This window comes from Microlunatus endophyticus, from assembly GCF_014646195.1.
Lineage (GTDB): Bacteria > Actinomycetota > Actinomycetes > Propionibacteriales > Propionibacteriaceae > Microlunatus > Microlunatus endophyticus.
Map to the genome: position 1 here is coordinate 57672 of NZ_BMMZ01000011.1, position 57671 is coordinate 115342.

50 protein-coding genes and 1 tRNA gene (2 of these 51 cut by a window edge) are annotated in these 57671 nt (G+C 68.3%); 37 read left to right on the plus strand and 14 right to left on the minus strand.

Going from position 1 to position 57671, the window contains the following annotated elements; all coding sequences use genetic code 11:
- Nucleotides 1–468, minus strand: partial view of an ankyrin repeat domain-containing protein gene (locus tag IEY07_RS18710; RefSeq protein WP_188896929.1) — the beginning only. The gene continues 648 nt to the left of window position 1, outside the view; only the first 468 of its 1116 coding nucleotides appear in the window; it begins with the start codon at nt 466–468; the stop codon falls past the left edge of the window.
- A gap of 150 nt (nt 469–618) precedes the next feature.
- Nucleotides 619–1689: a LacI family DNA-binding transcriptional regulator gene (locus tag IEY07_RS18715; RefSeq protein ID WP_229670323.1), complete on the minus strand. Its 1071-nt coding sequence runs from the start codon at nt 1687–1689 to the stop codon at nt 619–621.
- Between the two features lie 143 nt (nt 1690–1832).
- Between IEY07_RS18715 and IEY07_RS18720 the strand changes: the two genes are divergently transcribed.
- The 5 genes from IEY07_RS18720 to IEY07_RS18740 all read left to right on the plus strand — a co-directional run bounded on the left by IEY07_RS18720 (nt 1833) and on the right by IEY07_RS18740 (nt 8715).
- Nucleotides 1833–3014 (plus strand): Gfo/Idh/MocA family protein, encoded by a 1182-nt coding sequence (locus IEY07_RS18720; protein WP_229670325.1) that lies wholly within the window; start codon nt 1833–1835, stop codon nt 3012–3014.
- Nucleotides 3014–4198 (plus strand): dihydrodipicolinate synthase family protein, encoded by a 1185-nt coding sequence (locus IEY07_RS18725; protein WP_188896930.1) that lies wholly within the window; start codon nt 3014–3016, stop codon nt 4196–4198. Before IEY07_RS18720 ends, IEY07_RS18725 begins: the two co-directional genes overlap by 1 nt.
- Nucleotides 4195–5034 carry a sugar phosphate isomerase/epimerase family protein gene (locus tag IEY07_RS18730; protein WP_188896931.1) on the plus strand — a complete coding sequence of 280 codons (840 nt, stop codon included), beginning with the start codon at nt 4195–4197 and terminating at the stop codon, nt 5032–5034. The genes IEY07_RS18725 and IEY07_RS18730 overlap by 4 nt, the downstream gene beginning before the upstream one ends.
- Nucleotides 5035–5170: 136 nt before the next feature.
- The gene (locus IEY07_RS18735) at nt 5171–6937 is read left to right on the plus strand and encodes an ABC transporter ATP-binding protein (protein ID WP_188896932.1); all 1767 of its coding nucleotides are present in this window, start codon (nt 5171–5173) and stop codon (nt 6935–6937) included.
- Nucleotides 6934–8715: an ABC transporter ATP-binding protein gene (locus tag IEY07_RS18740; protein WP_188896933.1), complete on the plus strand. Its 1782-nt coding sequence runs from the start codon at nt 6934–6936 to the stop codon at nt 8713–8715. Before IEY07_RS18735 ends, IEY07_RS18740 begins: the two co-directional genes overlap by 4 nt.
- A 7-nt stretch (nt 8716–8722) precedes the next feature.
- Here the strand turns inward: IEY07_RS18740 and IEY07_RS18745 are convergent, their stop codons facing one another.
- Both IEY07_RS18745 and IEY07_RS18750 read right to left on the minus strand, forming a co-directional pair.
- Nucleotides 8723–9877 (minus strand): polyprenyl synthetase family protein, encoded by a 1155-nt coding sequence (locus tag IEY07_RS18745; RefSeq protein ID WP_188896934.1) that lies wholly within the window; start codon nt 9875–9877, stop codon nt 8723–8725.
- A gap of 88 nt (nt 9878–9965) precedes the next feature.
- The gene (locus IEY07_RS18750) at nt 9966–11159 is read right to left on the minus strand and encodes a RimK family alpha-L-glutamate ligase (RefSeq protein ID WP_188896935.1); all 1194 of its coding nucleotides are present in this window, start codon (nt 11157–11159) and stop codon (nt 9966–9968) included.
- Between the two features lie 46 nt (nt 11160–11205).
- Between IEY07_RS18750 and IEY07_RS18755 the strand changes: the two genes are divergently transcribed.
- Nucleotides 11206–11706: an ATP-dependent zinc protease family protein gene (locus IEY07_RS18755; protein WP_229670327.1), complete on the plus strand. Its 501-nt coding sequence runs from the start codon at nt 11206–11208 to the stop codon at nt 11704–11706.
- A gap of 24 nt (nt 11707–11730) precedes the next feature.
- Here the strand turns inward: IEY07_RS18755 and IEY07_RS18760 are convergent, their stop codons facing one another.
- Nucleotides 11731–14007 (minus strand): HelD family protein, encoded by a 2277-nt coding sequence (locus IEY07_RS18760; protein WP_308422958.1) that lies wholly within the window; start codon nt 14005–14007, stop codon nt 11731–11733.
- 85 nt (nt 14008–14092) lie between these two features.
- Nucleotides 14093–15370 (minus strand): FAD-dependent oxidoreductase, encoded by a 1278-nt coding sequence (locus tag IEY07_RS18765; RefSeq protein ID WP_188896937.1) that lies wholly within the window; start codon nt 15368–15370, stop codon nt 14093–14095.
- Nucleotides 15371–15425: 55 nt separating this feature from the next.
- Here IEY07_RS18765 and IEY07_RS18770 point away from each other — a divergent pair, with 55 nt between their 5' ends.
- The gene (locus IEY07_RS18770; RefSeq protein ID WP_188896938.1) at nt 15426–15722 is read left to right on the plus strand and encodes an Rdx family protein; all 297 of its coding nucleotides are present in this window, start codon (nt 15426–15428) and stop codon (nt 15720–15722) included.
- A 13-nt stretch (nt 15723–15735) separates the two neighbouring features.
- Here the strand turns inward: IEY07_RS18770 and IEY07_RS18775 are convergent, their stop codons facing one another.
- Nucleotides 15736–17031: a cytochrome P450 gene (locus IEY07_RS18775; protein ID WP_188896939.1), complete on the minus strand. Its 1296-nt coding sequence runs from the start codon at nt 17029–17031 to the stop codon at nt 15736–15738.
- Between the two features lie 479 nt (nt 17032–17510).
- On the opposite strand from IEY07_RS18775, the gene IEY07_RS18780 reads away from it, so the two are divergent.
- The 3 genes from IEY07_RS18780 (at nt 17511) to IEY07_RS18790 (ending at nt 20219) form a co-directional block, all read left to right on the plus strand.
- Nucleotides 17511–18242, plus strand: a complete 732-nt coding sequence (locus IEY07_RS18780; protein ID WP_188896940.1) for a class I SAM-dependent methyltransferase — start codon at nt 17511–17513, stop codon at nt 18240–18242.
- A gap of 169 nt (nt 18243–18411) precedes the next feature.
- Nucleotides 18412–19647: a DNA polymerase IV gene (gene dinB / locus IEY07_RS18785; protein ID WP_188896941.1), complete on the plus strand. Its 1236-nt coding sequence runs from the start codon at nt 18412–18414 to the stop codon at nt 19645–19647.
- Between the two features lie 182 nt (nt 19648–19829).
- Complete coding sequence (locus IEY07_RS18790) at nt 19830–20219, plus strand: SCO2097 family morphological protein (RefSeq protein WP_188896942.1); 390 nt, start codon at nt 19830–19832, stop codon at nt 20217–20219.
- 76 nt (nt 20220–20295) lie between these two features.
- Here IEY07_RS18790 and IEY07_RS18795 read toward each other — a convergent pair whose 3' ends face one another.
- From IEY07_RS18795 to IEY07_RS18805, 3 genes are read right to left on the minus strand one after another with little or no spacing between them, the layout of a single operon-like run.
- Nucleotides 20296–22545 carry a transglutaminase TgpA family protein gene (locus IEY07_RS18795; RefSeq protein ID WP_188896943.1) on the minus strand — a complete coding sequence of 750 codons (2250 nt, stop codon included), beginning with the start codon at nt 22543–22545 and terminating at the stop codon, nt 20296–20298.
- A complete protein-coding gene (locus IEY07_RS18800; protein WP_188896944.1) occupies nt 22545–23915 on the minus strand; it encodes a DUF58 domain-containing protein in 1371 nt (456 codons plus the stop codon). The genes IEY07_RS18795 and IEY07_RS18800 overlap by 1 nt, the downstream gene beginning before the upstream one ends.
- Nucleotide 23916: 1 nt before the next feature.
- Nucleotides 23917–24843: an AAA family ATPase gene (locus tag IEY07_RS18805; RefSeq protein ID WP_229670344.1), complete on the minus strand. Its 927-nt coding sequence runs from the start codon at nt 24841–24843 to the stop codon at nt 23917–23919.
- Nucleotides 24844–25263: 420 nt separating this feature from the next.
- Here IEY07_RS18805 and mraZ point away from each other — a divergent pair, with 420 nt between their 5' ends.
- The 16 genes from mraZ to IEY07_RS18885 all read left to right on the plus strand — a co-directional run bounded on the left by mraZ (nt 25264) and on the right by IEY07_RS18885 (nt 43789).
- On the plus strand, nt 25264–25692 hold the full coding sequence (gene mraZ, locus IEY07_RS18810) for a division/cell wall cluster transcriptional repressor MraZ (RefSeq protein WP_188896946.1): 429 nt from the start codon (nt 25264–25266) through the stop codon (nt 25690–25692).
- Between the two features lie 210 nt (nt 25693–25902).
- The gene (gene rsmH / locus IEY07_RS18815) at nt 25903–26868 is read left to right on the plus strand and encodes a 16S rRNA (cytosine(1402)-N(4))-methyltransferase RsmH (protein WP_188896947.1); all 966 of its coding nucleotides are present in this window, start codon (nt 25903–25905) and stop codon (nt 26866–26868) included.
- Between the two features lie 46 nt (nt 26869–26914).
- Entirely contained in the window at nt 26915–27508 is a 594-nt protein-coding gene (ftsL, locus tag IEY07_RS18820) for a cell division protein FtsL (RefSeq protein ID WP_188896948.1), read from the plus strand.
- A gap of 3 nt (nt 27509–27511) precedes the next feature.
- On the plus strand, nt 27512–29617 hold the full coding sequence (locus tag IEY07_RS18825; protein ID WP_188896949.1) for a peptidoglycan D,D-transpeptidase FtsI family protein: 2106 nt from the start codon (nt 27512–27514) through the stop codon (nt 29615–29617).
- A 53-nt stretch (nt 29618–29670) separates the two neighbouring features.
- Nucleotides 29671–31272 carry a UDP-N-acetylmuramoyl-L-alanyl-D-glutamate--2,6-diaminopimelate ligase gene (locus IEY07_RS18830; RefSeq protein ID WP_229670328.1) on the plus strand — a complete coding sequence of 534 codons (1602 nt, stop codon included), beginning with the start codon at nt 29671–29673 and terminating at the stop codon, nt 31270–31272.
- Entirely contained in the window at nt 31269–32717 is a 1449-nt protein-coding gene (locus tag IEY07_RS18835; protein WP_188896951.1) for a UDP-N-acetylmuramoyl-tripeptide--D-alanyl-D-alanine ligase, read from the plus strand. The genes IEY07_RS18830 and IEY07_RS18835 overlap by 4 nt, the downstream gene beginning before the upstream one ends.
- Before the next feature lie 9 nt (nt 32718–32726).
- Entirely contained in the window at nt 32727–33806 is a 1080-nt protein-coding gene (mraY, locus tag IEY07_RS18840; RefSeq protein WP_188896952.1) for a phospho-N-acetylmuramoyl-pentapeptide-transferase, read from the plus strand.
- 76 nt (nt 33807–33882) lie between these two features.
- On the plus strand, nt 33883–35361 hold the full coding sequence (murD, locus tag IEY07_RS18845) for a UDP-N-acetylmuramoyl-L-alanine--D-glutamate ligase (RefSeq protein WP_188897025.1): 1479 nt from the start codon (nt 33883–33885) through the stop codon (nt 35359–35361).
- 5 nt (nt 35362–35366) lie between these two features.
- Nucleotides 35367–36698: a putative lipid II flippase FtsW gene (ftsW, locus tag IEY07_RS18850; RefSeq protein WP_229670330.1), complete on the plus strand. Its 1332-nt coding sequence runs from the start codon at nt 35367–35369 to the stop codon at nt 36696–36698.
- Entirely contained in the window at nt 36695–37849 is a 1155-nt protein-coding gene (gene murG / locus IEY07_RS18855) for an undecaprenyldiphospho-muramoylpentapeptide beta-N-acetylglucosaminyltransferase (RefSeq protein WP_188896953.1), read from the plus strand. The genes ftsW and murG overlap by 4 nt, the downstream gene beginning before the upstream one ends.
- A complete protein-coding gene (gene murC / locus IEY07_RS18860) occupies nt 37849–39378 on the plus strand; it encodes a UDP-N-acetylmuramate--L-alanine ligase (RefSeq protein WP_188896954.1) in 1530 nt (509 codons plus the stop codon). Before murG ends, murC begins: the two co-directional genes overlap by 1 nt.
- Nucleotides 39378–40118 (plus strand): cell division protein FtsQ/DivIB, encoded by a 741-nt coding sequence (locus IEY07_RS18865; protein WP_188896955.1) that lies wholly within the window; start codon nt 39378–39380, stop codon nt 40116–40118. The genes murC and IEY07_RS18865 overlap by 1 nt, the downstream gene beginning before the upstream one ends.
- 276 nt (nt 40119–40394) lie before the next feature.
- Nucleotides 40395–41639: a cell division protein FtsZ gene (ftsZ, locus tag IEY07_RS18870; RefSeq protein WP_188896956.1), complete on the plus strand. Its 1245-nt coding sequence runs from the start codon at nt 40395–40397 to the stop codon at nt 41637–41639.
- Between the two features lie 195 nt (nt 41640–41834).
- Nucleotides 41835–42410 carry a cell division protein SepF gene (locus tag IEY07_RS18875; RefSeq protein WP_188896957.1) on the plus strand — a complete coding sequence of 192 codons (576 nt, stop codon included), beginning with the start codon at nt 41835–41837 and terminating at the stop codon, nt 42408–42410.
- A gap of 69 nt (nt 42411–42479) precedes the next feature.
- Entirely contained in the window at nt 42480–42782 is a 303-nt protein-coding gene (locus IEY07_RS18880; RefSeq protein ID WP_188896958.1) for a YggT family protein, read from the plus strand.
- Nucleotides 42783–42928: 146 nt separating this feature from the next.
- On the plus strand, nt 42929–43789 hold the full coding sequence (locus IEY07_RS18885) for a DivIVA domain-containing protein (protein ID WP_188896959.1): 861 nt from the start codon (nt 42929–42931) through the stop codon (nt 43787–43789).
- Here IEY07_RS18885 and IEY07_RS18890 read toward each other — a convergent pair.
- Complete coding sequence (locus IEY07_RS18890) at nt 43699–44745, minus strand: hypothetical protein (protein ID WP_188896960.1); 1047 nt, start codon at nt 44743–44745, stop codon at nt 43699–43701. The genes IEY07_RS18885 and IEY07_RS18890 overlap by 91 nt on opposite strands.
- An 88-nt stretch (nt 44746–44833) precedes the next feature.
- On the opposite strand from IEY07_RS18890, the gene IEY07_RS18895 reads away from it, so the two are divergent.
- From IEY07_RS18895 to pyk, 4 genes are read left to right on the plus strand one after another with little or no spacing between them, the layout of a single operon-like run.
- A complete protein-coding gene (locus tag IEY07_RS18895; protein ID WP_229670346.1) occupies nt 44834–45235 on the plus strand; it encodes a TraR/DksA family transcriptional regulator in 402 nt (133 codons plus the stop codon).
- Nucleotides 45208–45837, plus strand: coding sequence for a signal peptidase II (locus IEY07_RS18900; protein WP_188896962.1), 630 nt, complete (start codon nt 45208–45210; stop codon nt 45835–45837). The genes IEY07_RS18895 and IEY07_RS18900 overlap by 28 nt, the downstream gene beginning before the upstream one ends.
- The gene (locus IEY07_RS18905) at nt 45834–46757 is read left to right on the plus strand and encodes an RluA family pseudouridine synthase (RefSeq protein WP_188896963.1); all 924 of its coding nucleotides are present in this window, start codon (nt 45834–45836) and stop codon (nt 46755–46757) included. The genes IEY07_RS18900 and IEY07_RS18905 overlap by 4 nt, the downstream gene beginning before the upstream one ends.
- A gap of 55 nt (nt 46758–46812) precedes the next feature.
- Nucleotides 46813–48228 carry a pyruvate kinase gene (gene pyk, locus IEY07_RS18910; protein WP_188896964.1) on the plus strand — a complete coding sequence of 472 codons (1416 nt, stop codon included), beginning with the start codon at nt 46813–46815 and terminating at the stop codon, nt 48226–48228.
- A 245-nt stretch (nt 48229–48473) separates the two neighbouring features.
- Here pyk and IEY07_RS18915 read toward each other — a convergent pair whose 3' ends face one another.
- Together IEY07_RS18915 and IEY07_RS18920 are read right to left on the minus strand one after the other, a co-directional pair.
- On the minus strand, nt 48474–49286 hold the full coding sequence (locus IEY07_RS18915; protein ID WP_188896965.1) for a class I SAM-dependent methyltransferase: 813 nt from the start codon (nt 49284–49286) through the stop codon (nt 48474–48476).
- An 83-nt stretch (nt 49287–49369) separates the two neighbouring features.
- Nucleotides 49370–49452: transfer RNA gene (locus IEY07_RS18920), tRNA-Leu, on the minus strand.
- 128 nt (nt 49453–49580) lie between these two features.
- Between IEY07_RS18920 and IEY07_RS18925 the strand changes: the two genes are divergently transcribed.
- The 6 genes from IEY07_RS18925 to IEY07_RS18950 all read left to right on the plus strand — a co-directional run bounded on the left by IEY07_RS18925 (nt 49581) and on the right by IEY07_RS18950 (nt 55951).
- Nucleotides 49581–50201, plus strand: coding sequence for an ANTAR domain-containing response regulator (locus IEY07_RS18925; RefSeq protein WP_229670348.1), 621 nt, complete (start codon nt 49581–49583; stop codon nt 50199–50201).
- Between the two features lie 218 nt (nt 50202–50419).
- Nucleotides 50420–51643, plus strand: a complete 1224-nt coding sequence (locus IEY07_RS18930; protein WP_188896967.1) for a branched-chain amino acid ABC transporter substrate-binding protein — start codon at nt 50420–50422, stop codon at nt 51641–51643.
- Nucleotides 51644–51770: 127 nt separating this feature from the next.
- Nucleotides 51771–52700 (plus strand): branched-chain amino acid ABC transporter permease, encoded by a 930-nt coding sequence (locus IEY07_RS18935; RefSeq protein ID WP_229670332.1) that lies wholly within the window; start codon nt 51771–51773, stop codon nt 52698–52700.
- Nucleotides 52697–54418: a branched-chain amino acid ABC transporter permease gene (locus IEY07_RS18940; RefSeq protein ID WP_188896968.1), complete on the plus strand. Its 1722-nt coding sequence runs from the start codon at nt 52697–52699 to the stop codon at nt 54416–54418. Before IEY07_RS18935 ends, IEY07_RS18940 begins: the two co-directional genes overlap by 4 nt.
- Nucleotides 54415–55251: an ABC transporter ATP-binding protein gene (locus IEY07_RS18945; protein WP_188896969.1), complete on the plus strand. Its 837-nt coding sequence runs from the start codon at nt 54415–54417 to the stop codon at nt 55249–55251. The genes IEY07_RS18940 and IEY07_RS18945 overlap by 4 nt, the downstream gene beginning before the upstream one ends.
- On the plus strand, nt 55244–55951 hold the full coding sequence (locus tag IEY07_RS18950) for an ABC transporter ATP-binding protein (RefSeq protein ID WP_188896970.1): 708 nt from the start codon (nt 55244–55246) through the stop codon (nt 55949–55951). Before IEY07_RS18945 ends, IEY07_RS18950 begins: the two co-directional genes overlap by 8 nt.
- 26 nt (nt 55952–55977) lie before the next feature.
- Here IEY07_RS18950 and IEY07_RS18955 read toward each other — a convergent pair whose 3' ends face one another.
- Nucleotides 55978–57423 carry an MFS transporter gene (locus IEY07_RS18955; RefSeq protein ID WP_229670333.1) on the minus strand — a complete coding sequence of 482 codons (1446 nt, stop codon included), beginning with the start codon at nt 57421–57423 and terminating at the stop codon, nt 55978–55980.
- 133 nt (nt 57424–57556) lie between these two features.
- On the opposite strand from IEY07_RS18955, the gene IEY07_RS18960 reads away from it, so the two are divergent.
- Nucleotides 57557–57671: the 5' end (the start) of an Lrp/AsnC family transcriptional regulator gene (locus IEY07_RS18960; protein WP_188896971.1), read on the plus strand. It continues 887 nt past the right edge of the window; only the first 115 of its 1002 coding nucleotides appear in the window; the start codon lies at nt 57557–57559; its stop codon lies beyond the right edge, outside the window.

Sequence of the window (57671 nt, forward strand, 5' to 3'; positions counted from 1 at the left end):
CGTGAAGACGTCGGCCGTGGCCAGCTCCGGATGTCGTGCCAGCAGGTCGTGTGCCGTCGCGAACGAGCGATCCCGGTCCCGGGTGTAGTTGAGCACGCCCAGCCGCAGTAGATGATCAGCCAGACCGGCCGGGTCATCGGACTCGGGCTCGTCCCCGGCCGGTTCCGGCGCCCGGGTGTACTCCATGATCAACTCGATCCGGCGCTTGAGGCGGGGCCAACTCGGCGACCCGTAGCTGCGGGCCAGCAGCCATTGAGCAGTTGCCAGCGACGGCTTGCCGAGCTCAAGATCACGGCCAGGTGGTGCGTACGTCCTGGCCAGCGCCAGAGATTTCTGATCACCGGAACCGAGTCCACGCTGGAGTCTCCGGGCCTCGGCCCGCATCCGTTCCAGGGTGGGGAATTCCGGCAGGTTGCGCGGACGTGCGGGCATTGATGCGGACAGTGGCGAAGGCAGTGGTGCGGTCATGACGGCTCCTCGGCTCCGATCCCGTGTCCGCCGGTCGGGTCTGGAGTCGGGAACTCATCGACCAAAGATCATCGAAACTCAGGTGGGCAGTGCCCTGTCCGCGGAACGTGGTGGCGCCCTGACGCGCTCACCGTCCAACCTAGCACCCGCTCACGTACGGCGCGGGGTGCTTTCCCTGATGATCACCGAACCCTCGATCGGTACCACCCGATGGTTGTTGCCTGCCTCCAGTGCCAGTTCGACGGCTGTCCGGCCGATCTCCTGCAACGGGAGGGCGACCGTCGTCAGTGCGGGGGAGACGTCGCGCAGGGTCTCGATGTCGTCGAAGCCGGCGATCGCCAGATCGCGGCCGAGCACCAGCCCTGCCGTGCGGAAGTACGCCATCGCGCCGACGGCCATCACATCGTTGACGGCAAAGACGAGATCGACGTCGGCGAAGTCCCGGCGGTGCAACTCGGCAGCGGCGACGAAACCGCCGTCCCGGGTGAAGTCGCCGTGCACGATCCTCCGCTGGTGGATCTCGACCCCGAGCTCGGCACAGCGGCCGACGAATCCTTCCACCCGGTCCCGCGCGGTCAACAGCTGCTCCGGACCGCCCAGCACTGCCATCGACCGGTAGCCGAGGCCGACCAGCTGGCCGGCCAGTTCGGCCGCAGCCCCGACGTTGCCGATCGCCACCGTCCGGAAGGCCATGGTGGGCTGGGCGATCATGGTCACCCGTCCGCCGGATCGTTCGTACGCCGCCAGCTCGGCCTCCAGCTCCCGGCTCGCCCTGGGGTCGTTGCGCCGGCTGCCGACCATGATCAGCGACCGTGGTCGCATGCCCCGCATCGCCCGGACCAGTTCCGCCTCGCGCTCGGGCCGGCGTTCGGTGATCGACATCGTGACGACCAGACCCTGGTCCTCGGCGGCCCGCATCACGCCCGAGGCGATCGAGGAGAAATACGGGTCGGCGATGTCCGACACGATCAGCGCGATGGTCTGACTGGTCCCGCGGGCGACCGCCTGCGCCGAATGGTTGGCGGAGTAGTTCAGCCGATGGGCAGCCGCCAGCACCCGCTGGCGATATTCTTCCCGTACGGTTCGGCTCGATCCGTTGAGGGAGCGGGATGCGGTGGCCAAGGACACGCCTGCCTCGCGCGCCACGTCGCTGAGCGTGGCCATATGAGCCGGCGGGATGAACTCTTCACCGGACCCCGCCGGTTGGTCGGTGTCCGTCACGCCTCCACCCTAGACACACGCTTTCCCATCTCGTCAACTGGTCACGCCGATTGACGCGTCGAATAACGGACCAGTACTGTGGCAAGCGCTTTCCAGCCTGCTTTTCAGATCCGGCAACCTTCACGACCCAGAGAGAGTCAAACGTGACAACCAATGAAGTCGGGATCATCGTCAACGGCGTAACGGGGCGGATGGGCTACCGGCAGCACCTGGTGCGTAGCCTGCTGGCGATCCGGGCCGACGGCGGGGTCGAGCTGGCCAGCGGCCGGCGCGTCAACGTCCGGCCCGTCCTGGTCGGCCGCAACGCGGGCCGGCTGGCCGAGATCGCCGGCCTGCACGACGTGGCCGACTGGACCACCGATCTGGACGCAGCGCTGGCCGACCCGGACGTCGACATCTACTTCGACACCCTGTCCACCGGTGCCCGGGTGCCGGCCGTCAAGAAGGCGATCGCCGCCGGCAAGCACATCTACGCCGAGAAGCCGGTCGCGGAGAATTCCGCGGACGCAGAAGAGCTGATCCGGCTCGCCGAGGCGGCCGGGCTGAAGAACGGCGTGGTCCACGACAAGCTGTACCTGCCTGGCCTGCGCAAGCTGCGCCAGCTGATCGACTCGGGCTTCTTCGGTCGGATCTTCGCGGTGCGCGGCGAATTCGGCTACTGGGTCTTCGAGGGTGACTGGATGCCGGCTCAGCGGCCCAGCTGGAACTACCGGGCCGAGGACGGCGGCGGGATCGTGATGGACATGTTCCCGCACTGGAACTACGTGCTGGAGAATCTGTTCGGTCCGGTGCGGTCGGTGTATGCGCGGTCGGCGACCCACATCCCCGAGCGGGTCGACGAGCAGGGCAAGACCTACGCCGCGACCGCCGACGATGCGGCCTACGCGGTCTTCGAGCTCGAGGGTGGCGTGATCGCCCAGATCAACTCCAGCTGGGACGTCCGGGTCAACCGACGTGAGCTGGTCGAATTCCAGGTCGACGGCACGCTCGGCAGCGCGGTGGTCGGGTTGTTCGGTGCTCGGATCCAGCCGCGCAATGCGACGCCGCGGCCGACCTGGAATCCCGACGTCAAGGACGAGCACGATTATCTGGCCGACTGGCACGAGGTGCCGGACACCATCCCGATGGCCAACGCCTTCAGGGCCCAGTGGGAGGACTTCATCCGGCACGTTGTCGAGGACGGTCCGCATCCCTACGACTTCCGCTCCGGCGCGCGCGGGGTCCGGCTCGCCGAGCTCGCGGCCCGGAGCTCTCAGACCGGCGCTCGGGTCGACGTGCCGCCGACGCAGGTCGAGCCGGGTCGGCCCGGTCGGCAGGAGTCGTGATGTCGGCGGTCACCCTGCTGGATGATCATGGTCGGCTCGAGGCGTACGAGATCGGCAGCTTCGAGCCGCTGCCCCGGCCGAACGGCCGGCTGCGGTCGCGGATCGCCTTCGCCGCGGCGCATGTGGTGCCGCCGGCCTGGGCGGACAACGTGCCGGGCGCGCCGGCCGAGATCGACTGGGAGGCGACCCTTGGCTTCCGCCGACATCTGTGGTCCTGGGGTCTGGGCGTCGCCGAGGCGATGGATACCGCCCAGCGCAACATGGGCCTGGACCCGGCGGCCACCCGGGAGTTGATCAAGCGCACGACCGCCGAGGCAAGAACCGGGTCCGGCTTCGATGATCTTGGCGATGCCGTGGTCGTCGGGGTCAACACCGACCACATCGACGAGCCGGTGATCAGTTTCGACCAGGTCGTGGCCGGCTACCTGGAGCAACTGCACTTCGCCCAGCAGCAGGGCGCCGGCGTGGTGCTGATGGCCAGCCGGCATCTGGCCCGGGCTGCACACACGGCAGACGACTATCTGAAGGTCTACGACCGGGTGCTCGCCGAGGTCGATCGACCGGTCATCCTGCACTGGCTCGGGGAGGCCTTCGATCCTCAGCTGGCCGGCTACTTCGGCAGCGCCGACCTCGGCGCCGCGAGCAGGACGGTGCTGCGGATCATCGGTGACCATGCCGATCGGGTGCGCGGCATCAAGATGAGCCTGCTCGATGCGGCCGCCGAGATCGCCCTGCGCGCCGAGCTGCCCGACGGCGTACGGCTGTTCACCGGCGACGATTACAACTATTCCCGGTTGATCGAGGGGGACGGACGGCGGCATTCCGATGCGCTGCTGGGCGCCTTCGCCGCTGTCGCGCCCAATGCCTCGGCTGCGATCCAGGCACTCGACGCCGGCGACCATGATCGATATCACGCGATCCTTGACCCCACCGAGCCGCTGGCCCGGCAGATCTTCGCCGCGCCGACCTTCTACTACAAGACCGGAATCGCCTTCCTGGCCTGGCTGAACGGGCACCAGCCCAGCCCGGCGATGGTCGGGGGATTGCACAGCGCCCGCAGCCTGCCGCACCTGTCGGAGATCGTCCGGCTCGCCGCCGAGGCGCGGACGCTCACCGACCCCGAGTCGGCGGTCGCCCGCTGGCACGGCCTGCTCGGGCTGAACGGGATCGAGGCGCTCTCGTGAGTCCTGATCACGGTCGCTTCTCGCTCAACCAGGCAACGATCAAGTACGCATCGCTCGCCGAGGCCCTCCAGGTCGCCCGGGAGGCCGGCTACCGGAGCATCGGGCTCTGGCGGGAACCCGTACAGGAGGTCGGACTGGACACGGCGGTCGCCCTGGTCGCCGAATCCGGCCTGCGGATCTCGAGCCTGTGCCGGGGCGGCTTCTTCACCGCGCTCGAAGGTGCCGAGCGTGCTGCGGCGCTGGACGACAACCGGCGCGCGCTGGACGAGGCGCACCGGCTCGGCACCGACACCCTGGTACTGGTCTGTGGCGGACTGCCGGCCGGCTCCCGTGATCTCGCTGGTGCCCGGCGGCGGGTCGGCGACGCCCTGGCAGCCCTGGTACCGGACGCGCTCGCGGCCGGCGTCCGGCTGGCTCTGGAACCGCTGCATCCCATGTATGCCGCGGATCGCGCCGTGATCAACACACTTGGTCAGGCCCTTGACATCGCCGAACAGTTCCCTGTCCAGGCGGTCGGTGTCGTGGTCGACACCTTCCACCTGTGGTGGGATCCCGACCTGCTCGCGCAGATCGCCCGGGCGGGCAGCGATCGGATCACCAGCTACCAGATCTGTGACTGGATCACTCCGATGCCGGCCGACAACCTGCTGGCGCGCGGTGTGCCGGGAGACGGGCACATCGACTTCGCACCCCTGACCCGCGCGGTCGCCGCCACCGGCTATGCCGGCGATATCGAGTGCGAGATCTTCAACGCCGACGTCTGGAACACCCCCTACGCCGAGGTGGCTGCGCTGGTCGCCGAGCGCTATCACCAGTTGGTGGAGCCGCACCTCTGAGCGAACCGCGGCTGGGAAGAGCGGCCAGCCGCCGGGGCTCCTTGTGAATCCGATCACGAATGCCTTCCGGTATCGGTCGATAGCTGCCAGGATCTCCGGCATGGCCGGCGCGGGTGCCCGGTAACGGATGCCATCGATGGCACCCGTCCGCCCGCCGGACCCCAGAGCCGAGACCTGGCGCCCGCCGGCGGCTGCTGATCTGGGCAGTCCGCTGCGCTTCCTCCTCTGGCTGACGCGATCCCAGGGCCGCCGCGTCGCCCAGGGGACCGTGCTCGGCATCGCCTGGACGGTCGGTCTTACCGTGCCGCCGTGGGTGCTGTCCCGCGCCATCGATCAAGGGTTCGTCGTCGGTGACACCGCCGCCCTGGTTCGGTGGGCGATGGTGCTGCTGGCCGTCGGGGTACTGAACGCGCTGTTGGGGATCGGCCGGCATCGGACGATGACCAAGGTCAGAATGGACGCGTCCTTCCGGTCCGTCCGGGCCACGGTGGCGCACACGTCCCGGCTGGGTGCCTCGTTGGCGCAGCGGGTGAGCACCGGCGAGGTGGTGACCGTCGGCATCAGCGACGTGGCGACGGTTGCGCAGGCGTTGACGGTCACCGGTCCTGGCATCGGCGCAGTGGTCGGCTACATCGTCGTGGCGATCGTGCTCTTCGGCATCTCACCGTTGCTGGCGGTGGTCGTCCTGGCCGGGGTTCCGTTGCTGGCGGTCGTTGTCGGCCCACTGCTGCAACGCATGATGATCAGCGCGGGCGCCTACCGTGTGCATCAGGGGCAGCTGACGATGCGCCTGGTCGACATCCTGGCCGGACTTCGGGTGCTCAACGGGCTCGGCGGAAAGACGTTCGTCGCCGACCGGTTCGAGCAGCAGTCGCAAGGACTTGCCCGGCGCGGCTACCGGGTCGCCGGCCCCGCCAGCTGGGTGGGAGCCCTGGGGACCGGGCTTCCGGCGCTGTTCGTCGCCGTCGTGGTGTGGCTGTCGGCACGGATGGCTGCCCGCCAGACGATCAGCGTCGGCGACGTCGTCGCCGTCTACGGTTACGTCGCAATGCTGGTGGTCCCGGTGGCCCAGTTCATCGAGGGCGGCGCCGACATCGCACGAGCCAGGGTCGCCGGCCGGCGGATCATCGACCTGCTCCGGCTGCCGGTCGCCGAGGACCGACCTGACCCGCTGCCGCTCCCGGCCGGCGGTGGCCCGCTGGCCGATCGAGCTTCCGGCGTGGTCATCCGCCCGGGTCTGCTGACCGCGCTGATCGCCGGCCCGCCTTCGGACGCGGTTGCGGTGATCGAGCGGCTCGGCCGACCGGCAGCCGGTACGGGGGTCACCTGGGCCGGAGTGCCGGTCGCCGACGCCGACCGGGTGACCTTCCGTAGCCGGTTGGTCCTCGCGGACCACGACGCTGCCGTGTTCGGCGGCACCGTCCGCGAGATCATCGCCGGCCGGCTCGACCCGGATGACGACCGGATCCGTACCGCGCTGGCGGTCGCCGTTGCCGAGGACATCGTCGACGCGTTGCCCGGCGGTCTCGACGGGACCATCGCCGCCGGCGGAAGCGATCTGTCCGGCGGCCAGCGACAACGGATCCGGCTGGCCCGCGCCGTCTACGCCGCAGCCGACGTGCTGCTCGCCGTCGATCCGACGTCCGCGGTCGACGCGAACACCGAAGCGGCCATGATCAGCAGGCTCCGCGAGGCCAGGCAGGGCATGACGACGGTGGTCACCACGACATCTCCGCTGGTGCTCGATCACGCTGACGAGGTCATCGTGCTGGTCGGCGGCGGGGTCTCGTTCGTGGGTGCACATGCCGAATTGCTGCACCGGGACCCCGGTTACCGCGAGCTGGTGTCGCGCGCCCAGGGCAGCGTCGGGGGTACGGCGATGAGTCGGGGGTACGGGCGATGAGGAGCGTCACGGCTGGCCAACTGCCGGTTGCCGGTCCGCGCGAGATTCGTGCGGCCGGCGTAGATGATCTTGGTGCCGAGCGCCCCGCGGTGATCGTCGTCGTCCTGATCAACGGGCTGGCCGCCGCCGCAGGGCTGGTGGCTCCCTGGCTCCTGGGCCGCATCATCGACACCATCCAGGCCGGTTCCTCCGGCGCCCTACCCGTCATCGACCGGCTGGCTTTCGCCGCGCTGGTCGTCACAGCCGTCCAGATCGTGCTGACCTGGTGGGCACTCACCAGCGGCTACCGGCTCGGGGAACGCGCCGCGGCCCGAGTCCGTGAGCGTCTGCTCCGGCGGACCCTGGCGCTGCCACCGCGGATGGCCGATCAGCTGCCGGCGGGCGACCTGATCTCCCGCGGGAGCACCGACACAGCACTGGTTGCGGCGGCCCTGCGCTCGGCCCTGCCGGAGGTGCTGGTGGCGGTCCTGCACGCTGTGTTCCTGATCGGCGCAGCCCTGGTGCTCGACCTGCGACTCGGGCTGTGCGGCCTGGCCGGCCTGATCGGGGTCGCGGTCGCTGTGCGCTGGTACCGGAGAGGGGCCGGTCCGGCCTATCTCGCGGTGGCGGCCACCGGGGCCGAGATCGCCGACGTCGTCACCAACACGGCCACGGGTGCTCGGACGGTGGAACTGCTAGGTCTGGAAGCTCGCCGGACCGAGGCGTCGGAATCCGCCATCGGACTGGCCCGGTCCGCTCGGCTGCGGGCGTTGCGGCTGCGGACCGTGCTCTTCCCGGCGGCGGAGATCTCGCTCGTGCTGCCGGTGGTCGCTGTATTGCTGGTCGGTGGCCTGCTGTACGCAGACGGTCTGGTCAGCCTCGGCATCGTGGTGACTGCAACGGCATACCTGCGCCAGCTCAGTGGGCCCCTGGACACGCTGATGCTCTGGATCGAGCAACTCCAGGGGGCCGGTGCCTCGTACGCCCGGGTGGAGGGGCTGGCCGGCATCCACGACACCCCCGGCACCGCGTCTGTGCCTACCGTTCCGGATCCGAGGACCGGGACCGGCGGCGACCGGCTCCGGGTGGCCGACGCGTACTTCAGCTACACCGGCGAGCGGGATGTGCTGCGGGGCATCGACCTGCAGGTCAGGTCCGGCGAACGGCTGGCGATCGTCGGCGCCTCCGGGGCGGGAAAGTCAACCCTGGCAAGGCTTCTCGCCGGTCTGGACCGGCCGCGGGCCGGCTCGGTGACGATCTCCGGTGTGCCGGTCGCCGACCTGTCGCCGGAGCAGTTGCGGGCACATGTCGTGCTGATCACCCAGGACCATCACGTCTTCCGCGAGACCGTACGGGACAACCTGCTGATCGCCAGGCCGGACGCGACCGATGCGGAGTTGATCGCCGCACTGGCCGTCGTCGGAGCAACCTGGGCGACCGACCTGCGCCGCGGTCGGGACACCGAGATCGGCACCGAGCTGATCCTCGATGGGGCCCGGGCCCAACAGCTGTCGTTGGCGCGCGTCCTCGTCGCCGATCCCCATACCGTGATCCTCGACGAGGCGACCTCCGCACTCGATCCGCGGACCGCGCGACAAACGGAGCAATCCCTGGCGGGCGTATTGCACGGCCGCACCGTGATAGCGATCGCGCACCGGCTGCAGACCGCCCACGACGCCGATCGGATCGCGGTGATGGATGCGGGTCGACTCGTCGAACTCGGCACCCACGAAGAGCTCGTCCGCGCCGGCGGAACCTACGGCAGGCTCTGGCGGACCTGGCAGGGGAATGCCGGATAGCCGGAGATCAGAACTCCCGCCGTACGGCTGCGGCGGCGAGCGCAGTCAGCGCGGTCCGGCCGGCATCGGTGACCGGGCTGGCATCCAACGCCTGCAGCGCCACCTGATGATCATGGTCGATCATCTTCTCCACAGCCTCCCGGGCACCCGAGGCGATGATCACCTGCTGCAACTCGGCGATCCCGTCGGCATCAAGATCAGGATTGCCGACCTGGGTCTCCAGCAGCTTGCGGCCGACCGGATCGGCGCCGGCGATCGCCTGCGCGACCAGCACCGTACGCTTGCCTTCCCGAAGATCATCTCCGGTCGGCTTGCCGGTCAGCTGACTGTCTCCGAAGACCCCCAGCAGGTCGTCGCGATACTGGAAAGCCCGGCCGATCGGAGAACCGAAGGCGCCCAGCCCTTGCTGGAGTTGATCATCGGCCCCACCGAGGGCGGCGCCGAACTGCAGCGGACGCCGTACGGTGTAGCGGGCGGACTTGTATTCGACCACCCGGCTGGCCTCGTCCAGTGCACGCTCCAGACGGCGTTGATCATCAGCGCTCTGGTCGGAGCCGCTGTCGGTGGGCAGATAGCTGAAGCGGTCGCGAGCCTGCGACACGACATCCAGGAACTGCCCGGCGGTCACCTCGGTCCGCATCTCCTCCACGACCGGCAGGGCCCGGCCCAGCACCTGCATCCCCAGCCCGGACTCGTGCAGCATCTGCATCGACCAGATCAGCAGCAGGTCTCCCAGCAGGATCGCCCCGGAGCGCCCGAAGGCCACCGGATCGCCGAGGAAGCCCAGGTCGGCGTGCAGCTGCTCGAACTGCCGGTGGGCGGCCGGCCGGCCGCGCCGCAGATCGGATGCGTCCATCACGTCGTCATGCACCAGCGCACTGGCGTGCAGCAGGTCGAGACTGGCCGCCGCGCGCACCAGCCGGCCCCGCAGGTCGACATCCGGGTCTCCCGCCGCGGCCACGTATCCCCAGTAGCAGAACGCGGGCCGCAGCCGCTTGCCGCCGGCGGCAAGACTCCGGGCGATCCGCAGCAGTGGTTCGGTCTCGGCGCCCATCCGGGTCAGGATGGCCGACTGCCGGTCCAGGAAGTCCGAGATCGACTCGCCGACCGCATCGGTGAACTGCGGGCTGAGTGGTGTCGAGGGGTCCGGCGGGAACGTCACGAAGCCAGCGTACGGCGTGACGAGCCGTATCCGGCGGCCACTACTACGAATCGTAGGATTCACCGGGTGGAGATCTCCGCCATAGCGCTCATTCCGGCGCGGGCAGCGGCTGCTTCGGCAACCGCTTGACCCGCGGCCGCCGCCGCGGCCGGGCCGGTATCAGCGACCGCATCTCCTCGAGTTTCCCGAAGCACAGCAGCCGGTCGTCGGCCTCCAGGACATGGTACGGCAGTGGGTTGGGGATCACCGTCGCGCCCCGGTGCAGGGTGAGGACGGCGATATCGCGCTCGCGCAGCCCTGAATCGCCGAGCGGCTTGCCGATCAGGTTCGCGTCGCCGTGCACCACCAATTCGGCGACCCCGTAGCCGGTGGACACCGACAGCCGTTCGCGGACATCGATCTGGGGGAAGGCGACCTGGTTGGCGATGTAGTCGATCACGGCACCGGCGACATCGAGTTTGGTCGCGGTCTCGATGCCCTCCAGCCCGGGGGATGAGTTGACCTCCATCACCAGCGGGCCGTCGTCGCTCTCCAGCATGTCGACGCCGGCGATCTTGAGGCCCATGATCTGCGCGGACCGGACGGCCGCGTGCTCGTATTCGGTGTCCAGCTCGACGCGCTCGACACCGCCGCCGCGATGCACGTTGGAGCGGAACTCGTCGCCGTTGGCGATCCGGCGCATCGCCGCGACCACCCGGTCGCCGATCACGAGCGCGCGGATGTCGCGGCCCTTGGACTCCTTGATGAATTTCTGGATCAGCACATTCTGCCGAGTGGACTGGAGCGTCTCGATGATCGCCTCGGCGACCTTGATCTCCGGCGCCAGGATCACTCCGATGCCCTGGGTGCCCTCCAGCAGCTTGAGCACCACCGGTGCACCCCCGACCCTCTCGATCGCCGGGATCACGTCGGCGCGGTCCCGGACGAAAGCGGTCGGCGGCATGGCGATCCCGTGGCGGGACAGGATCTGGTTGGCCCGCAGCTTGTCGCGGCTGTTGGCGATCCCGGCGGCGGTGTTCGGCGTGTAGACGTCCATCTGCTCGAACTGCCGCACCACGGCGGTGCCGTAATAGGTGATCGAATTGCCGATCCGCGGGATGATCGCGTCGTATTCGCTCAGCCGGCGGCCGCGGTACTGCAGATCCGGTTCGGCCCCGGACAGGTCGATCGCGAACCGCATGCTGTCCAGCACCCGGACCTCGTGGCCGCGGTCGATGGTCGCGGCCCGCAGCCGCTGGGTGCTGTAGCTGCGAGGCGCGCGCGACAGGATGGCGATCTTCACAAGTCAATCCTGGTCGATCCTGGTCCGATCCTGTTGGATGGTGGGCGTGACAGGCACGCCGACCTCAGGGCCGACCCCCGATCTGCCGCCTCGCATCGTGGGCTGGCGGGAGTGGGTCGGTCTGCCGGGACTCGGGGTCGAGTGGCTCAAGGCCAAGATCGACACCGGCGCGCACACCTCGTCACTGCACGCCTTCGGGATCGAGGAATTCGACCGGGACGGGCAACCCTGGGTGCGCTTCGAGATCCATCCGCTGCAGCGCAGCTCCCGTGATGCCGTGCTGGTCGAGCTCCCGGTCCAGGACCGGCGCCGGGTGCGCAGCTCCAACGGCGTCGCACAGGAACGATTCGTTGTGCTGCTGGAGATCCGGTTGCTGGACCAGGTGATCACCGCCGAGGTGACCCTGACCCGCCGGGATTCGATGGGCCATCGGATGCTGATCGGACGACAGGCCCTCGCCCAGGGCTTCATGGTCGACTCCGCATCCTCTTATCTCGGCGGCAGGCCGCGGCGCCGGATCCGTGCCCGGCATGCGGAAACCGACTAGCGCGCTCCGACGAAGAGGGATCGCCTAGGAGAGAGCGCCGAGCGCCGCCCGCCAGGACGCGTCGGGGCCCCGGTCCAAGGTGATCAACCGCTGGGTCGGCCGGGTCAGCGCGACGTAGAGCACCCGCAACCCTCCGGGGGACTGGGCGACGATCTCGTCGGGGGAGACGACCAGCACCCCGTCGTACTCCAGACCCTTGGCCTGCAAGGCGGTGACGATGATCACCCGGCGCAGATCCTGCTCGTCGGGAGCACCCTCGACCGCGGAGTTGATCATGGCCAGCAGCGACGGCGGGCAGATCACACCGACCGTCCCCTCGACAACGGTGAGCAGATCGCGTACCGCTCGCACCGCGGAGCCGGCAAGATCATCGTCGGCGACCCGCAGTTCGGGGTCGAAGCCGGTCGATCGGACCGCCTTCGGCAGATCGGCATCGGGGTAGGCGTGCACTGCGATCTTGGCGGCCAGATCGAAGACCTCGGACGGGCTGCGGTAGTTGGTGCTCATCCGGAACTCCCGGTGCGGGGCGTTGCCGATCACCTGTTGCAGTGCCCGCTGGGTCTCCTCCGGATCCGGCCAGGAGCTCTGGGCCGGGTCGCCGACGATCGTCCAGCTGGCGTGCTGGCCGCGCCGGCGCAGCATCCGCCACTGCATCGGCGTGATGTCCTGCGCCTCGTCCAGCAGGATGTGGGCGTAGGTCTGGTACGGCTCGGCGAACGGGTCGACTTCGCGCTGGGTGGCGAGCCGGTCCGCGGTGGTGACCACCTCGCGCACCTCGTCACCGGCGTCGTCGAGGAAGATGTTCGGCTCCGACTCACTCTCCGGCAGCGGACCGATCCTGTCGATCAGCTCGTCCAGCAGCGCGCCGTCGGCGACCGTCGGCTCGCCGCCGGCGCGAATGCTGTCGGACAGCAGCTGTTGATCATGGTCGGACAGCCCGCGGGCGACCCGGGCGACGGTCTCCCGGTCGCCGAGCCGGGCCAGGGCGTCCTCGGCGGACAGGTACGGCCACCAGGCGTTGCAGAACATCCGGAATGTGGCCAGGTCGGCCACCAGATCGTCGAACTGGTCGCGTTCCAGGTCGACCTCGGCCGGCTTGCGCTGCCACAGCGCATTGATCAACGCGGCCTCCGCCGCGGCCCGGCCCTGGTTGACCCGGTAGCGCGACATCACGTCGGCCCGGATCCGCGCCAGCTCCTCGGCGCGCAGGATCAGCGGCTCGCCCTTGATCGTGATGGCCAGCAGATCCGGCGCGCCGGCCGGCGGTTCGGCGGCCAGCCGCTTCAGGATGCCGACCATCGACAGCCGCCCCTTGATGGTGGCCACCTCGGCGCTGTCGGCCCGCTCGCCGCTGATCCGGACGACGTCGTCGGCCACGGCGCCGATCGGGCGCAGCGTCACCGACTCCTCACCCAGCGACGGCAGCACCCGCTCGATGTAATTCATGAAGACCCGGCTCGGGCCGACGACCAGCACACCGCCGGACTCGAACCGTCGCCGGTTCGAGTACAGCAGGTACGCGGCCCGGTGCAACGCGACGACCGTCTTACCGGTGCCGGGTCCGCCGGTGATCACGGTGACGCCTTGGTACGGCGCCCGGATCGCCTCGTCCTGTTCGGCCTGGATGGTGGCGACGATGTCGCGCATCTGCGGACCGCGGGCGCGGGTCAGGGCCGCCATCAGCGCGCCCTCGCCGACCACGACCAGCGCCTGGTCGCCTGATCGGGAGTCCAGCAGGTCGTCCTCGATGCCGATCACCCGCTGGCCGCGGGAGCGCAGCACGCGGCGGCGGACGATGTCCATCGGGCTGGTCGGGGTCGCCCGGTAGAAGGGCTCGGCGGCCGGCGCGCGCCAGTCGATGACCAGCGGTTCGTAATCGTCGTCGCGGACGCCGATCCGGCCGATGTAGTGGGTTTCGGAGTTCTTGCGGTCGAGCCGGCCGAACACCAGGCCCTCGTGCTCGGCGTCCAGCGTCGCCAGCCGCTTGGCGGCTTGGAAGGCGAAGACGTCGCGCTCGTAGAGGCCGGTGCCGTCCTCCTCGCGGACGTAGCTGTGGCGGTCGGACTGGTAGAGCGCGCGGCCCTCGGAGGCCACCTGGCGGGCCGACCGCGCGGCCTCGTTGAGCCGGTCGTACACCCGGTCGACGTGGGCCTGTTCGACCGCGATCTCGGCTGCGATCACGTCGGGGGACGTCGTCGGGCGGGCGTGGGAGTTCCCGTTCTCGTCGGACGGTACGGAAGTCTGGCTGTCGGATTGTGCGCTGGATTCGGAGAAAGACTGAGTCTCACCGGATGTTGTCAAGAAAACGATCCTTACCCCATTGGTCGAACACGCGAGTTTACCCCGCCTGCGCGTCGGAGGGGAGGTCTTGGTGGGCTCGGATCACTCAGCGCGGTTCCAACGGGCGGTCGGGTGCGATCAACCGCTGGGCGGCGTAGGCCGCCAGTGCGCCGGACAGGATCTGCTGGGACGGGCCGGTGCCGCTGCGGGAGAAGCTCCCGGCGATGAAGAGTCCGGGCACCACGCTGGTCGTGGGCGGACGGTCCAGCCAGCTGCCGAACCCGTTCCACGCGGGTCCGGCGGCCGGATCGGCCCGGCCGGCGGCGAAGTCGTACGCGATCTGCAGCGTCCGACCTGCGGTCGGCCGGGTGTAGTCGATGACGGGTGCCGAACCCCGCCGGTGGCGTACGGTCTCGGTCGGCCCGTCCTCCGGGGTGCTCGGTTCGGATGCCCAGGACAGGCCGATCGCCGGCACCAGGGCAGGTACCAGCCGTCCGGCCCGACGGCGTTCGGCCCGGGCAGCGTCCGACGGCAGGAGGTCGCGATACAGCTGCGGAGCGTCGCAGGTGGCGATCACAGCGGCGGCCGGTAGCGGCCCGTGATCGGTGGTGACGATCAGCGGGTCGGTGTCGATCCCCGTCACGCGGGTGGAGGTGCTGATCCGGACCCTGCGCAACTCCAGCCGCTGCCGCAGCGAGTTGATCATGGCCGCACCGGAGCCCGCCGTCCAGCGGCCGAAGGTGCGGTCGAGGTAGAGCTGGACGGCGACGAAGGCCGGGGTTGTCTCCGGTCGCGAGCCGGTTGGGTAGGCGAGGTCGGTGATGACAGTCGACAGCTGCGGATGATCAAGGTCGCGGGCCAGGTCGACGAGGGTTTCCCTGGAGCGCAAGGCTTTTCGTACGGCCCTGTTGAGCTGCTTCCGGCTGGTCAGCTCGGTCTCGACGCCCAGTGGGCGCAGGATCTGCCAGACCTCGCCGAGACCGTCGACAAGATCGCGCCAGCGGTCGGCGACCGGTCGGCCGAAGCGTTCGGCGATGATCGCGTCCTGGTCGCCGCGGCTGTCCGGCAGGATCAGTTCGGTGCCGTCCTCGAAGACATGCCGCGCCGGGAAGGCCGGGACCAGGTCGTCGCCACTGCGGGCGAACTCGGTGGCGAGGTCCCGGCCGCTCTTGCGGAAGAGATCACGCCACGGGGCAGGGAAGGAGAAGATCGGGGCTGCGGTGTCGACGCCGACGCCGTCCAGGTCCGACTGCTTCCAGGCGCCGCCGATCCGGTCGGCCTCTTCGACCAGGGTGACGTGGTGCCCGGCCTTCGCCAGCCGGGCGGCTGCGGCGATCCCGGCGAGCCCGGCGCCGATCACGACGACGGCTGCGGATTCGGGCACAGCCGAAGGCTAGACGATCGGCTCCGGCGTCCGGGCCGGGTGTGAAACTGGAAGCATGGCCGAACCACGAATCGTGATCACCTACTGCATCCAGTGCCGCTGGTTGCTGCGGGCGTCCTGGATGGCACAGGAACTGCTGACCACCTTCTCCCGCGAGATCGGTGAGCTGACCCTGCGCACCGGTACCGGTGGCGTGTTCACGATCGAGGTCGGCGACGAAGTGATCTGGGATCGCGCCGTCGACGGTGGATTCCCCGACATCGCCGAACTCAAGCGGCTGGTGCGCGACCGGGTCGCTCCCGGTCGCAACCTCGGGCACATCGACGTCGCGGCCCGCAGCGCGTCGCAGTGATCGGACCGGCTCCTCAGACGGGGGCCGGCAGTTCGGCGGTCAGCCGTACCGGCAACGACTTCACCCCGTAGACGATCGACAGTTGCTGGAATTCCAGTGCGTCGGCGTCCACCGCGAGCGCCATCTCCGGGAACCGCCGGGCGAGCGCCGGGAACACCGCGCGCAGTTCCATCCGGGCCAACTCCGCGCCGACGCAGCGATGGAACCCGTAGCCGAAGCCGAAATGTGCCTGGCCCGGGTTGCGGTGCGGATCGAACCGATCCGGCTGGTCGCCGAACTGCCGGGGATCGCGGTCGGCGCCGCTCAGCGAGACCAGGATCGGGTCGCCGGCCTTGATCTGCTTACCGCCGAGGAGGTGGTCCCGGCGGGCGAAACGCGGGAATCCGATCTGCACCACGCTCAGGTAGCGCAGCAACTCCTCGACGATCTGGTCGGCGCTGTCCGGATCCTCGACCAGCATCTGCACGGCCTCGGGACTGCGCATCAGCACCAGCGACCCGAGGGCGAGCATGCTCACCGAGGTCTCGTAGCCGCCGGTGAAGACGCCGTCGGCCAGTCCGGCGAGTTCGAGATCGGTGACGTCCTCGCGGTTGTCCTTGATGATCTGGCCGATCAGGCCCTCGCCCGGATTCTCGCGCTGGCGGCGTACGGCTTCGATGATGAAGGTCCGTGAGGCGGTCCCGGCGCCGAGGGCGCCCATCCCGCCCGAGCTGACGTCGAAGCGGGCCGGGCCGAGCTCGAGGAAGGCCTCCCGCTCCTCGATCGGCAGGCCGAGCAGGTCGCAGATCACGGTGAACGGGATCGGGAAGGCGAAGTCCTTGACCAGATCGACGATCGGTCCCTTGGCTTCCAGCTCGTCCAGCTGCCGTTCGATGGTGTCGGCGATCAGCGGTTCCAGCCGGAGCAGCCGGCGGCGGGTGAACTCCGGGGTGAGGATCCGCCGCAGCCGGGTGTGGTCGGGCGGATCGGTGAAGCCCAGGCCGCCGATGTCATGGGCGTCGGAGGTGTCGCGGTTGCCGACGTAGGGGCGGATGTCGTTGCTGTAGCCGTCCCGGTCGCCCAGCACCTGTTTGGCCTCGGGGTATCCGGAGACCATCCAGATGTTCAGTCCGAGCAGCTTGCCCAACCGCGTGACGGGCTCGGCGTCGCGGCGCTCTGCCAGGCCGGGAACGGGGTCCAGTCCGTCGCGCAGGAAGGGCACCCGGAACGGTTCCGGGACGCTGCTGAGTCGGGAGAGATCGAGCTGGCCACCACTGCGGGCGAGCAGGCGTCGGCCCAACCAGGACCGGAACCACGAACGCAACCCCATCAAAACCCCCGCCTTTCGGTTACCGGCATCCCCCGACCGTACTGGTCAAGAGTGCATCAGGTCGCCGACAGGTCCGACTTCGATCCATTCAGCCTCAGCGCCGGATCAGTCCGCCGGATCTGGCTGTCGGATCTGGCTGTCGGATCGGGCTGATGGAATCGGCTGATGGAAATTGTCGGACCCGGGTTGTACGCTTCCGGGTATGTCGAACGGGCGTTCGATTCGAAGACCTTGGGGAAGGGATCGCGTCGGATGCCCCGACAGCGCCGTGTTCGCGGCACGCGCGCATCAGGGCCGCTCCGGCCGGACGGAACTCGACCCCCGTTCCGGCCGGAGCTTCCCGACATCGGACCGCGATCGCGGCGGAGGCGAGGACTTGAGAAGATCGTCCCATCCAGATGTCGCACCCACTGGTGGTGCGACTGTCAGCCCGCCATCCGGTTCGTTCGCGGTGCAGGTCGCCGCAGAGGAGGTCAACGATGAGCGAGAGGCGGCATTCCCGCCATCGGTCGGTCGCCGAAGCCCTGCTCGTCGACCGGCTCTCTGCCCAACTGGCACGTTGGCAGGGCGAGCGCGGACTCGCCGACTACACGGTGACCGATCTGGGCGGCGGCACCGGCACCCTGGCGATGAGCCTGGCCGAAGCCGGTCATCGGGTGACGGTCGTCGATCCCAGCCTGGACGCGCTGGCCTCGCTGCAGCGTCGTACGGCCGAACGGGGTCTGGTGGATCGGCTCCGCGGCATCCAGGGCGATGCCGGCAACCTGGTCGAGTTGCTCGGTGCCGACTCGACGGATGTGATGGTCTGCCACCGGACCCTGGAGGTGATCGACGATCCAGCGACCGCGCTGGCTGCGATGGCGACCACCGTCCGGCCGGGTGGGGTGCTGAGCGTCGTGGTTCCGCAGCGCCGCGCGGCGGTGATCTCCCAGGCCTTGCAGGGTCACATCGGGTCCGCGCTGCAGGCGATCGACGACCCGTCCCGATTCGACCTCGACGAGCTGGTGGAGATGATCACCGCTGCCGGCTTCGAGGTCGGCGAGGTCGAGGGCATCGGTGTGTTGTCCCAGCACGTCCCGCCGGCGATGATCGAATCCGAGACCGGCCTGGCCGACCAGCTGTACGAATTGGAGTCGCGCCTGAGCACCGATCCCGCCTTCCGCGCCATAGCCTCCTGGGCCCACGTGGTCGCGGAGCGCGTGGTTGCCTAGCGGCGCGGGTGCCAGAAGCGACCGACGGGCGTGTCCGCGGAGCCCGCGGAGCGGGCACATCGCAAGCCGATCCACGGACCCGACTGGTCGGGGGGTTTGGGGGTCGTCCCCCAAGAAATCGCTATTGCGACCGCCCGGCCGGCGGCAGCAGTCAGGGAGTGGACGGCATATGAGCGCGATCTTGCATGTCGACATGGACGCGTTTTTCGCCTCGGTCGCGCTGCGGCACCGTCCCGAGCTGTGGGACGCACCGGTGATCGTGGGCGGTGCCCACCGCAGCGTCGTCCTGGCCGCCAACTACCCGGCCCGCAGCCTCGGCATCTCGTCGGGGATGTCGGCGACGGCGGCCCGCCGGATGGTGCCGGGGCTGGTGACCGTGCCACCCGACTACGACAGTTTCAGCACCGTCTCGGCCGGGGTCTTCGCGATCTTCGACAGTGTCACCGACCGGGTCGAGCGCGGGTCGATCGAGGAGGCGTTCCTGGACGTCACCGGCAGCACCCGCCGGATGGGGACTCCTCGGGAGATCGGCGAATACATCCGGGCGACGGTCGCCGACGAACAACAGATCACCTGCTCGGTGGGGATCGGTCCGACCCGGTTCGTGGCCAAGGTCGCGTCCCGGCAGGCCAAACCCGACGGCCTGGTCGAGGTGACGCCTGCGGGGGTCGCGGACTTCCTGCATCCGCTGCGGGTCGAGGAGCTGTGGGGGATCGGGCGATCGACGGCCGAGGCGTTGCACAGTCTGGGCGTCTTCACCGTCGCTGACCTGGCGCGGATGCCGCGCGGCGTGCTGCAGCACACCTTCGGACCCAGGTCGGGCGCCCAGCTGGCCGATCTCGCCTGGGGCCGCGACTCCCGGCGCGTCACCCTGGGTGCGCGGGAGCACAGCACCGGAGCCTCGGAGACCTTCGGCGTCGACACCTGGGATCCGGTGATCATCGGCCGCGAACTGCTGCGGATGTCGGACCGGGTGGCGCGGCGGCTGCGGGCCTCGGGGAACTTGGCCAGGACGGTCAGTATCAGCATCCGATACTCCGACTTCTCCACGATCAATCGGTCGGCGGTGCTGCCGACCCCGTCGGATGTCGCCGGTGAGTTGCATGAGGTGGCCGTACGGCTCTTCGCCCCGCTGGCGAAGCGGCGTCGCAAGATCCGGCGGGTCGGCGTCCGCGGCGAACAGATGGTGCTCTCCGATAGCACCTACCGGCAGCCGCGGCTCACCGACCCGGAACAGGGTTGGCGCGAGTTGGAGTTCGCGATCGATGCGGCTTCGGAGAAGTTCGGCAGAGCCTCGGTGCAGCGACTGGCGCTGCTGCGGCGGCCGCTCGGGACTGCTGCCGGCATCGATCCGCCCGGCACTGATCGAGCCGCGACCCGCGTTCGCGCACCCCGGCACGGGTAACGGAAGGCCGAAGCTCTTGCCCTGGGTTGGGATCGCACCCTATGGTCAGCGCAGGTCCTTGTTGTCCAGGGTTCGATGCGGGGATTATCGGTTGATGTTTCCCGCAACCCCCTGGACGCCTAGACTATGAACATTCACGGCGCACGTGGATGAGGCGGACAAGAAACGGTGGGAGGTGGCCCATGGCCCTCTCAGAAGATGAAGAGCGGATGCTCCGGCAGATGGAGGCCGCTCTGACAGCTGAGGACCCCAAGCTGTCTCACGCTCTCAGCGGCAAAGGCAGTCGTCGCGTGCATCGCAGACGCGCCGGTATCGCTGGTGTGGGCTTCTTCGCAGGGCTGGCGCTCCTGATCATCGGCATGTCGGTCAACCCCGTACTCAGCGTGCTCGGATTCGTCGTGATGCTCACCGCCGCGGTGACCGCGATCTACTCCTGGCAGCACGTCAACGACGCACCGCCGGAGACCAGCGGCCAGGAGCGGCCCAAGACCCACCCGTCCATGCCCGGCAGCCACGGTTTCATGGATCGCATCGAAGAGCGTTGGCGCAAGCGTCGCGACGAGGGGATCTGAAGGACTTCGCCTCCGTCACGGACCCGTCCCGCCCGGGGGGGCTCACCTTGCGCGACGGCTCATCTCGCCAGGCGACTCATCTCGCCCGCCGGAAGACCGAGTTCGGGAAGATTCGCATTGCCATCCTCGATCGTGATGAGCGGTCGGCCAGCATCCCGCCGCGGATGGTCTTGACGAGTTCTGCGACACCGGCCGCGCCGGCCACATCGCCGAAGTCGCGCGCATAGCGGCCGCGTTCGACGAGGACCGCCAGCTCGGCCAGGGCTTGTCGCGTCGGCTGGTCGGCGTGCCGACCGGCCGACTCAGCGATCGACCGAGGCGAACCGGCCGGCCAGCGGCGGCCGAGGTCGACGAACGTGTCGCGCACTTCGGCCCAGCCGGCCTCCACCCGGTCGGCTGGATCTGCGAACGATCCGCCGAGCCGAGTTCGACGACGTGCGCTGCGGATTGTGCCCGGGGTGGCGAGGAGCGCGAGCAACAGCACTAACCCGCCGCCCACGCCGGCGACCGCGCCCCAGTTGGTACCCTGATCCGTCACGGTGCCGGCGGTGTGGTCCTGTGCCTGGTCATGTCGCGGCTGGACCGTCGGCCGCACGGTGATCGCCGGCTGCTGCGGCTCGGGGTTGGACGTCGACGGGTCGTCCGGCGTCTGGGACTGGGGTACCGACCAGCTGGGAGCCGATCCGGTCACCCCGGACGGCGTTGGCTCGTAGCGTACCCAGCCGTAGCCGCTGAAGTAGAGCTCCGGCCAGGCGTGCGATTCCCGCGCGGTCACCGTCCAGACGTCGCCGTGCTTGGTGCCGGGCAGGAAGCCGACCGCGACCCGGCTCGGAATGCCGACCGCACGCGCCATCACCGCCATTGACGCCGCGAACTGCTCGCAGTAGCCGTGTTTGTCCTTGAAGAGGAAGTTCTCCAGCGCCTGGTAGCCGCTGCCGGGTCGTGGCTTGGTGCTGTAGGTGAAGTTGTCCGGGTCGCGCAGATAGGACTGGATCGCGGCGGCCTTGCCTGCCGGAGTCGGCTCGTCCCGGGTGATCCGCAGCGCCAGGTTGATGATGTTCTTGGGTAGATCGCTGGGCAGCGCGGTCGTCAGATCGGAGTCCTCCGGATTGCCTGCCAGGCTGTCGTTCAGCCCCTCGGCGTCCGGATTGACGTCACGGCTGGTGACCGTATATTGCAGCCCCTGGGTCGCGTCGTCCCGGTTGCCGCTGCGATCGGAAGAGATCACCACCAACGACTGCGGGTCATATCCCCAACTCCCGTTGGCATCGAAACTGACCGGGGCGAAGGGCAGCGGCAGATACTCACTGTCGAAGTCCTTGATCGTGATCTTGGTCTTGCGTTCCTTGCCGGTCGGCTCGGTCAGCCCCGGTGCCTGCGGAAGATGGTTGCCCTGATCGATGGAGGTTGGCGCGTTCTGCCAGCCGGCCGCACTGAAGGCGGGCAGCGAGGCCATCCGCAGATAGGTGCCGGTCGGCTTGTTGGTGGTGTAGGTGAGTACCACCTTGTCCCGAGGAAGGGTGAGGTTGCGCTTGAGGTCGAGGGTCGGATCCGAGAGCCGTAACGGACCGCCGGTTCCCGGAGTGTCACCGAAACCCCAGCTACCCAATGCCAGCGTCGGTACCGCCGCGGTCACGATCAGTGCCAGTGCCAGGGCCGGCGCGGCGACGTAGGCGGCGGCGCGCCAGACGACGACACCGGCCTCCCCGGCCATCGAGTCGGCACCGGAGTCGCGACTGAGGCCGCGGGTCCATCGAGCCCGGGTGTTGAGGCCGCCGGCGATCAGGATTGCGAGGTAGCCGACGGCGATGCACAGGAACGGCCACCACCCGGTGTCGGAACTGAGCCCGATCGCCGGCACCAGGAAGACGGTTGCCGTCGGCGCCAGGCCGAGCACCGGTTTGCGCAGACTGACCACCAGCACATCGGCAAGGATCGTGATCAGGCCGAGCGAGCCGATGAAGACCAGTCGTACGCCGTTGTCCGGCGGCATCGGCGCCGCGTCGTTGCGGACGTGCTGTCCTGCCTCGTTGAGCAGGTAACTGAGCTGATCGAGGAATCCGGCGTCGTCGACGCCCGGGACCGAGGCGGTCAGTTGGCCGGCCAGCACGAACAGCCACAGCAGCAGGGCCAGCAGCTGCGCGGCCAGGGCGCCTCCGGACCCGAGCCGGGTGCGCCGCACCAGGGTCCCGAGCAGGTTGATCGCGATGATCAACAGCCAGCTCGGACCGAGGTAGGACGGGTCCTGGGTCAGCGGCGAGAGCGTGAAGCTGGCCAGGATGCAGGCAACTGTGATGGCGATCGCGTACCGGTCGGAGGTCCGCATCAGGACGCCGCCTCGCCGGCAACCGTCCCGCCGGCAACCGCGCCGGCTGCGGCCGGGATCGGCATCGTCCCGGATCGCCGGCCGCCGAGCGTGCCGAAGGCGGCCCAAGCGTCGGCCACCGACATACCGCGGGTCACGACCACGACCCGCCAGCCGTCACCGCGCAGCAGCCGTACGGTGGCGTCGACATCATCCCGAGCCCGTCCTGCCCCGGCGTTCGTCGGATCCGGGTCCTGGGCATGTCCGGCGGGCGCGAAGGAGTCGACGTCGATGAGCATGGCCAGTCCGGTGGCCCGGGAGTGTTTGGCCCGCAGCAGTCCGTGGGCATCGTCGGCGGTCAGCCGGCCGACGACGGCGATCACCAGTTCCCCGCCCTGCTCGGCGCCCAGCGACTCCAGCGCGTACCGCAGGCTGTAGGTGCGCCGTGACCGCAGATCGGTCAGCCGGGAGATCAGCAGGTCGCTCGAAGCCTGCCGATTCGTCCCGCTGAGCGAGTCGATCTCCAGGGAACCGTCGGCCTCGAAGACACTGGTCCGGTAGCCGTCCTCGATGAAGCGCAACCCCATCGATGCGACGGCCGACACCGCCCATTCCAATGAGTTGAAAACGCCCGCTCCGGCGTGCGCCGCAGCCCGCGAGTCGAGCAGGATCCGGGCAGCCGGGTCCCAGGCCTGTTCCTCCCGGCGCACCATCAGATCGCCGCGCCGGGCGGTCGAACGCCAGTGCACCCGGCGTACGTCGTCACCGGGGCGGTATTCCCGGATCAGGACATCGTCGGCGCCCACCACGCCGATCCGGTGGGGCTGCGATTCGCCGGACCGGCCGGCACCGCCGCTGGCCGCCAACGGCGTCAGATGCACGATCTGCGGAGTGACCATCACTTCGGTCGTCGCGGTGAACCGCTGATCGCGGCTGACCAGCCCGAACGGATCGGTGGTCCGGACGGACAGTGGGCCGCAGCGCCAGCGGCCCCGGACCCGGCCCAGCAGCGGATACTCGATCTCGCGCTCCCAGCTCAGGCCAGGACGGTCGATGCTGAAGCGCGGCTGCTGACCCAGTTCGCCGGGAACCTGGTCCTCGAGCAGCACCACGCCGATCGGCAGCCTGCTCTCCAGGGACAGCCTGATCCGGCCCACCATCGGCGTGCCCAACTGGACCTGGTGGGGGACGATCGAGCGCCGTGAGGACAGCCGCAGCCGGGCAACCGAGATCAAGATCACCGCGACCACGGGCAGTGCGATCAGAAACATCCCGAGTCGCATCACGTCCCGCTGGCCGGCGAACATCGCCACGATCACCACGACGATCCCGAGTGCGAACATCAGCCGACCGCGCAACGTCAGCAGTCGGAACCCCCGGGAGCCCTTCACCTCAGGCCTGGCGTTTGTCGGGCACGGCCACCGTCCGGACCGCCGTGGTGATGATGTCTTCGGTCGCGTGTCGGGCGAGTTGGGCCTCGGTCGACGGGAGTACGCGATGGGCCAGCACCGGCACCGCCAACGCGCCGATGTCGTCGGGACTGACATAGTCGCGCCCACTGAGGGTCGCCTTGGCCCTGGCCGCCCGCAGCAGTTGCAGGGTCGCTCGCGGGGACGCGCCGAGCCGAAGGTCGCGCGAATGCCGGGTGGCGTTGACCACCGACACCAGATACTGCTTGACCGCGGGGGCGACGTAGGTCTGCGAGGTGGCGGCGATCAGTCCCCGGATGGTCTGTGCGTCGGTGACCGGCTGCAGTTCATCGAGCGGATTGCTCGACCCGTGGGCGTCCAGCATGTCCAGCTCGGAGGCGGGGGTGGGGTAGCCCATCTCGATCCGGGCCATGAATCGGTCCCGCTGGGCTTCCGGGAGCGGGTAGGTGCCTTCCATCTCGATCGGATTCTGGGTGGCGACCACCATGAAGGGCGTATCCAACTGATAGGTCGTGCCGTCGACGGAGACTTGGCCTTCCTCCATGGATTCCAGCAGCGCCGACTGGGTCTTGGGGGAGGCGCGGTTGATCTCGTCGCCGACGACGATGTTGGCGAAGATGCCGCCGGGTTTGAACTCGAACTCCCGGCTCTCGGCATTGAAGACCGAGACGCCGGTGATGTCGGACGGCAGCAGGTCGGGCGTGAACTGGACCCGCCGGACGGTGCAGTCGATCGAGCGGCCCAGCGCCTTGGCCAGCATCGTCTTCCCGACGCCCGGGACATCCTCCACCAGCAGGTGGCCCTCTGCCAGCAGCACCGTCAACGCCAGGTCGATCGATTCCCGCTTGCCCTCGATCACCTGCTCGATCGCCGAGCGGACCCGCGACATCACGGCGACGACATCGGACAGTTCGTACGACTGCGGCTCGGCACCTGCTCGGGCGGCGTCTGCCGCCGGGGCGACGCCGACGGATGTGTCGTCGAACCTCAAACTCACCGGATGTCCTTTCCCTGCAGACGGCATCCCTGATGGCGAGCGCACCCGCCTGCTGGCGGGAACCTGAGCGTACGGATCCGGATCGACGCCTGCTCGCTACATGCTAAGCGCCTCCGCCAACAACCGGACAGGTCCGTGACGAACGGGCCGAATCTCCTGCGCCGCCACTGCCGCCGACTCAGCGATCCGGCCGACGCTGGGGCCAGAACTCAGCCGAAATGGGGCGAGAGGTGGTCCTAGTGGAGCGAAATGGAGTACAGTGGCGCGAAATGGAGGAGATCGGGCTGATGGTGGAGCTGGGAGGTGTGAACCGTGTTCCTCGGTACGCACACCCCGAAGCTCGACGAGAAGGGCCGGCTGATCCTTCCCGCCAAGTTCCGCGAGAAGTTGGCGGACGGATTGGTCATCACGCGGGCCCAGGACCGGTGTCTTGCCATCTATCCGATGGCGACGTTCGTGGAGATGACGAAGTCGATCTCTGCAGCGCCGACCAGCGTGAAGCAGGTCCGGGACTTCCAGCGGATGCTCGCAGCCGGCGCATCCGACGAGACGCCGGACAAGCAAGGGCGGATCACCATCCCGCAGCAGTTGCGTGGCTACGCGGGGCTGGAGACCAATGTCGTGGTCGTCGGTGCGATCAATCGGGTCGAGGTGTGGGACACCGCGGCCTGGGAGGAGTACTCGGCCCAGCAGGAGTCGTCCTTCGCCGAAATGAACGAAGAGGTTTTCCCGGGCATGTGACCGCGATCGCATGACCGGCCCCGGTCGACCGGAGCAGTGGTCGACCACAGAAGAGATGGGACTCGTGTCCTCAGGCTTCAGTCCGAGGGTCTGACTCCCTGGCGCAACTTCCCCGGCGCCAGGTAGGACTTCCCGCAGACCCCGGGCTGAAACCCGAAGGCATGAGTCCCGGCAGCGGACAGCCAAGCAGGACGGGGAGGGTCGAGATCGATGGCTGAGCAGCACGTGCCGGTCATGTTGACCGAGATCACCGAGCTGCTGATGCCCGCCTTGACCCTGCCGGGTTCAGCACCGATCCTGGTCGATTGCACCCTTGGCCTCGGTGGCCACGCCGCCGCTCTGTTGGAGGTCTGCCCGCAGGCCCGGCTGATCGGGCTGGACCGCGACACCGATGCGCTGGCCATCGCGGGTCAGCGGCTGGCGGCGTACGCCGATCGGATCGACCTGGTACACGCCGTCTACGACGAACTCCCCGACGTCCTGGCCGAGCGGGGGATCGCCAAGGTCCAGGCGATCCTGCTGGATCTCGGGCTGTCGTCGCTGCAGATAGACCGCACCGAGCGCGGCTTCGCCTATGCGACCGACGCACCGCTGGACATGCGGATGGACCAGACCGAGGCGCTCACCGCCGCCGAGGTCGTCAACAGCTATCCGGTCCGCGACCTGTCCCGGATCCTGCGGATCTACGGCGAGGAACGGTTCGCCGACCGCATCGCCGGCGCCATCGGCCGGGAGCGCGAGCGTGAGCCGATCACCGACTCTGCGCGACTGGTCCGAATCATCGCGTCGGCCGTGCCGATGGCCGCCCAGCGGACCGGCGGGCATCCGGCCAAGCGGACCTTCCAGGCGCTGCGGATCGAGGTCAACCACGAGCTGGAGGCCCTTGAGGGTGTGCTTCCCGAGGCCGTGGCCGCCTTGGAGATCGGCGGCCGGATCGCCGTACTGGCCTACCACTCGCTGGAGGACCGGCTGGTCAAGCAGGTGCTTCGGCTGGCCAGCACGGATCGGGCACCGCGCGGACTGCCGGTGGTGCCCCCGGAGCTCGGCCCGGAGCTGCGGTTGCTGACTCGCGGCGCGCACCGGCCGACCGAGGCGGAATCGGCGACCAACCCCAGAGCCCGGTCGGCACGGCTGCGGGCGGCGGAGCGGATCGCGGAAGCGAGGCAGGCGGCATGAGGACAAACACGACGATACAGCAGGCGACGATGCAGGAGGCGACCCGATGAGCGCATTGTGGGCCGACGCGTCGACCAGCTATCCGGCTGATCGCGGATCGGATCAAGATCGTCGGGCCAGGCCACGGGTGATCGAGGGTGGTGCGGGGACGGCCCGCCTGGGGCGGGTGCCGTTCGTGCTCGCGCTGATCGTGGTCCTCGGGGTCGGCATGGCCGGACTGCTGGCACTCAACACCAGCCTGCAGGGCCAGGCATTCCAGGCCCGATCGCTGAGCCAGAAGGCCAACCAGCTCACCTACCAGGAGGCGTCGCTGCGTACCCAGGTGTCGGAGCTGCGCTCGTCGGACAACCTGGCCGCGCGGGCCTTCAAGTTGGGCATGCGCCCCGATCCCAATCCCGGATTCATCGAGCTGGGTTCGGGCAAGGTGGTCGGCAAGGCCAAGACGGTGACCGGGCACGAGGTGCCGATGATCATCAAGACGCCCGAGCAGATCAACGCCGAGCGCAAGGCCAAGCAGGCCAAGGTGCAGGCCGAGGAGGCCAAGCGGCAGGCTGCCGAGGCGCGCAAGGAGGCCGACGACCCGAAGACGTCGGACCAGAAGCAGACCAACACCAAGCAGGACCAAGGCGGGCGGGGCTGATCCATGGGCGAGCGGCGGCAACATCCTTCCAAGCGCGATCCTTCCCGGCGCGACTCCTCCAAACCTGCGGGCGCGACCGGTCGCGTACCGGCTGGGGAACGACGCACCAGCTCGGCGTCGCGAGGTCGTACCACCCGGACCGTCCGGACGGCTTCGGAGGGCAAGCCCAGGTCCACCGTTCTCAAGTCCGGCGGGTCGAAGGGCGGCACGGCCAAGATCAACAAACCCAAGATCAACAAACCCAAGATCAACAAGGCCGGGACCGAGAAGCCCGGGATCAAGAAGCCGAAGATCAAGAAGGCGCGCAAGGCACTGGTCGTGCCGTTGGGCTCGGGGACCCGCCGGGTCCGGATCATCGGGATCGCGATGGCGATCGCGATCTCGCTGTGCGCCGGGCGACTGCTGCAGCTGCAGGGATTCGATTCGGCTGCCTACGGTGCGATCGCCACCGCCGACCTGACGACCAGTACGGCCCTGCTGCCGGCGCGTGGCGAGATCACCGGCCGCGACGGCACCGTGCTCGCCGGGACCGAACCGGCGGTCGACATCACCGCGGATCCGACGCTGACCAGCCAGGACTGCGGCGAGAGCTATGTCGGCCCGCTGTGCGGTCTGGCCCAGGCGACCAAGATCACCCAGGTGATCGCCTCGCACACCAAGATCGACCAGAAGCAGACGATCGCAACCCTGATGCGCCATGACACGCATTTCGTCTATGTGGCCAAGAAGGTGCCGTCCGATGTGTACACCGACATCACCAACCAGCTGAACGACGAGAACCTGCCCGGGATCTATGAGGAGAACGATCCGATCCGGACTTACCCGCAGGGCACGGTCGCCTCGAATGTCGTCGGCTTCGTCAACAGCCAGGGCAAGGGAGTGGCGGGCCTGGAGTACGCGCTGAATTCGTCGCTGGCCGGTGTCGAGGGCAAGGAGAGCTACGAGAGTGCGCCCAACGGCAGCAGGATCCCGCTCGGCGACAGCACCATCACTCCGGCCAAGAACGGCACCAACTACCAGCTCACCATCGATCCCGAGCTGCAGTGGATGGTCCAGCGCAGGATCGATTCCCAGCAGGCCAAGACCGGGGCCGACTGGGTCACCGCGATCACCATGGACGTCACCAACGGCCAGATCCTGGCCATGGCGCAGACACCGGGGTACGACTCCAGCGACCCGGGTGCGAGCAAGCCGGCCGACCTCGGCGACCGGGCGGTCAGCCAGGCCTACGAGCCCGGGAGCGTGGAGAAGATCCTCACGTCCGCCGCGCTGATCGACAGCGGCCACGCCAATCCCGAGACCAGGGTGACGGTGCCCGGGACCATCCCGTCGGGTGACGGCGTGATCAAGGACGACGTCGCGCACGGGACGATCCGCTATCGGATGCGCGGGATCGTCGCGAATTCCTCCAACATCGGCATGCTGATGCTGGCCCGGCAGATGGACAAGTCGACGCTGCACCAGTACCTGACCAGTTTCGGACTGGGGCAGACGACCGGTGTCGGCCTGCCGGGAGAGTCGACTGGCACACTGCCGCCGGCTGACATGAAGGACTACACCCGCGACCAGATCGCCTTCGGCCAGGGCCTGTCGGTCACAACCGTCCAGGAGGCGGCCGCGATCTCGGCGATCGTCGACGGCGGCGTGTACCACACCCCGACGGTGATCAAATCGGCCAGCACCGCCGACGGCACGCCGGTCCCGGTCAACGATCCGGCGCCCCGCCGGGTGGTCTCGGCCAAGACCTCGTCGGAGATCCGCGACATGATGGAGGCCGTCGTCACCAACACCGAGGCGAGCCAGAAGAACCTGATGCTCGACCACTACCGCAGCGGCGGCAAGACCGGTACCGCCCAGCGCTACGACCCCGACTGCGGTTGTTACAAGGGGTACGTGACCTCGTTCGTCGGCTTCGCACCGCTGAACAACCCGAAGCTCCTCACCTACGTGGTGGTGAACAACCCCAAGCGCGGTGACACCGGTACCGGCACCGCCGGCCCCGTGTACCAGGACATCATGCAGTACGCCCTGCCGCGTTACGGCATCGTTCCCGACCAGAAGAGCAAAGCCTGGGAAGTCGCCCAGATGAACCGCCCGTTGACGTGGTGATGTCGCCGGATCCGATTCCTGGTCCCGGCGCGCCGGCAGGTAGCGTCGGGGCCGTGTCTGACCGATCCGCGGCCGGTGGCCTGCGCCCCGCGCTGACCCAGCCGTATCCGCTGGATCGGCTGGTCGAGGTGCTCGGCGCGGCCCGGCCCGACGGAGCCGTCGAGGCGTCCGGCGTCCAGGTGCGGGGAGTCGCGTTCGACAACCGGCAGGTGCTGCCGGGGGACCTCTACATCGGCCTGCCCGGCAACCGCACCCACGGGGCCCGATTCGCCGCCGAGGCGGTCGACGCCGGTGCCGTGGCCGTGCTGACCGACCTGGCCGGAGCCGAATTGCTGACCGCGTCCCCCGACGTGCCGGTGCTGTTGGCCGACGACCCGCGGCGGGCGATGGCGACCGCGGCCGCCGAGGTGTACGGCCGGCCGGCCACCCGGTTGATCATGCTTGCAGTGACCGGGACCAACGGCAAGACCACCACCTGTGACCTGCTGGCGGCCGGCCTGCGGGCCACCGGTCTGAGTTGTGGCGTGATCGGCACCCTGGGCTACTTCGTCGACGGCATCGAGATCCCCGCGCAGCGCACCACCGTCACCACCCCGGAATCGGCCGACGTCCAGGCGCTGCTGGCGATCATGGTCGAACGAGGTGCCCAGGCGGTCGTGATGGAGGCCTCTTCGCACGCACTGGCGCTGGGTCGCGTGGACGAGATCGTCTACGACGTCGGCGCTTTCACCAATCTCGGCCGCGATCACCTGGACTTCCACGGCACTCTCGAGGCCTACTTCGAGGCCAAGGCGCAGCTGTTCACCGCGGAGCGCAGCCGCCGGGTGGTGATCAACATCGACGATCCCCGCGGCGCCGAACTGGTCACCCGGTCGACGGCTGCGGGCCTCGACGTGGCCACGACCAGCCTTGCGGGGCAGCCGGTGCCGATGGCCGGTGCGGGCACTGATCAGTACGCCTGTCTTTCCTACGACCCGCTGTCCGATCCGGTCGCGGTCAGGATCCTGACACCAACGGGGGAGCTGGAGTTCGGCCTCGGGCTGCCCGGGTCGTACAACGTCGCCAATGCGCTCACCGCACTGGCGATGCTGGACCGGATCGGCATCGATCTCCGGCAGGCGTCCGCCGGGCTGTCCGAGGTCGCGGTCCCCGGACGGCTGGAGCGCGTCGAGCTGGCCGGAGGACCCCGGGCCTATGTCGACTTCGCGCACACTCCCCAGGCGATCCGCTCGGTGCTGGCAGAGCTGCGATCGGTCACCCGGGACGGCAGGTTGATCACTGTCGTCGGCTGCGGCGGTGATCGGGACCCGGCCAAACGCGGTCCGATGGGAGCCGCCGCCGCCGAGCTGTCCGATCTGGTGATCATCACCGACGACAACCCGCGGACCGAGGACCCCGACCGGATCCGGGCTGCCGCGCTGGCGGGCGCTCGGGAGCAGGCCGACCGACAGGACCGGCCGGTCCGCATCGTCGACGGTCGTGACCGCTCGAGGGCGATCCGTCTCGCGCTGGCCGAAGCCGCGCCGCAGGACGTGATCGCCGTGCTGGGTAAGGGGCACGAACACGGGCAGGAGATCAACGGAACCGTGCTGGCCTTCGACGACGCGGAACAACTCGTCTCCGGATGGCAGGACCGGGAGGTGACTGCATCATGATCGACAACACGGTCGGCGAGCTCGCAGCGGTGATCGGCGCGCGGGTCGAGGCCGACGGCCACGGCGTCGACGCGTCGCTTCTCGACACCCCCGTGATCGATCTCGTCTACGACTCCCGCGATGCCCGTCCGGGGAGCCTGTTCGTCGCATTGCCCGGTGAACGGGTCGACGGCCACGACTACGCGCAGGCGGCCTGGCGGGCAGGAGCTGTCGCTGCGATCACCAACCGTCCGGTGCCCGGCGGGCCGTGCCTGGTCACCGACGACCCGGTCGCGGCCATGGGAGCGATCGGCCGGCACGTGGTCGCCGCCGCCAAGATCGGCGGGCTGCAGGTGATCGGCATCACCGGCTCGGCCGGTAAGAGCACCACCAAGGACCTGTTGGCCCAGATCCTCGAACGCGTCGCACCGGTCGTTGCGCCGCGGGGCTCGATGAACAACGAGATCGGGCTGCCCACCACCGCCAGCTGGGTGCAGGCCGACACCAGGTTCCTGATCGCCGAGATGGGCGCCAAGGGCATCGGGCACATCCGCTACTTGTGCGGGATCACCCCTCCCGATGTCGGCGTCGTGCTCAACGTCGGCGCCGCCCATCTGGGCAAATTCGGCAGCCAGGATGCGATCGCCCAGGCCAAGGGGGAGCTGGCCGAGGCGGCCACCGCGGCCGTGGTGCTCAACTCCGACGACAGGCGGGTCCGGGCGATGGCCCAGCGCGCGACAGCTCCGGTGAGCTTCTTCTCCGTCGGCTCCCCGGCGCAGGTGTCGGCGGACGAGCTGGTGCGTGATGATCTCGACCGCTGGTCCTTCGCCCTCCGGATCGGTGACGAGCGGCATCCGGTACGGCTCCGGCTGCTCGGCCGGCACCAGGTGGCCAACGCGGTCGCAGCGGCAGCCGCGGCCCACGTCGTCGGGGTAGGGGCCGCGGTGATCGCCGAGGCACTCAGTGCCGCGGAGAGCCGGTCGCACTGGCGGATGGAGCTCCACGACCTGCCGGCCGGCGGTGTCCTGATCAACGACGCGTACAACGCCAATCCGGTCTCGATGGCAGCTGCCCTGGACACCCTGTCCAGCATCGGCGATCATCGCCGCAGCACGGATCCGGCGACCACGACAACCGCAGTGCTGGGGGAGATGCTGGAACTGGGCGCCGACTCGGATTCCTTGCATCGCGACCTGGGCCGGACCGTCGCCGAGCATCGGATCGACCGGCTGATCACCGTCGGGCCCGGCGCCGAACCGATCGCTGCCGGTGCGCTGGCGGCGGGCATGGATCCTGCTGCGGTGGCGCAGGTTCCGGACAAGGCCGAGGCGCTGGCCCTGTTGCAGGGGCTGGCCGCAGTCGATCTGGTGTTGATCAAGGCCTCCCGGGACGTCGGCCTGGAGAGCATCGGCGAGCAGCTGTTGGCCGGCGGCCGGCAGCACGCGCGGACCGGCACCCGGAACTGAGGCCCCGTCGTGATCGCCATCGCGATATCAGGGATCCTTGCCCTCTTCGGGTCGTTGTTCGGCACCAAGATCGCTGTCGGTGCGTTCAGCCGCCGCGGCTACGGGCAGCCGTTCCGGGACGGCACCCCCGACACCCACCAGATCAAGCGCGGAACGCCCACCATGGGCGGCCTGGTGATCATCGCATCGGTCGACTTCGGCTACCTGGTGGCGCAGTTGATCACCATGACCGTCCCCAGCCTGTCGGCACTGCTGGTGCTCTTCCTGATCAACGGCCTGGCCGTCGTCGGTTTCCTGGATGACTACCTCAAGACCGTGCAACAGCACTCGAAAGGACTGCATCCGTGGGCCAAGATCGGCGGTCAGACGCTGATCGGGGTGGCGTTCGCGGTCCTTGCCCTGGAGTTCCCCGACTCCCGTGGACTGACGCCGGCATCGCCGTTCATCTCGTTCCTGCGCAACATCCCGCCGGAGTTGCCGATGGTGGTGGCGGTGATCTGGATCGTGTTGGTGATCATCGGTGCCAGCAACGGGGTCAACCTGACCGACGGTCTGGACGGGCTCGCCGCGGGTGCCTGCGCGATGATCTTCGGCGCCTACGCGTTGATCAACATCTGGCAGTACAACCAGTCCTGTGCCCGGGTCCTGTCGGCGGGACCGAACTGCTACGAGGTCCGCGATCCGTACGACCTGGCTGCGGTTGCGCTGGCGTTGGCCGGTGGCTGCTTCGGTTTCCTGTGGTGGAATGCCAAGCCGGCCAAGATCATCATGGGCGACACCGGTGCGTTGTCGCTGGGCGGGGGGTTGGCCGCGTTCGCGGTCTTCTCCCGGACCGAGCTGCTCCTGATCCTGCTCGGCGGGCTGATGGTGATCGAGGTCGGTTCGCTGATCCTGCAGACCAGCTATTTCAAGGCGACCCGGCGACTGACCGGAACCCCGAAGCGGCTGTTCAAGAATTCCCCGCTGCACAACCACCTGGAGATGCTGGGCTGGGCAGAAGTGACGATCGTGATGAGATTCTGGATCATCGCGGGCTTGTGTGTCGCCGCCGGGTTGGGCATCTTCTATGCCGAGTGGCTGGTGCGGTGAGGCTGACGAGCAGGCGAAGGGCACCAGTAGGGCGAAGGGCACCAGTAGGGCGAAGGGCTGGGACGAGCGGATGAACATGATCGATTGGCTGGCGACCGCCGACGGGTCGAGCGACTGGAGCCGGGCCCACGTCGTGGTGGCCGGGATCGGTGTCGCTGGCTTCGCCGCCGCGGACGGCCTGCTGGAGTTCGGTGCCCGGGTGACGGCCCTGGACAGTGGGACCAGTGACCAGCTCCGGGAGCGGGTGACGCTGCTGGAGACCCTCGGGGCGACCGTACGGATCGGCCCCGGGAGCACCGACACGCTGCCCGCCGATGCGGATCTGGTGATCACCACGGGGCTGCCGCCACACCAGTCGATGATGATCGAGGCGGCCGCTCGGGGCGTCCCGGTGTGGAGCGAACCGGAGCTCGCCTGGCGGCTGATGCACCCGCGCAAGCCGGTGCCCTGGCTGGGAATCACCGGCACCAACGGTAAGACCACCACCACCGAGATGCTCGCCTCGATGCTCACCGCGGCCGGGCTGCGGACCGCTGCCGTCGGCAACATCGGCCGGCCGTTGATGGAGATCGTGCTCGACCCGCAGCCGTACGACGTCCTTGCGGTCGAGCTGTCGGCACAGCAGCTGCACCGGATGCACACCGTCTCGCTGCATTCCGCGGCGGTGCTCAATCTGCATCCCGATCACCTGGAGTGGCACGGCACGCTGGAGCAGTACGCGGCCGACAAGGCCCGGATCTACGAGCGGGTGCAGCAGGCCTGCGTCTACAACGTGGCCGAGGAGTCGACCCGCAGGATGGTCGAGGACGCCGAGGTCATCGAGGGCGCGCGGGCGATCGGCTTCACCCTCGGCGTACCGAAGGTCGCGATGGTCGGGCTGGTCGAGGACATCCTGGTCGACCGCGCCTTCATCGAGCAGCGCCAGACCTCGGCCGTCGAGCTGGCGACAATCGCCGACGTCGCCCCGGACGAGTCGGGCGCCGGTTCGGCGGCCCACAACGTCTCCAATGCTCTGGCGGCGGCCGCGCTGGCGCGGTCCTTCGGCGTCCGTCCCACCGCCGTCCGCGACGGATTGCGCGCGATGAGGGTTGGCGGCCACCGGATCCAGACTGTCGGAATCGTCGACGACGTCCGCTACGTCGACGACTCCAAGGCGACCAATCCGCACGCCGCCCAGGCGTCGCTGGCCGCCTTCGACTCCGTGGTGTGGGTGGCCGGTGGCCAGGCCAAGGGGGTGAGTTTCGACGACCTGGTGATCGCCAACCGCGAGCGCCTGCGCGGGGCGGTTCTGCTGGGTGTCGACCGGGACCTGATTGGCCAGGCCCTGGCCCGACACGCGCCCGAGGTCCCCGTGATCAGCGTCGCGGACACGGAAACTAGTGCCATGGCTCGGGTCGTCGGTGCGGCCGCGTCGCTGGCCCGTCCGGGTGACGTGGTGTTGCTGGCACCGGCGTGTGCGAGTCGCGACATGTACATCGACTACGCCGAGCGCGGTGACGCGTTCGCCGCGGCGGTGGGCAACCTGCAGAGCTCGGGCCCGGCCGGAGGGGAGTGACCAGCGTGAGCACGACGACCAGTGCGGCGACCCGCACCGCTGTTCCGCGCGAATCCAGGCACCAGACCCGGCAGGAGGCCGCTCAACAGGCCCGTCCGGGGCGGCTGGACTGGCTGCGGGTGATGTTGAACAAGCCGCTGGCCAGCTTCCACCTGGTGCTCGGTTCGGCCGGGATGCTGGTGGCGCTCGGCCTGATGATGGTGCTGTCGAGTTCCAGCGTGTACGCCTACCAGTACGAGGGCGACGCCTATTACTACCTGAAGCGGCAGGCGGTGTTTCTCGGCGTCGGCCTGATCGGCGCCTACGTGGTGACCCGGTTGTCCCGCTCGCTGCTGCGGGTGGTCGGCTGGATCGCGCTGTTCGTCTCCGCCGGAATGCTGGTGCTGACGTACACGCCGCTGGGTGTGACGATCAACGGCAACCGCAACTGGCTGCAGCTGGGAACTCCGATCCTGCAGTTGCAGCCCTCGGAGTTCGCCAAGCTCGCCATGATCATCTGGGCGGCGGATATCCTTGCTCGCAAGGACAAACTGCTCGACCAGCCCAAGCACCTGTTGATCCCGTTCCTGCCGGTGACCGGACTGATGATCTTGCTCGTGGTCTTCCAGGGTGACGCCGGCACCGCGGTCGTGATGGCCGGGATCGTCGCTGGGGTGCTGTGGATCGTCGGTGCCCCGATGCGGATCTTCGCCTCGATCGGCGTGATCGGCATCGTCGGCGTGATCGGCTTGTTCATCACCAGCCCCAACCGGATGGGACGACTGGCCGCCTTCCTCAATCCGACCGCGGACACAGCGGGAGCCAACCTGCAGTCGACCGTTGCGATGCGGGGTATCGCCTCCGGCGGCTGGTGGGGGGTCGGGCTCGGCGCCAGCCGGGAGAAGTGGGGCAGCCTCCCCGAGGCGCATACCGACTACATCTTCGCCGTGATCGGCGAGGAGCTCGGCCTCTTCGGCACCCTCGCCGTGCTCGGACTCTTCTTGGTGCTCGGCTATGCCGGGCTACGGATCGCGTTGCGTTCCGATGACAAATTCCACCGCTATCTGGCGGCCGGGGTGACCAGCTGGTTCATGGTACAGACGTTGATCAACCTCGGTGTGGTGCTCCGGTTGCTGCCGGTGGCGGGTGTACCGCTGCCCTTGCTGTCCTACGGCGGCTCGGCCCTGATGGCCAATGTGATCGCGGTCGGCGTACTGATCGCCTGTGCCCGCAATGAACCGGCCGCCCGCCGGGTGCTGGCCCGGGCAGCACAACAGGTGCGGCCGGAGATGACCACCGTCGTCGACGGCCGTGGCCGGGCCAAGAGTTCAGCACCGTCGGGGCGCCGCAAGCGATGAGCCACAGCGTCGTCCTCGCCGGCGGCGGCTCGGCGGGTCACACGTCGCCGCTGATCGCGACCGCCGAGCAGCTGCGCCGGATCGAGTCGGACATCACCCTGACCGCGATCGGCACCGCGCGCGGTCTCGAGACCCGTACGATCCCGGCCGCCGGGCTTCCTCTGGAACTGATCCCGCCGGTCCCGATGCCGCGCCGGCCGGGCCCTGATCTGGCCAAGCTGCCGGTCCGGCTGGGCAAGGCGGTGTCCGAATCGATGGCGATCCTGCGTCGGGCCGAGGCCGATGTGTTGCTCGGCTTCGGTGGCTACGTCTCCACTCCCGCCTACCTCGCGGCGCGCCGGCTCGGCATCCCGGTCGTGATCCACGAACAGAACGCCCTTCCCGGACTGGCCAACCGGCTGGCCGCCCGGTTCACCCGCCATGTCGCCACGTCCTTCCCCGACACGCCGCTGCCGCATGCCAACTGGATCGGTCTGCCACTGCGGGAATCGGTCACCCGGCTGGCAGATTCATCACCGGCCGAGCGGGAGCGGCTGAAGTCCCAGGCCCGGATCGAGCTGGGTCTCGATCCGGATACCCCGACCCTGCTGGTGACCGGCGGTTCCCAGGGCGCAGCCCGGATCAACAGATCGGTGATCGAGGCCCGTTCGGGCCTGCTCGCCGAGGGCATCCAGATCCTGCATCAGCTGGGCGGCAACAACATCGGCGAGGCCGATGTCAAGGTCACCGACCCGCAGACCGAGGCCAGCTACATCCCGGTCGGCTTCATCGAGCAGATGGAGAAGGCGTACGCCGCTGCGGACCTGGTGCTCTGCCGGGCCGGTGCCAGTTCGGTGCTCGAGGCGGCACTGCTCGGACTGCCGACCCTGTTGGTGCCGTACGCGGTAGGCAACGGTGAGCAGTCGCGCAACGCGACGGCCGTGGTGAAGGCCGGCGGCGCCCGCTTGCTGGACGACTCGACCCTCAACGGCGGTGTGCTGCTGACCGCGATCCCGGCCATCCTGGACGATCCCGCCGTGTTGCATCGGATGTCGGAGGCCGCCCGTGGCGTAGCCTCGTCCGATGCCGCCCGGCGGCTGGCCCGGTTGACCCTCGACGTGGCCGACGGCCGGGAGGCCGACGGTCCCGAGAGTCTGCAGGAGAGTCCCTGATGCCGCTGATCGAACCCACTCCGATCGATGAGATCGCCGATCCTGAGGACCTGGGGCCGGTGCACTTCATCGCCATCGGCGGGTCCGGGATGAACGGTGTGGCGACCATTTTCGCCCAGCGCGGCATCGAGGTCAGTGGTAGCGACCGGTCCGACTCCGACTACCTGCAGTCTTTGGCCCGTCTCGGTGTCCGAACCCATGTCGGACATGCCGCCGAGCAGCTCGGCAACGCGCGCACCGTCGTCGCCTCGTCGGCGATCCGCGAGGACAACCCGGAGCTGGCCGAAGCCCGCCGTCGCGGGCTACCGGTGCTGCACCGCAGTGTCGCCCTCGCGTCGTTGATGAAGGGTCGTCGGGTGATCTCGATCGCCGGCACCCACGGTAAGACCACCACCACCGCGATGACCTCGCACCTGCTCACCCGGCTGGGCGCAGATCCGTCGTACGCGATCGGCGGCGTTCTCTATCACCCGTCCGAGGACGGGGCGAAGCATGCCAAGACCGGTGGGCACTTGGGCAGCGGACCGGACTTCGTCGTCGAGGCCGACGAGTCCGACGGAACCTTCCTGCAATATCCGACCCGGGTCGCCGTGGTCACCAACATCGATCCCGATCACCTGGTGAACTGGGGCACCCCCGAGAACTACCGGGCCGGGTTCGTACGCTTCGCGACCGGCCGACAGGTCGAGTTGCTGGTGATCAGCGCCGACGATCCCGGCGCGGTCGAACTGACGCGGAAGCTCCAGAGTCGTGAGCTGGTCGAAGGGCTTCCTCCGGCGCGGCCGCCACGCATCGTCACCTTCGGGCGCAGCGAGCGGGCCGACATCCGGATCACCGACGAGTCGTACGCATCCCTCGGGTCGAGCTTCATCCTCACCGACCGCGTCGGACCCGAAGGCTCGACCGGCGCCTCAGGTCCGGTCCGGCTGGTCGTGCCCGGCAGCTACAACCTGCTGAATGCGGCCGCCGCCTACGCGATCGCCACCCGGCTCGGCCACGACCCGGCCGCGGTCCGCGAGGCACTCGGCAGCTATCCCGGCACCTACCGGCGCTTCCAGTTGGTCGGCTCGGCAGCCGGCGTACGGGTCTTCGACGACTACGCCCATCATCCGACCGAGGTGGCCAACACCGTACGGGCGGCCCGGGAGGCGGTCGACGAGAGCGGCGGCGGCCGGTTGGTCGCCGTCCTGCAGCCGCACCTCTACTCGCGGACCCGGGATTTCTGGCGCGAGTTCGGCGCTGCTCTCGAGCCGGCCGACGAAGCGGTCGTGATGGACGTCTGCGGCGATCGTGAGGATCCGATCAAGGGTGTCACCGGCAGGCTGGTCGCCGATGCGGTACCGGCCGGGACCGCGCGTGTGACCTACGAGCCGGATTGGGACGCCACCGCTGCGACTGTGGCCCGGATCGCCCGGCCCGGCGACCTGGTGATCACGCTCGGGTGTGGTGACGTCACCAAGATCGCGCCGGTGATCGTCAGCGAGATCGCGGCCGAGAACAGCCGGACCGGCACGTCGAAGGGGGAGTGATGACCATCAGTCCACCGGATCTGCGGATCAACCCGGACACCGAGGAGACGGCGCTGCTGGACTTCCGCCGGCGACGCAACCGGCGTCGGCTGGTGGCCCGGATCCTGGTCCCGTTACTGGTCCTCGCGGTGGTCGCGGCTGGAACCTATCTGGTCGGCTTCTCGTCGGTGCTCGCGGTGAAATCAGTGCGGATCGCGGGGGAGAAGGAGTTGACCTCGACCGAGATCGCCCAGGTCGCCGCCGTCCCGGTTGGCGCCCCGATGGCCCGGACCGACGTCGCCGCGATCCGGCAACGGGTGGCCGGCATGAAAGAGGTGGAGTCGGCGTCGATCAGCCGGAAGTGGCCGAACACCGTGGCGATCACCGTCAAGGAGCGGACCCCGTTGTTCGCGGTCGCCGACGGGACCTCGGTCCTGCTGGTCGACCGCTTCGGTGTCGGCTTCCGTACGGTCTCCTCGGCAGGGAAGCTGCCCAAGGCTGCGGTCCCTGCCGACAACCGCGCGGTGCTGGTGTCGGTCGGCATCGTGGTCTCGGCACTCCCGGCCTCGCTCCAGCACAAGGTCGAACGGATCCGGGCCACCACGAAGGACTCGATCACACTCGAGCTGACCGACGGTGACACTGTCTTCTGGGGCAGCGACGAACAGTCCGACCTGAAGGCGCAGGTGTTGGTGCCGCTGCTGAAGCAGAAGGGCACCCGCTATGACGTGTCCGCTCCCGGCAACCCCGCGATCCGCTGAGGATCCGCTGACGGTCAGGCTGCGCTGCGGCGGTATCAAGGTGAAGTAGAAGTTGAGACAAAGCGGGTCAATCCGGCGCGGCGGGTGCGTCATGTGGACGAACGCTCACCCGAACGCATAGCGTGACAGTCACTCCTCGTCAGATCAGTTGAGGGGTCCGACCCGAGGAACTCTTCCCCGCACTTCCTCGTGGTCACGACCCGACAGGTCGACCTCAGGTTGAGACTGACGGGGCATCCAACGCGACCTTGCACGGCAGGAGAAGAGGCGGAACCAGTGGTCACTGCATCACAGAACTATCTGGCGATCATCAAGGTGGTCGGCGTCGGCGGCGGCGGCGTCAACGCTGTGAACCGGATGATCGAGGCCGGCCTGCGGGGTGTCGAATTCATCGCGGTCAACACCGACGCGCAGGCGCTGCTGATGAGCGATGCCGATGTGAAACTCGACATCGGACGCGAACTGACCCGAGGCCTTGGGGCCGGTGCCGACCCGGACAAGGGCCGTCAGGCAGCCGAGGACCACTCCGACGAGATCGAGGAGGCGCTCAAGGGCGCCGACATGGTTTTCGTGACCGCCGGCGAGGGTGGCGGCACCGGCACCGGTGGTGCGCCGGTGGTGGCGCGGATCGCGCGTTCGCTGGGAGCACTGACCATCGGTGTGGTCACCCGGCCGTTCAGCTTCGAGGGCCGGCGCCGTTCGGTGCAGGCCGAGGACGGCATCGGGAGCCTCCGTGACGAGGTCGACACCCTGATCGTGATCCCCAACGACCGGTTGCTGGCGATGACCGATCACCAGCTGGCGATCCTGGACGCTTTCAAGCAGGCCGACCAGGTGCTGTTGCAAGGTGTCTCCGGCATCACCGACCTGATCACCACGCCCGGTCTGATCAACCTGGACTTCGCCGACGTGAAGTCGGTGATGTCCAACGCCGGTTCGGCGCTGATGGGCATCGGTTCGGCCCGCGGTGAGGACCGGGCCCGGGCCGCAGCTGAGCAGGCGGTCTCCTCGCCGCTGCTGGAGGAGAGCATCGACGGCGCTCGCGGTGTGCTGCTCTCGATCGCCGGCGGATCCGATCTCGGCTTGTTCGAGGTGTCCGCGGCGGCCGATCTGATCCAGTCCGCGGCCCACGAGGAAGCCAACATCATCTTCGGCACCGTGATCGACGATGCGCTCGGTGACGAGGTCCGGGTGACGGTCATCGCCGCCGGCTTCGAGGACGGCCATCCGCCGCGCCGCCAGCCCGGTGTCACGCGGCAGCCGGCGGTGCGGCCGAACAGTCAAACCCAGGCCGCCGCCCCCGCAGCTCCGAAGCCGATCACCCCCGCCAAGCCCGCTGAGCCGACCGGAGCCCCGGCCGGTGGCGCGGGCACCCAACCCGCCAATCAGCCCGCACCGTCCACCGGCCGGCCCAGCCCCTTCGGCCCGCCCGCTGGTTCGGTGCCCGGCGGCTCGAGGACCGCAGCCAAGCCGGCCGACGATGACGATGACGACCTCGACGTCCCGGACTTCCTGAAGTAAGTGGTCGCGGAGCTTGCGGAGGAACCGCCCGCAAGCTGATCTGAGGAAGCAACCGATCCGGGGGTCCAAGGGGGTCGCCCCCCTTGATCTAGTTTGGTCGCCGCGGCAGGTCGCCGCGGCAGCGTGTCGGCGGATGCGGCGACCAAAATAGACGATATCGTCGAGGCGGCAACGCACAGGAAGGTCTAGGACAACATGGCGGATAGGTTGAAGCGGGCCGCTGCGTGGCTCGGGCTCGTCACTGACGACCGATATCCGGAGTATGACGACACCGAGCCGACCGAAGGTGTCTCCCGTGATGAGCTCCTGGCCGAAGCCGAGAAGCACAACAGCACAGCCGCCGTACCGGCATCCGGCCGGCCGGCCGAGGCTGCCAAGGTGACGCCGCTGGAGTCGCGGCGACCGGCGGCCCAGCCGGTGGCCGGCGGCGCGAGGACCGCGACCGCCACGGCGGTAGCGGTGGAGGAGAAGCCTGTCGAAGTGGAGAAGGCAGATTTGTCCCGGATCGTCACTGTGCATCCGCGTAGCTTCAACGATGCCCGGACCATCGGTGAGCACTTCCGCGACGGCGTGCCGGTGATCATGAACCTGTCGCAGATGGAGAACGCCGACGCCAAGCGCCTGGTGGACTTTGCCGCTGGTCTGATCCTTGGCCTGCGTGGCAATATCGAACGTGTCACCAGCAAGGTGTTCCTGCTGTCGCCGCAGAATGTGACCGTGGCCGCGGAGGACAAGGAACGCATCGCTGGCGGGTTCTTCAACCAGAGCTAGTCGCGTTGCGGCGCGTGGGTTGTGGGGACTCGTCGGCGCTCACACCGGGAAGTATGAGGACCAGCGCGCATGTTGCCGATCGCCGGATACATCATTGAATGGATCCTGTGGCTGTTCTTGTTGCTGCTGATCGCGCGGATGATCCTCTCCTGGGTTCCGGTGCTGGTTCGCGACTGGCAGCCGCGCGGCGCGATGCTGGTGGTCGCGGAGGCGATCTACACCGTCACCGACCCGCCGCTGCGTTTTCTGCGCAAATTCCTGCGGCCGGTCCGGATGGGCAACATGGTGCTGGACATCGCGTTCATGGGCCTGTGGCTTGCGGTCATCATCCTGATGCGCGTCAATTCGATGGTTTTGTTGGTTCCACACTGATCCTGATTGGCCCGGTGTCACGTGGATTGGGTACGGTAAGCATGCGTGCCCTGGGCCCTACCGGGTCTCCTGCCCGGTGAAGCTGTGGGCCATGCAGGCAGCGGCCTGCTCAAAGAACTGCATTTTTCGACTACCTGAGGTGAACGATGTCGCTGACGCTGGATGAGGTCCGGAATATCAAGTTCCGGATGGCCAAGAGATCCGGCTACGAGGTTCTGGACGTCGACGAGTTCGTCGACCAGGTGGAGGCGTCTTTCGAGCAGCTGCTGGAGGAGAACGCCAACCTGAAGCGTCAGGTCGACTCGCTGAAGTCGACCGCCGACGCTACCGCGGAGTCTCAGCAGCCGCAGCAGCCCGCTGCCCCGCAGCCAGTTGCGCAGCCCGCACCGCAGCCGCAGGGCAACGAGCCCGACGTGGAGCGGATCGTGGTCACCACCGCCAGCGAGGCCAGCCCGGCCGTCGTACGCCTGGTGCAGGTTTCCACCGAGCATGCCGAGCAGATCCTCAACGAGGCCAAGGAAGAATCGGCCAAGATGAAGGCCGAGGCCGAGCGGACCGCCAAGCAGCTGACCACCGACGCGACCACACGCGCCGAGCGGGTCGAGAGCGAGGCCAGGGTGAACGCCGAGCGGATCCGCTCCGAGGCGCAGAACAACGCCGAACGGCTGAACCAGGACGCCGAGACCAAGCGGCGTGAGCTCTTCGGCGAGCTGGAGAAGCAGCGTGACCAGCTGGCCGCGTCAGTCTCAGATCTGCGCAAGTTCGAGTCCGACTTCCGGCAGAACCTGACCAACGAGCTCCGCAGCCACATCGATCACCTGTCCGCCGGCAAGGCCGAGCCGCCGTCGGCGCCGGCCGTGCTGAACGAGCTGGGTCGCGACTCGGAGAACGGCGCCGCCAACGGTCCGAGCAACGGTCAGCCGAATCGTGGAGTCCAGGACGGCGGCCAGCAGGACACGCCCAGTGACACTCCGCGCTTGGACGCGCTGCTGGGCGAGCAGTCCTGAGGGCGGCCGGTCGCGAGTTCGACCGGTTCAGAGTTCCACTGCAGAAATGGGTCCCCGACATCGGGGGCCCATTCTGTCTTTTCGGGGTGAATTGGGGTAAGCAACCCGCTCAGCGCTGGGTGAACACCGCCTGAAGGACCCGAAGTTGCCAACACATGCGGTTTTTCATTGAAGAAATCCCGATTGCGCCCTACTGTTCGTCTGACTTCCTCGCATCCGCGCTTCGGAGCATCAAGGGGGCTCGACATGACTGCCAGAACGACAGCCGCGAACCGTAGGACCAGGCAACCGTCGTCGACGACCAGGACGGAGCCGGGTACCGGGCGTCGCGCGGCGTCGGCCTCCGCTGCGCAGAAGCCGGCGACGAAGAGAGCGACAGTCAAGAGCAGTTCGCCGGTCACCAAGGCTGCCGCCAATAAAGTCGCGGCCAAGAAGCCGATCGCGAGCAAACCGAACACGAGCAAACCAAACACGAGCAAACCAAGCACCGCCGAGAAGGCGCCGATAAAGAAGCCGCCGTCAAAGAAAACGGTGGCAAAGACGACCGATCGCGGGACGGCGGCAAGGACCACGACCTCAAAGAAGGCTCCGGCAAGCAAGACGACAGCGAACGCCACAGCAGCGAAGAAGACGCCGGCGAAGAAGGCGAACGCTTCGACCACGAAGGCCGCTGCGTCCAAGACCACAACGACGAAGCCGGCGACGAAGCGTACGGTCAGCAAGGTCGCGCCCGCCTCCAGGTCGACCAAGGCCTCGCCGTCGAAGAGAACGACCGCGAAGGCCGCGGCATCCAGCAAAGCTACGGCGAAGACGCCGAATCCAGCCAGGAAATCCCCGGCCGGCAGGAGTCCTGCCGGCCGGCCGACCCGGGCTGACAGTTCCGCAACGACGACCACCGCGTCTGCCGCAGCGGCGGCGGACGGGCACATCGAGAAGACAGGCAACGTGACGAACACTGCATCAGCGACCAGCGGTCCGGTCGCTTCCGAACCCGGCGACAGCATCGGCGCCACCTTCGATCGCGCCGTCGCAGCCGGCCGCGCGATCCGCCCCGGCGATCTGCCGGTCCGTGATGGCGAGGACCCTTGGACCGAGGACGAGGTCGCCGAGATCCGCACCGAGTTGGAGTCCGAGCTGGTCCGGCTGGCCAGCCAGATCGAAGTCTCCGAGGCCGAACTTGTCGGACTGCTGCGCGACGGCAGTGAGGGCGCGGGTCGTGACCCGGCCGACGTCGGCTCGACCAATTTCGAGCGCGATCACGAGATGTCGCTGGCCAACAATGCGCGAGAACTGCTCGATCAGACCCGGTCGGCACTGATGCACATCGCCCGCGGCAGCTATGGGATCTGTGACAACTGCGGACGGCCGATCGGCAAGGGTCGGCTGCTGGCGTTCCCGCGTGCCACACTGTGTGTGGAATGCAAACAGCGCGAGGAACGTCGATAACCAGTTCGTCCACACCGAACAGCCACCGGCCGATACGCCGCCGGTGGCTGTACGTCTGCCTGTCGGTGCTGGTGGCAGCCGCCGGGCTGGTGCTGGACGTGATCACCAAACACCTGGCCGCCGGCAGGCTTGACCCGTACAACCCGGTCGTGCTCTTCGGCGGGCTGCTCCGCCTGCAACTGATCCGCAACTCCGGCGCGGCCTTCAGCCTCGGCGAGGGCTACACCCCGGTCTTCGCGGTGCTGGCAGCCGCTGCCCTGCTGTTCGTGATCATCGCTCTGCTTCCCCGACTACGACACAGCGGCTGGGCAGTCGCGCTCGGCTTCCTGATGGCAGGGGTCGCCGGCAACCTCGTCGACCGGATCTTCCGCGAGCCCGGCTTCTTCCGCGGCCACGTCGTCGACTTCCTGCAACTGCCCCACTGGGCGATCTTCAACGTCGCCGACATGTGCGTGTGTACCGCCGCAGTGATGATCGTGATCCTGGCGATCTTCCGGAACATCTCGGTGGGCGGTGAACACTACGCCCGCAAGGGGCCGGCGGACCGACAGACTGAGGAGAACGGGGCCGAATCGACGACGCCCGGGCAGAGCCGGTCATGACCTCTCGTACGGTGCTGGTGCCCGAAGGCCTTGAAGGGGAGCGGGTCGACGCAGCGGTGGCGCGGATGCTCGGGCTGTCGCGGACCAAGGTCGCCGAGCTCGCAGCGACCGGCGGCGTCCTGGTCGACGGTTCGCCGGCCGGCAAATCGGACCGGGTCACAGCGGGCTCGCTGCTGGAGGTCGACCTTCCGGACTCGCCCACCGGCGTGCAGGTGACCCCGCAAGTGGTCGCCGGTGTCCGGATCGTCCACGACGACGATCACATCGTGGTGGTCGACAAGCCGGTCGGCGTGGCCGCCCATCCCAGCCTCGGCTGGGACGGACCATCGGTCACCGAGCACCTGGCGGGCGCAGGCTTCCGGATCTCCACGTCGGGTGCTCCGGAGCGTCAGGGTGTCGTCCAGCGGCTCGACGTCGGGACGTCCGGGCTGATGGTGCTCGCCAAGAGCGAGCTGGCGTACACGGTGCTCAAGCAGGCATTCCGTGACCGAGAGGTCGACAAGACCTATCACACCCTCGTCCAGGGGCACCCGGATCCGTTCGAGGGCACTATCGACGCCCCGATCGGTCGCCATCCCGGCGCCGACTACAAGATGGCCATCCGCAGCGACGGTCGGCGCAGTGTCACCCACTACAAGACCCTGGAAGCCCACCGCGGCGCCTCGCTGCTCGAGGTCAAGCTGGAGACCGGCCGGACCCACCAGATCCGCGTGCACATGGCGGCGATCAAGCACCCGTGCGTCGGCGATCCGACGTACGGCGCCAATCCGCGGCTCGCTGCGGAGCTCGGCCTGGTCCGCCAGTGGCTCCATGCCGTACGGCTCGGGTTCGTCCACCCGGCGACCGGCGACCGGGTGGAGTTCACCTCTGAATACCCCGAGGACCTGCAGCACGCACTCGATCTGGTCCGGGCAACCTGACCCGGCAACCCGGCCCGTTGTGCGTGCTCTCAGCCGGGCGTAATAGGGTCCGGGTGTGCGAAGAGCGAAGATTGTCTGCACCCTCGGCCCGGCGACCGCTTCCGAAGAGCGTCTGATCGAGTTGGCGCGCGCCGGGATGAATGTCGCCCGGCTCAATATGAGTCATGGTGACTACCCCGACCATCTGAAGAGCATCGAGGGGGTCCGTGCCGCCGCCAAGGCCGTCGGCCGACCCATCCTGATCTTCGCCGATCTGCAGGGTCCCAAGATCAGATTGGCCCGGTTCGCCGAAGGCAGGGTCGAGCTTGCCTACGGTGCGAAGTTCACGATCACCACCGAGGACTGCCAGGGTGACGTGAATCGCTGCGGTACGACCTTCAAGGGGCTGCCCGGTGATGTGAAACCCGGCGACCTGATCTTGATCGACGACGGCCGGATCCAGCTGGTCGCCGACGAGGTGACCGACACGGAGGTGATCACCACCGTCCAGGTCGGTGGCCCGGTCTCCAACAACAAGGGCATCAATCTGCCGGGGGTCGCGGTCAGTGTCCCGGCACTGAGTGACAAGGACACGGCAGACCTGCGGTGGGCCCTGGCCCAGGGCGTCGACATGATCGCGATGTCCTTCGTGCGCAGCGCTGCCGATGCCGCCGACGCACACCAGATCATGGCCGAAGAGGGTCGCAAGGTCCCGATCATCGCCAAGATCGAGAAGCCGCAGGCGGTCCAGAACCTGGACGAGATCATCGACGCGTTCGACGCGTTCATGGTGGCTCGCGGCGATCTCGGCGTCGAGCTGCCGCTGGAGGAAGTGCCTCTGGTCCAGAAGCGGATTGTGACCGCTGCCCGGCGATGGGCCAAGCCGGTGATCGTCGCCACGCAGATGCTGGAGTCGATGATCTCCGCGCCGCGACCGACCCGCGCCGAGGCGTCCGATGTCGCCAACGCGATCCTGGACGGCGCTGACGCGGTGATGCTGTCCGGTGAGACCAGCGTCGGCGAGTATCCGGTGCTGACCGTTGAGACGATGGCTCGGATCATCAATGAGACCGAAGCCCACGGCATGGCCGAGATGCACACCATCGACTGGGACCCGCACACCACCGCCGGCGTGGTGACCAAAGCCGCCGCCGATGTGGCCAAGGGCGTCGGTGCCCGCTATCTGGTCGCCTTCACCCAGTCCGGTGACTCCGCCCGGCGGCTCTCCCGGCTGCGACCGGACATCCCGCTGCTGGCCTTCACCCCACTGGAGAGCACCCAGGCCGAACTCACGCTGTCATGGGGGATCGAGACGTTCCTCACCCCGATGGTGGCTCACACCGACGACATGATTCGGCAGGTCGACAAGTCGCTGACCGAGTCCGGGCTGGCGGAAGAGGGCGACCGTGTCGTGATCATCGCCGGTTCGCCTCCCGGCCGCGCCGGCGCGACGAACATGATCCGGGTCAGAAAGATCGGCCTGCCGTTGTGACCTTGGCCGCCGGGTCCTGCGATTCGGCCCCTCGAACCGGCCTCATCGAAGTCGTGACGACTCGAGTTTGCCGGTCAGACGGCACGGATCGTACGTTTCACGCAACGGGTCGCAGACGGTATGGCTCCCGGCGCGGATCAGCTTCGTTCCGTAACAGGCGGCGCGGTCCGTACGGACGGGAAACCGACGGCGGTCGGAGGCCGCACGCCACCGGCCCCGGGCCGTGCCGTGCGACGGACCCACCGTCAGTCGCGGCGGGTGAACGAGCCGAGGATCGTCTGGCCGAAAGGGATCGGCAACGTGTCCAAGACCCGCGTGAGCGGAACCAAGACCGCGTCGTAGATCTTCACCAGCTTGGAATTCGGGCTGCTGGCACCGCCTTTGCGGACGGCCGCCCACCAGGCGATCCCGCCCAGCAGATTCACCGGCCGGGACAGATCCACGCGCAGGCCGGCCTCCTCGGCCGCGGCGGACAGCGTCTTCGGGGTGTAGCGGCGAACGTGTCCGACCGAGCGGTCGAAGTCGCCGTACAACTGCTGGTAGCCCGGCACCCAGATGACCAGATTCCCGCCGGGCCGCACCAACCGCGACAGGGCCCGCAGCGCCCGGACATGGTCCTCGATGTGCTCCAGGACGTTGATGGCCAGGACTGTGTCGAGCGGCCCCAGCTCCTGCGCCAGGGTCTCCGCCCGTTCCGGGGTCAGGTTCGCCGCGTCCAGCTGCCGTACGGCGACCTCGGGCCGGTCGGCGAACCGGCGTCCGATCGCCTGCACTGCGTCCGGGTCGACATCGGTGACCACCAGCCGGCGGCGTCCGGTCAGGCCGGCCGAGAAGTCGCCGGCGCCGGCGCCGATCTCCAGGACCTCTGCGCCGCAGTGGCGCCCGATCAGTGAGTGCTGATACTTGCCGTAGTTGACCTTGACCTGGTCTCCGCTCTGCTCCAGCTGTCGTCCGGTTGCGGCCGCGAAAGCGCCGCTCCCGTGAGACGAGGCTGAGGAGACAGTCGTTTCGGAGCGTGCACCGACGCTGGTGTGCTGAGAAACCTGTGAGGAATCCATAGACCGGCATTGTGGCACGGCTGCGCCAACAGGTCACAAACTGATTACGACGCGTCGTGTCGACGTGCCGGCGCCTGGAGTTGTGCCGAGGAGGGGAGTCGAACCCCTACGCCCTTTCGGGCAGACGGGTTTGAGCCGTCAGCGTCTACCATTCCGCCACCCCGGCCGGAGCGACGATCATTGTGCCACAGGCGAGCCGGAAGTCCTCACTCCGACCGGACTCCGCATCAGCGCCCGCGGCTGGCTAGAGTTACTCCCGTGACAGAGAGCAAAGCAGCCCAGGAAAGCGCGGAGCTGCGTCCGCAGACGAAGACCCAGGCCAAGCCCACAGGCGCCGCTTCGCGGGTTGTCGTCGCCGAGGACGAGTCGCTGATCCGGCTCGACCTGGTCGAGATGCTCAGCGAAGAGGGCTACGAAGTCGTCGGTGAGGCCGGTGACGGCGAACAGGCCGTCGCCCTGGCGACCGACCTCAAGCCCGACCTGGTCGTGATGGACGTGAAGATGCCCAAGATGGACGGCATCTCCGCAGCGGAGAAGATCGCCGAGAAGCGGATCGCCCCGGTGGTGATGCTGACCGCGTTCAGCCAGCGCGACCTGATCGAGCGGGCTCGTGAGGCCGGCGCGATGGCCTATGTCGTCAAGCCGTTCGGCAAGGACGATCTGGTGCCGGCGATCGAGATCGCGATCGCCCGCTACCAGGAGATCCTCGCCGTCGAGGCCGAGGTCGCCCAGCTCGAGGAGCGGCTGGAGACCCGCAAGATCGTGGACAAGGCGAAAGGCCTGCTCCAGGTCGGCCTCGGACTGACCGAGCCGGAGGCGTTCCGCTGGATCCAGAAGACCGCGATGGACCTGCGCAAGTCGATGCGCGAGGTCGCCGAAGGCGTCATCGCGCACGGAGCCAAGCCCGGCCGCTGACCCGTACGCCTGCCGCGGATCCCACCGCGGCGCCAGGAAAACCGCACGACCTGACCAGTTAATGGTCAGGTCGTTTTCCGTTGTGTAACGAACCGACAACGTGCAACCGCTTTGGCCTGAGACCGGCCTTAGAGTCCTCCCAGGCCGGATGCGGTCGCGTGGGCAGACACCTGGCGATCCCGGATGGCCGACATGGCCGACCAGATCAGGAGGAAATAATGCGCAAGCATCGACTGGCCGTAGCCGGAGCTGCCTTCATCGCACTGTCGCTCACAGCGACCGCTTGTGGGACGCGCTCGGACAACACCAACGCCGGGACCGGCGGGGCCACCCAGGACAAGACAGCAAAGATCGGCGTCATAGCGCCGCTGACGGGCGATCTCGCACCACTCGGGCTCGGTATCAAGAACTCGGTCGACCTGGCCGTCAAGCAGGCCAATCAGAATCACACAATCCCCGGTTGGACCCTGGAGCTCGACGCCCAGGACGACCAGGCCACCCCGGCCACCGGACAGAACGCCGCGACAACGCTGGCTGGTGACGACGACGTGATCGGGGTCGTCGGCACCCTCAACTCCTCGGTCGCCCAGACCGTGCAGCCGGTGCTGAACAACGCCAAGATCGTCGAGGTGTCGCCGGCCAATACCGGTGTTGCGCTGACCAAGGGCGAGGACGCGGCCAATCCGAAGCGGCCGTACGCGAACTACTTCCGCACCTGTACCACCGACGACATCCAGGGTCCGTTCGCCGCGCGCTACCTCTTCCAGGACAAGGGACTGAAACAGGTCGCGACCATCAACGACAAGAAGACCTATGGCGCCGGGCTCGTTGCGTCCTTCGAGACGGAGTTCAAGAAGCTCGGTGGCAAGATCGTCTCGCACCAGACGATCAACCCTGATGACACGAACTTCAGCCCGGTGATCAGCAAGGTCCAGGGCGCACATCCGCAGGCGATCTACTACGGCGGCGAGTACCCGCAGGCGGGGCCGCTGTCCAACCAGGCCAAGTCGGCCGGTCTCGACGTCCCGGTGATGGGTGGTGACGGTATCTACGATCCGGCCTACATCAAGCAGGCCGGTAGCAAGTCCGACGGTGACCTGGCCACCTCGGTCGGGGCTCCGGCCGACACATTGCCGTCGGCGAAGTCCTTCGTCGATGCCTACGCCAAGGCGGGCTACAAGGATCCGTACGCTGCCTATGGCGCCTACTCCTACGATGCGGCCAATGCGATCATCAACGCGCTGAAGACCTCGCTGGCCAGTGCCGACGATGCCAAGTCCGCCCGCCAGGCCACCATCGACGCAGTCGGCAAGGTCGACTTCGACGGCGCGACCGGACACGTCTCCTTCGACCAGTACGGCGACGCCACCTCGCGGGTGCTGACGGTCTACGCGGTCAAGGGCGGCCAATGGGCAGCGGTCAAGACCGGCGAGTTCAAGTGAGCCGGTAGCAACCGCCCATGGGCGGGGAGCGATGGGGACAGGACGGTTCGGTCCCTGTCCCCATCGCATGTCCCCACATCTCCCGCCGCACGCCAGGGGCCGGATCGTCCAGGATCGGAGTCGGGTAGTGATCGTTCTGCAAGCCATGGTCGACGGGCTTTCGCTCGGTGCGTTGTACGCACTGATCGCCGTCGGCTACACCGTCGTCTACGGCATCATCCAGTTGATCAACTTCGCCCACGGCGAGGTCTTCATGGTCGGTGCGTTCGGCTCGATGACCGTCTGGCTGCTGGTGCCGGGGCAACAGCTGGGGTTGTGGATGCTTCCGATCATGCTGATCGGCGGCATGGTCGCCTCGGTGGCGATCGCGCTGCTGATGGAGCGGGTCGCGTACCGTCCGTTGCGGAATTCGCCGCGGCTGGCGCCGTTGATCACCGCGATCGGCGTCTCGGTGTTCCTGCAGGAGTTCGTCCGGCTCTTCTACGGAAGGATTCCCGGCTTCCCCGATGCCAAGGCCAACGTCACTTTCCCGACCATCGAGGGCGTCACCGGCACCGCGATCAAACTCGGTGGCCTCGACATCGACCGGCCGACGATCTTCACCCTGGCCGCCCTGATCGTCTGCACGGTCTTCCTCTACCTGTTCGTCAACAAGAGCAGGATCGGGCGGGCGATGCAGGCAACATCGCAGGACCCTGACACAGCTCGGCTGATGGGGATCAACGTCGACCGGATCATCATGATCGCCTTCGCGGTCGGCGCCGTGCTGGCCGCCATCGCCGGCACCGCCCAGGGGATGATGAACACCAACATCAACTTCAAGATGGGCTTCATCGCCGGTCTGAAGGCCTTCTCCGCCGCCGTTCTCGGCGGTATCGGCAACATCTGGGGCGCGCTGGTCGGCGGCCTGGTGATCGGCGTCCTGGAGTCCCTGGCCACGCAGGTGATGCCGCACGGCTCGGCCTGGAAGGACGTCTGGGCGTTCGTCGTCCTGATCCTGATCCTGGTGTTCCGCCCGCAGGGCCTGCTCGGCGCCCGGGTGGTGGACCGCGCATGAGCCTTCCCGGTATCCCGGTCGCCATCCGCCGTCGCTACGGGCCCGTCGCGCGGATCGTGACAATCGCGTGCGGCGTGATCATCGCCGCATCCGCTTACCTGCCGTGGGCGTACGGCTCCGATGCGCTGGACAACGTGACCTACGTCGGCGGCCCGAGCTTCATCCAGTTCATCGCCTTGGGCATGGGACTGGTGCTGCCCGCCCTTGTCGTCTGCTCGATCCGCTGGCCTGCAGGTTTCGGCCGGACCCGGGTCGGCTGGATCCGAGGCGCGCGAGCACTGGCCACCGGCCTGTTGATCATCTTCGTGGTGATCGCGGGTGCGATCTCGGTCCAACTCGGCGGCACGATCAACATCAACTACGGCGCCTGGGTCGGGCTCGCCGCCGCCTTGATCGGTTTCGTCGCGACGCGGTTCCTGGTCCAGGAGGGCGCGCCGACCGTCAACCGGCTGAAGACGCCAGGCTGGCTGAGCATCCTGGCCATCGCCGTGGTGATGCTGGTGATGTTGTTCGTCGCCTACTACGCGCTGGACCAGAGCAATCCCGGCACCTTCGTCACGTTCATCGTCTACACCGGTGTCGGGGTCGCGGTGCTGCTCCGGACGGGTGCCCTCGGATGGCTGACCGCTGCAACCGGCGCCCACCGCCGGGTGATGTTGCTCGCCGCCTTCCTGGTGGCGTTCCTCTTCCCGTTCACCCAGGGTGGGTCCGACGCCAACATGTCGATCGCCGCACAGGTGCTGGTCTTCGCCGCGACCGCGATGGGCTTGAACATCGTGGTCGGCCTGGCCGGACTGCTCGACCTCGGCTACATCGCCTTTCTCGGCTCCGGCGCCTTCGTAGCCGCCATGCTGTCCGGCACGGCGATGGCCACCTTCGACGTGCATCCGCCCTTCATCGTGACGATGCTGCTCAGCGGGTGCGTCGCGGCCACCCTCGGCCTGGTCATCGGATCGCCGACGCTGCGGGTGTCCGGCGACTACTTGGCGATCATCACCCTCGCCTTCGGTGAGATCTTCCGGTTGTCGATGAACAACCTGGACGGCAGCGACGGTCCGGATCTCACCCATGGATCCCGCGGCATCTCCGACACCGGTGACCTGAATCTCTTCGGCTTCGACTTCGGGGCGACCCACACGATCGCCGGGATCGAGATCGGCCGGTTTGCCAACTACTACTTCATCCTGCTGATCTGGCTGGCGATCGTGATCTTGATCTTCAGCAGGTTGAACAACTCCCGGATCGGCCGCGGCTGGGTCGCGATCCGGGAGGATGAGAAGGCGGCCGAGGCGATGGGGGTCAACGTCTTCGGACTCAAGCTCTTGGCCTTCGCCAGCGGCGCTTTCCTGGCGGGCGTCGCCGGGTCGATCAAGGCCCATGTCGACATCTCCGTCACCCCGGACTCGTACGTCTTCCTGCAGTCGTCCTTCCTGCTGGCGGCCGTGGTGCTCGGCGGCATGGGCACGGTGCTGGGCGTGCTGATCGGCGCGACCCTGTTGCAGCTGATGCCGGAGAAACTGCGGTTCGTCAACGAGTACCGGCTGATGTTCTTCGGCCTGCTGCTGGTCGTGATGATGCGCTTCCGGCCCGAGGGCATCATCGCCAGCGAGCGACGGCAACTGGAGTTCCACGACGAGGACGAGGAGTTGGCCGAGCGACTCGACGACAACCTCGGGCCGTCGACCGGAGCAGTGGCTGTGGAAGGAGCAAGCCGATGACCCAGACAGCGACGACCGACGCCGGGACCCCGACCGAACTCGAGCCACTGCTCAGCGCCCGCCAGGTGACCATGCGCTTCGGTGGCCTGGTGGCCGTCGACAAGGTCGACTTCGACGTCTACCCGGGCGAGATCATGGGGCTGATCGGTCCCAACGGTGCCGGCAAGACGACCTTTTTCAACTGCCTCACGGGGTTGTACAAACCCACCTCTGGTCGGGTGGTGTTCAACGGCGCCCTGCTACCCCCGAAGCCGGGCAGAGTGGTCCGTGCCGGCGTCGCCCGGACGTTCCAGAACATCCGGCTCTTCGCCAACATGACCGCTCTGGAGAACGTCATGGTGGCCCGCTACTGCCGGACGTCGTCGGGGCCGTTGACCTCCATCGTCCGCGGGCCCAAGTACCGGCGCGAAGAGCGGGAGACCGAGGACCGCGCGACCGAGCTGCTGGATTTCGTCGGTCTGCCGGAAGTGGCCGGCAATCTGGCCCGCAATCTGTCCTACGGCGATCAACGACGATTGGAGATCGCCCGGGCCCTGGCCACCGATCCGAAACTGCTATTGCTGGACGAGCCGACCGCCGGCATGAATCCGCAGGAGACCCGGCAGGCCGAGGAGCTGATCTTCAAGATCAAGGACCGCGGGCTGGCGGTGATCACCATCGAGCACGACATGCGCTTCATCTTCAATCTCTGCGACCGGGTGCTGTGCCTGGTGCAGGGTCGGCCGCTGGTGCTCGGCACCCCGGACCAGGTGCAATCCGATCCGCGGGTGATCGAGGCCTACATCGGCACCGGAGCCCAGGAGGCCGATGGACAGGTGGGTCGAGATGCTTGAGATCAAGGACCTGAAGGTCGCCTACGGGCGGGTGCGGGCGGTCAAGGGCGTCAGTTTCACGGTGGAGGAGGGGCAGATCGTCTGTCTGCTCGGCACCAACGGCGCCGGCAAGACCACCACCTTGAAGACGATCTCGGGTCTGCTGCGCGCCGAATCCGGCGAGATCTGGTTCGACGGCCGGCGGATCGACGCGCAGCCGGCCCATGAGATCGTCGGCCTCGGCCTGGCCCACTCACCGGAGGGCCGGCGGATCTTCCCGCGGCTGACCGTGGAGGACAACCTGCGGTTGGGGGCGTTCGCCCGCAAGGACAAGGCCGGCATCGCCAAGGACCTGCAACGGGCGTACGGCCTGTTCCCGGTCCTGTACGAGCGCAGGGCCCAGCCGGCCGGCACCTTCTCCGGCGGCGAGCAGCAGATGCTGGCCATCGGCCGGTCACTGCTGAGCCATCCGCGGCTGCTGATGCTGGACGAGCCGTCGATGGGCCTGTCGCCGCTGATGATGCAGCGGATCATGACCACCATCGCCGAGTTGCAGCAGGAGGGTGTGACCATCCTGCTGGTGGAGCAGAACGCCCAGGCCGCGCTCTCGCTGGCCGACTACGGCTACGTGCTGGAGACCGGAGTGATCACCCTGGAGAACACCGGCCGGGCGCTGCTCAGCGACGAACGGGTCCGCAAGGCTTACCTCGGCGAGGACTGAGGCGGGCGTGTCGAAGCGCCCTGGGATCAGACCTGCGACACCTCCGGCCCTGGCCGCGCCGGGTCCAGCTCTGGCTGCACCGGTGCCGCTGCGACGAAATCCCTCGACCGGATCAGTGCCAGCGCCAACAGCCCGCCCAGCACGGCCAGGCCGCCGGAGACCACGAACAGCTCGTTGAGGCCACCGGCGTACGCGGTCCTCAGACCGTCGGTCGCGCCGTGGTTCCGCAGCGCGGCCGCGAAGATCGAGCCGTAGGCGGCGATGCCGACCGCGATACCGACCTGCCGGAGCGTGGTGTTGGCGCCCGAGGCCATGCCGGCGCTGCGGTGGTGAACCACGCCGACCGCGGTGGACGCGAGCGGCGGGTTGACCAGGCCGGAGCCGGCCCCGGCGATGATCAGTCCGGGGATCAGGTGGGCCCATCCGTCGGCTGCGGTGATGCCCGCCATCGTGAACAGTCCGAGGCCGACCAGGACCAGGCCGGGACCGATCAGCCAGCGGACCGGCAGGTGCGCGGAGAGCCGCCCGGCGATGGTGGCCGTGATCATGGCGATCCCCGACATCAGCAGCAGCCGTACGCCGCTGGCCAGGGCCGAGTACTGCAGATCGTTCTGCAGGTAGAGCGTGACGTAGAGCAGCATCGCGAAGAGGGAGCCGTTCATCGCGAACGCCGCCACCAGTCCACCGACGAACGTCGGGATCCGGAGCAGGCCGAGGTCGAACATCGGGTGGGCGACCGCGTGCTCGATGACGATGAAGGCGATCAGCAGGACCGCGGCTGCGACGAAACTGCCGATCACGATCCGGTCGTCCCAACCGGATTCACTGGCCCGGATCAGGCCGTAGACGAGTCCCGCCAGCGTCGCCGTCAGCGTCACGAAGCCGGCGATATCCGGTCGGTGGGCGTGCGGAACACGGGACTCCTCCAGGTAGCGCGCTCCGATCGCGAACGCCACGACGCCGATCGGCAGGTTCACCCAGAACACGCCCCGCCAGTCGAGTCCGGTCGTGATCACGCCACCGAGCACCGGGCCGAGAGCGGTAGCCAGGCCGGTGACGGCACCCCAGACGCCGAAGGCGACGCCGCGCTCCCGGCCATGGAAGGTGGCCGCGAGCAGCGCCAGCGAGGTGGCGAAGAGCACGGCGCCGCCGACGCCCTGCGCGGCCCGGGAGATGATCAGCGCGGTCGGATCCTGCGCCAGCGCGCAGGCCAGCGAACCGGCGGTGAAGACGGCCAGACCGGCGAGGAAGAGACGCTTGCGGCCGAAGCGGTCGGCCAGCACGCCCGAGGTGAGCAGCAGGGCTGCCAGCGTGAGCGCGTACGCGTCGGTGACCCATTGCAGGTCGGAAAGGCCGGCACCGAGATCGCGTTCGATGTCGGGGAGTGCGACGGTCACGATCGTGACGTCGAGCAGCAGCATGAAGGTCGCGGCGCAGACAACGCCGAGACTCAGTCGTTTGATGGTAGACACGGTCCCTCCGATCTTGAGATTCTGGGAGAGGTCTACCTCGCGACATCACGAGTTCAGACGCTGAAACGAGCTTACGTGTGGTTGTCTGTCACTCTTGAGAATCGATTCGAGGGATTGCGACAGAGGGTGGGCGATGGAGCCGGATGATCTGCGACTGATCCGGGCACTGCAAATGGCACCGCGAGCCAGCTTCGCCCGGCTCGCAGCGGTGCTCGGGATGCACGAGCGCACTGTGTCCCGGCGCTACA

Coding starts and splice junctions, on each gene's coding strand:
- IEY07_RS18725 (WP_188896930.1), top strand. CDS start 3,014: ATGTCGGCGGTCACCCTGCTGGATGATCATGGTCGGCTCGAGGCGTAC.
- IEY07_RS18735 (WP_188896932.1), top strand. CDS start 5,171: ATGGCACCCGTCCGCCCGCCGGACCCCAGAGCCGAGACCTGGCGCCCG.
- IEY07_RS18740 (WP_188896933.1), top strand. CDS start 6,934: ATGAGGAGCGTCACGGCTGGCCAACTGCCGGTTGCCGGTCCGCGCGAG.
- IEY07_RS18770 (WP_188896938.1), top strand. CDS start 15,426: ATGGCCGAACCACGAATCGTGATCACCTACTGCATCCAGTGCCGCTGG.
- IEY07_RS18775 (WP_188896939.1), bottom strand. CDS start 17,031: ATGGGGTTGCGTTCGTGGTTCCGGTCCTGGTTGGGCCGACGCCTGCTC.
- IEY07_RS18780 (WP_188896940.1), top strand. CDS start 17,511: ATGAGCGAGAGGCGGCATTCCCGCCATCGGTCGGTCGCCGAAGCCCTG.
- dinB (WP_188896941.1), top strand. CDS start 18,412: ATGAGCGCGATCTTGCATGTCGACATGGACGCGTTTTTCGCCTCGGTC.
- IEY07_RS18790 (WP_188896942.1), top strand. CDS start 19,830: ATGGCCCTCTCAGAAGATGAAGAGCGGATGCTCCGGCAGATGGAGGCC.
- IEY07_RS18795 (WP_188896943.1), bottom strand. CDS start 22,545: ATGCGGACCTCCGACCGGTACGCGATCGCCATCACAGTTGCCTGCATC.
- IEY07_RS18805 (WP_229670344.1), bottom strand. CDS start 24,843: ATGTCGCGGGTCCGCTCGGCGATCGAGCAGGTGATCGAGGGCAAGCGG.
- rsmH (WP_188896947.1), top strand. CDS start 25,903: ATGGCTGAGCAGCACGTGCCGGTCATGTTGACCGAGATCACCGAGCTG.
- ftsL (WP_188896948.1), top strand. CDS start 26,915: ATGAGCGCATTGTGGGCCGACGCGTCGACCAGCTATCCGGCTGATCGC.
- IEY07_RS18825 (WP_188896949.1), top strand. CDS start 27,512: ATGGGCGAGCGGCGGCAACATCCTTCCAAGCGCGATCCTTCCCGGCGC.
- IEY07_RS18835 (WP_188896951.1), top strand. CDS start 31,269: ATGATCGACAACACGGTCGGCGAGCTCGCAGCGGTGATCGGCGCGCGG.
- murD (WP_188897025.1), top strand. CDS start 33,883: ATGATCGATTGGCTGGCGACCGCCGACGGGTCGAGCGACTGGAGCCGG.
- murG (WP_188896953.1), top strand. CDS start 36,695: ATGAGCCACAGCGTCGTCCTCGCCGGCGGCGGCTCGGCGGGTCACACG.
- murC (WP_188896954.1), top strand. CDS start 37,849: ATGCCGCTGATCGAACCCACTCCGATCGATGAGATCGCCGATCCTGAG.
- IEY07_RS18865 (WP_188896955.1), top strand. CDS start 39,378: ATGACCATCAGTCCACCGGATCTGCGGATCAACCCGGACACCGAGGAG.
- IEY07_RS18875 (WP_188896957.1), top strand. CDS start 41,835: ATGGCGGATAGGTTGAAGCGGGCCGCTGCGTGGCTCGGGCTCGTCACT.
- IEY07_RS18880 (WP_188896958.1), top strand. CDS start 42,480: ATGTTGCCGATCGCCGGATACATCATTGAATGGATCCTGTGGCTGTTC.
- IEY07_RS18885 (WP_188896959.1), top strand. CDS start 42,929: ATGTCGCTGACGCTGGATGAGGTCCGGAATATCAAGTTCCGGATGGCC.
- IEY07_RS18900 (WP_188896962.1), top strand. CDS start 45,208: ATGCAAACAGCGCGAGGAACGTCGATAACCAGTTCGTCCACACCGAAC.
- IEY07_RS18905 (WP_188896963.1), top strand. CDS start 45,834: ATGACCTCTCGTACGGTGCTGGTGCCCGAAGGCCTTGAAGGGGAGCGG.
- IEY07_RS18915 (WP_188896965.1), bottom strand. CDS start 49,286: ATGGATTCCTCACAGGTTTCTCAGCACACCAGCGTCGGTGCACGCTCC.
- IEY07_RS18930 (WP_188896967.1), top strand. CDS start 50,420: ATGCGCAAGCATCGACTGGCCGTAGCCGGAGCTGCCTTCATCGCACTG.
- IEY07_RS18940 (WP_188896968.1), top strand. CDS start 52,697: ATGAGCCTTCCCGGTATCCCGGTCGCCATCCGCCGTCGCTACGGGCCC.
- IEY07_RS18945 (WP_188896969.1), top strand. CDS start 54,415: ATGACCCAGACAGCGACGACCGACGCCGGGACCCCGACCGAACTCGAG.
- IEY07_RS18950 (WP_188896970.1), top strand. CDS start 55,244: ATGCTTGAGATCAAGGACCTGAAGGTCGCCTACGGGCGGGTGCGGGCG.